This is a genomic window from Gemmatimonadota bacterium (assembly GCA_026705765.1).
GTDB lineage: Bacteria > Latescibacterota > UBA2968 > UBA2968 > UBA2968 > VXRD01.
Genome location: JAPPAB010000134.1, coordinates 1 through 57,671 on the forward strand (window position 1 = coordinate 1; position 57,671 = coordinate 57,671).

A 57,671-nucleotide genomic window follows, 5' to 3' on the forward strand; every position below is an offset into this window, starting at 1 on the left:
TCTCACCGTCAGACCATATTCTTTTTGATGTGCGGTGCGCGCAGTGAGAGTATAGTGAGCGCAAAAAAAAATGACAAGTTTTGGCGGGACACTATTTGTTTGCTATTCTCATTTTGGTAAAAAAATTCCCTGCCAACAGTCACTTTGGCAGGGAATTGCGTGATGTACTATGATGACTATTAAGCCATTATATTCACCTCCTTTCTATGTCCATCGCGGCCCAGGAATCCATATTGCCATGGAGTGCCGAACCCCCTCATTTTGGGTGGGTGCTCGGTGCCGTGACAGGGAAGAAAAAACAATAGCATCACCGGGGTTCAGCCGGACCATACCGACATTCTCCAATTCCAATCCACCATCCGCCGATGCATCCAGGGCAACAACAAGGGATATTTTTCTGTCGAATCCCGGATGCCCGAGATCGTAGTGACCACCCGCTGCGTGATCTGTGTGCCAGTCGTAATAGCCGCCCTCGTTGTACTTCGAGATCTGTACGCTCTCGATGTGCTCTGGCGCACATTTGATCCCCATAAGGTCAGATATAGACGCGCTTCGGGTGGTAATGAGATGACGAATCCAGTGGTTCTGGTATGTCTCCCCTGAGATGAACACCACATCCGAGTGCCTTATGCCGTCCGTCTTGCCTCCCAGCACCGTGGACTCCTTCCACCCCACCGTATATGCATGCGTGATTAGTTCCTGGCATTGGGTTGGAGTGAAAAATCTTCCGACCATCAAAAATGGTGGGTGTGTCTCTACCATGTCTTGTTATCTCCTCGTTTTGGTTGGCCCTGCTCTTCTGCGGACCTTGTGTTATAAGCCTTCTGATAATCTGTTTGTGCCTTGCTGACTCTGACGTCATCCATCGCCACCTGCAACTCCCTTCTGATACCCCTTCTGATACCCCTTCTGATATCCCCTGTATATGACATGAAATCGGCGCAGGGTTCGGAGCGAGAGTGATTCATCGAAAACATGCCGAAAAAACCTGCCTTCTTTTGGCTGTAACTCCCCGGTTATACCTGCCTGTGGTGAAAAATTTTGGATCATAATTTTCATTTGCGCCAATGTTGGCGGCACGACACAATCGAAATAGTTCATCGCTGGCGGTGGTATCTGCGCATTCGGCAATGAGCGGATACGGACGGCCTGCGTCTGTTCCATCAACGCGCGCACACCAGCATCATCGCCGGAGAGTCCGATAGATTGTGCTACTGAGATATGGGTTGGGGGCCTGTCGTTTGTACTTCTTCCAATCAGTCGGCCGTCGGGCAGAACGAAAGCAGAATGTGCGAACTGATCGGTCGGCCAGAGTTCGGTCAGCTGTTCAGTCAGTGAGGCGTTTATGGGCATTATTAACCTCCTGTTTTTTATGTAACGCCTTTACATATTCCTATTAGGCGCGAGGCATATCTTGCCTCGCGCCTTGATTTCTTCTCAATAGATACCTCTGTGAATACCCGTGCGACATCTGCATATTGTTATTAGCAGTTTGCGCTACCGTCGTCGTATCCATCCTGATACCCTTGATCATACTCACCTGCTCCGTCCGCGTCCTGACCGGGAGGACCTGACGGACCGGGAGGACCGGGAGGACCGGGAGGACCTGACGGACCGGGAGGTCCAGTTGGACCAGGGGAACCATCTGTGCCATCTGTACCGTCTGTACCGGGAGGTCCAGTCGGACCAGGAGGACCTGTAGGACCAGGGTAGCCATCTGTGCCATCTGTACCGTCTGTACCGGGAGGTCCAGTCGGACCAGGAGGACCTGTAGGACCGGGGGAACCATCTGAACCGGGAGGTCCAGTCGGACCAGGGGAGCCATCTGAACCGGCAGGTCCAGTCGGACCAGGGGAGCCATCTGTGCCAGCAGGACCCGTAGGACCGGGGGAACCATCTGAACCAGCAGGACCCGTAGGACCGGGGGAACCATCTGAACCAGCAGGTCCAGTCGGACCAGGGGAACCGTCCGTGCCAGCAGGTCCAGTCGGACCGGGGGAACCATCTGAACCAGCAGGACCCGTAGGACCGGGTGGACCCGGATCGCCCTCCCAACCCATTGGACCTTCAGGACCGGGTGGACCGATAGAACCTCGTGGACCAGTGTCACCTTTAGCACCTTTTGGTCCTTGTGCACCTCGGACTCCGGTGTCACCCTTATCGCCCTTTGGACCGGGTGGACCTGCCAGACCTCGGGCTCCAGTGTCACCTTTAGCACCTTTCGAACCAGGAGGACCGGGTGGACCTTCAGGACCGGGTGAACCCGGATCGCCCTCCCAACCCATTGGACCTTCAGGACCGGGTGGACCTTCAGGACCGGGTGGACCCGGATCGCCCTTATCGCCTTTTGCGCCTTGCGGACCGGGCATCCCGTCTGCGCCGGGTGCCCCATCACTGCCTGGTGTGCCTGCTTGTCCGTCTGCGCCAGGCGTCCCGTCTGCGCCTGCTGGACCCGATATCCCATCTATGCCAGCGGCTCCTGCCGGTCCCTCCGGACCTATTGGACCAGGAGAACCGGGCAGGCCAGTCGGGCCTGGGACGCCGTCTGCACCATCTAATCCGGGAGGACCGGGCATCCCGTCTGCGCCGGGTGCTCCATCACTGCCTGGTGTACCTGCTTGTCCATCTACGCCGGGCAGGCCGGTCGGACCTGGGGCGCCTGGGACGCCGTCTGAGCCATCTAATCCGGGCGGGCCTGGGGGACCTCCCGCTGGGCCTGCTGGACCGGTCGGACCTGCTGGACCGGGAGGACCGCCTGCTGGACCGGTCGGACCTGCTGGACCTCTCCGACCTCGTGGACCTGGCGAACCTGCCGCACCTCTCTGACCTCGTGGACCTGCCGGACCTGCCGCACCTCTCCGACCTCGTGAACCTGGCGAACCTGCCGGACCCGTAGGACCTGTCGGACCGGGTGGACCTGGAATGCCTGGAACTTCTGGAGTACCTGGAGTACCTGGCGTACCTGGAGCACCTGGAACACCTGGCGTACCTGGAATGCCTGGAACTTCTGGTGTGCCTGGAACTTCTGGTGTGCCTGGCGTACCTGGCGTACCTGGAGCACCTGGAGCACCTGGAGCACCTGGCGTACCTGGAGTGCCTGGAACTTCTGGAGTGCCTGGAACTTCTGGCGTACCTGGCGTACCTGGCATACCTGGAGCACCTGGAACACCTGGCGTACCTGGAGTGCCTGGAACTTCTGGAGTACCTGGTGTGTTGCTCATAATAATCTCCTTTGAACGTTTGTAGTTGGTTTTACTGCTCTTGCATCTCTATAGCCTGAATTGTGATCTCAACGAAATGACAGGGCACATCTGAACCCGCCAAAATCCGATATATCTCACCGTCAGACCATATTCTTTTTGATGTGCGGTGCGCGCAGTGAGAGTATAGAGGGCGCAAAAAAAAATGACAAGTTTTGGCGTGACACTATTTCTCCTGGCATGTCTTTATGGGGAGAGGGGGAGCACCTGCCACCTGAATATCACCTGCCGCGCCTGACGGCTGCGCAGGTTTTTGATTAAGCCGCCTTCTTTTGCCGTGTGTTCTTGGGTGTGCCGCCGTCGCCATTATCTTCGGGTGGCGGGGTCAGATCGGGCGGATCGTTCTGCACTTTTTCCAGGATCTGGTTTTGCTGTGCGCGTACGATCTCCTTATTAGCCTGCGAGGCCATCTTCGTCACCTGTGCCATCATATCCAAAATGAGCTTCACAGTCTCAGGCGCTGGTTTTTGTTTCATAACCACCTGGACTTTACATCCAGAGGTATAATCCGACGAGCGTTTGCGGTCATTATCCACACCGACATCAGCACTAAATCCCATGCCGATCTTCCCAAAAAACCCAAAAGATATAGACCCGTGTCCCTCGGCATGCGTTTTGGAGTGCAGTTGAAAGTCGTCTGACTGCTCGGCATGCACGTCGAGATTGAAATCAAGTGTGACCTCATCAGCGGCTAACATATCGTGGTCGCCAAAGAATGCAGCGGGAAGGTTCATCCCCATCTGCATCTTTTCTGACATTCCGATAAGGGTGACAAACATATCCAGGTTGACATTGCCCTGCTTCAGAAAGTCGAGCAACAGAGAGGCTGCCTGTCGTTTTCCAGCCGCGTCTGCCTGAATAGCCCCCAACATAAACCCGGCCATATGCGATGGCATAGAGTTTAGCATGTTCTGTTCGCGTGCTTCATATTGATCGTCTGCCACAATAACCTCCTATTTTTTGATTCTTTTGTTTGCCAGATCGCGGATTTTTTCTGCGGACTCTGGCGCTGTCCGCATGACGCATTCTACTTCAATATGGATTGCTGAGCGCTTCTTAAAAAGATTGCGAGACAGCGAGACACAAAGGTCTCCTTCCCCGTCTTCGTAAATGTCTGTCTCGATTGAGAATTTGGTGCGGTCTATATCGATCACATCACTGTGTTCCAGGCCAAAATCGTGAACAGAAGCATCCAGCCCACCCACCTGGAATTTTGTTTCACGCAGTTTATGAACATCACCGTCTTGTTCTGTGTGACTGTACAGATGGTCTCGGGCAAATTTGCGCGCCTCTATCGAGGCACAAGAGCATCCCTGGATCAGCCCCAAAATGAAATCAGAAAATTTCACAGCCCGACCTCGCCGGTTTCCAAAAATCCATAAACGACATATCTAATCTCCTGTGTGTTGTAGGGTTTTGGCGTAGATAAATGCGCGCTTTGCGCGATGCGTCCATCCCAATGCGTATTTTGCTTCTTTTGCAGGATTTTTCGCAATGATGTTCGCGTAGTGCGCCAGGCGCTGGAAAGTGAGACTCAGACTGAGCCCATTACCAGCTTTTTGAAGCGCCCGGACAGTATGTGCGCCCATGTAGCCGTCGATTTCATGTGGGTTTGTGAACGCGATTTGCTGAGCTGCCTTTACGCTGGTATATACGCCAGAATGAACGCCGAAGTCATAAATCAAAAATCCAATCGCCTGCGGCAAATCGTGGATGCGCATGCGTTGGTAGTAGTCCTGCATATAGATGCGATAGACCTCTCGTTTTATTGCGTCTGATGGGGATGATGACAGATCATAACCCCACAGTGGGCTATTCGGGTGCGACAATGAATCCACCCCGGCATACGACGCATCATCTCCCCGTTTCCAGCCACCTTCGAATGCAATAACCTGGTCTGTAAATGCCAAAAACTGATCCTGGTCAATCTCTTCAACGACATTGTAATCAAAAAAATAAACGTGTATCCCAAGGCTGCCGCTCACGCCCAACAGGAACCCAAAGCCCGACCTGGGCCAGTGGCGACATAAAAACATCAGTGAATGGAGCATTTACAACCCCTTTGAGATGGTTTTATAGATGAACGCGATCATATCCCGATAGCCTTCCGATTATATTTGTGTCGTGAGGGTGCGTGATGCGGGGCAAATATAGAGGGATATAGAGGAGTGAAACAAATTTGGCGTGACAGTTTTTCCCAAAAAAGAAAGAGCGCCAGGCGATGCTTAACGCTCACAAAATGTGTTTTTGTAATTTTAGGCGTGTTGCGTTATGTGGCAGATTTTGGGAAAAAAAATAAGACTGAATGCTTGTGCATCCAGTCTTATTTTTAGAGAAAATCGTTATTAGATAATGAGTATCCAGGCCTTCGGGTATGTCGCCAACGTCTCTGAAAAGCGCGAAGTTCGCGCTTATAAAAAAATTAACCGTCAGGTGAGATTCTGAAACCGGTTGCAGGACTTATTGACTTTTGAGACATTATAACTTAATCTGATACAAACGTATGTCTAATTTTTTAAAAAAATTATTGCCATTCGCTCTAACAAGTTTATATTCTTTCAGTTACCACTTCTTCTCCCACTATTAAATTACATAGAAGACATATGAAAAACACCCCCCAAAAGGAGGTTATCGCCTCCGAGCTCGACGCTGAAATATATCAACGAGAGACAGCAAATCCTCGCGATCTTCGGGTGTATCTAAAAGCCCTTCTCGCAAAAGCAGAAGAAAGCCCTCTTTCATGCCCGGATGCTTTCTATCGGCTTCGAGCAGCTCTGCGGCGAGTGCATATATTTCGGCGTTAAAATCTAAGTTCTGGTCATCTTCTGTGCCATCCGCGTCTGTGCCATCCTCTGCCGCTCTATCATCTACACCATCCAAAAGAAATGAAACCGAAACCCCAAATATTCTCGCCAATCGCACTATATTTGTGGCAGACGGTTCTGTTTCGTCTTGTTCCCATTTCGATAGCTGAATACTCAGGATACTGAGGCGGTCAGCCACATCATCCTGTGACCACCCCCTATCAATCCGCAACTGCCTGATCCTCCCGCCAAAGGTCATATCACAGATCATCACGCCACTGGACAATTCCCTGATTGAGACGCCCAGTGCTTCTGCAATGCGTTCTGCATCCAAAAAATACAACCGGCGCTCTCCCGACTCAATCAAGCTCATTTTTGTACGAGACCAGCCCAATTTCTCGGCCAACTGGTACGATTTAATGCCCCGCCGATTGCGAATCTTGCGAATATTTGACCCGTGATTTTCCATGCACCAAATAATTCACTTTTTGAAAATTATTGCCAGATTAGTCGTTTGTTTTTATTTTCATTTGGAAAATTAACAGACAAAACAACGGGTGAGGGCTAACCGTTCCCCAACGACCCCCCACCCGTCTATAACAACACACATATAGACATGTGGTGTAATATAAATATACCCAAACTCGCAAATAGTCAAATGATTTTCCATCTCCAAAAGGTACCTTAAATGCCTAAATCTCTATACCTTAATAGTTCTATCCTCAACGCCGTTGCTGTGATTCGCGCCCTCCAGCGCAACAAGCATCACCCGCTCGGTACACGCGACATCGCGCAGTGCGCTGGCATTACTCATGACCAATCCTATCGCGCACTCATCACCCTTGAATCCGCAGGCATAGTGAAGTGTGTGATCAATGGTCGCCGATGGTTACTCGCCGATGGCGTATCTATCCCCTACAGGAGGAAAAATGCAAAACGGATCGCTTGAACCTGTGAGAGATACTCAGGCGACGGAGATCGAACAGTTCGATATCACACCCTACACAGACGGGAAGCCATTTTCTCTCGAGCGGAGTACGCGCCGCATCCGGCGCCACATCGACACGATAGATGTGGCGATCTTCAAGATCGGAAAAGAACTGCTTTGGGTAAAAAAAGAACTGCCTCACGGAGCATTTATCCAATGGCTTAAAAATGAAATGAAATTCCCAAAACGACGAGCACAAGAATGCATGCAAATCGCCCGGTGGGTCATCGAATCCAAATCGCCACATGCCCTTGCGTTCCTGCGCCGGATCGCAGGCAAGTCAAAGACAAAGATGCTCATAGCTGTATCCAATACCACCGAACAGGATGTAGATGAAGCGATGGAGACCGGGCATTTTTTGGGGCGACCGATAGACGAGATAAAAGATACGCCCATAGGTAGCCTCCGGGAGAAATACCGCAAGGAACGCGCTAAAAACGAGCAACCCAAAGAGGATCTCCCCCAAAAAAAAGACAGGCAATTCAGTGCCAAAACCGCACGCGAACAAAAAGCCCCACAAGCTGTCGATCATCCCGCGCCTCTGGCGAAGATCAACCGTGTCTTTCTCCGCGCCACCGAATCACTCTCAGTTCTCACAGAGGCGGTTGGGGAGATGTATGAAAACCCGGAAAACGACGCTATCCTGGCCTCAGAGGACTGGCAGCAGCTATCGACCACTATGCGCCACACACTGAACCAGAAAATAGGGACAATCTATGGGCGTATCCAGACAGAAGAGCCATGCAACCTCACCCCACATCCCTTTGCGGACTCTGCAGGGGAGAGATTACCGCACGGGGCGGCGGCAGGGCATAATGAGAATGAAGAAAAGCCCTGCCGCCAAAAAAATGAACCAGGAAAAAACAAGGGCCACCTACTCACCACACGCGAGGCTGCCGAGCGCGCTGGAGTCAAAATACACTTGCTGTATGGGGCCGTGAAGGATGGTCGCATCGCCTACACACGAAAACCGGGGCGATACAAAGAGGAAGAGTATCGGTTTAATCCAGACGAGGTTGACCGTTTTGCCGCCACTGTCCCCGTGAAAAAAAAACCAACGACTATAAAACAGACAGAAATCGAGTCCGCTGACGGATGGGTGGTCATATATGAAAACAAAGTGGTTTTTACGGGCACATTGGGCGCATGCTTGCCAGTGCGTGCCGAGAGGGAACAAGCCGGACAGTATTGCACCATCGAAAAAAGAAAATCCTGAAGTAGAAATTAAGGAGGAAGTTATGGTTTTAGGAAGATCATTTATTGCGCGGATTACGCCAGCGGAAATCGAAAACATTTCCAAGCTCAAATCCTGGTCTGTTTCTATCCTCTCATCCAGGATCGGATGCTCCAGATCTGCAATCTATCGCGCGATCAAAGCGGGCGAATTGGCAACCACGCAAGAGTCTGGCTATTTGCGGGTATTGTCGTCGTCTCTCATTTCGCTATGGGAAAAATGCCACTTTTGAAGCACGCCCTGCGCTGAAGCGACGAGGCGTGTTTTATTTCTTCACACCCCCATCCAAATACCCCCGTGTAATATCGATAATCAACGCAATATCATACCGCGCATCCTCCACGGGTGTGCGGCACGGCTCGCCATCTTTAATACACGCGTAAAAATGCCGAAGCTCTCTCACAAACGGACTCTCCCAATCAATCTCGGGACTGCGCGTACCGTGAGACCCATTGGCGTGAATCTCCAGCACATCCAGCGTTGACAAAATCCCCCGTGCAAAACCCGTGGGATACGACAGAATAACGCGCTTATCGTCCTTGTGAACCTCGAGCGTCTCCTTAAAATGCCACAAATCGGGCAAATCGATCCACGTAGCCACACACCGCGCCCCCGATGCATATTCCAAAATCGTCGTCATCGCCCGGCCACCCTGCCACACCTCGGTACTCACCACGCGCGTCGGATTCCCCAGCATCAGACGCAAACCGTACAAATCGTGAATCATACTCCCCGACAGCGTAAAAAACGCCCGCGCAGCATCATCCGACACATCGCCCACCGCCTGCCTCAAAGCCGCCTGCCGTGCTTTGTTTCTCTCGACTGCCGCCTCGGGTGGCAAATCGTCAAAATAAGTCAACTCAAACTGCTTCAAATGCAAATTATTATTCGGATGCAAATGATTCACCTGCACAAAACGCACATCGCCCGCATCCCCCACCTCCTCCCGTGCCAACTCATACGCCGGATCATAGACCTTCATATAGCCCACCTGCCCCACTGTACCCGCCCGCTCCCTCGCGGCACATATCGCATCCACTTCCTCCAGCGAATAGCACATCGGCTTCTCAATAAACACATGCTTACCCGCCGCAAAAGCCGCCACCGCCAATTCCGTCTTCGGATCCGCATGACACAAAATCACCGCATCCACATCCCGCGCCTGTAACAACTCGTGCGGATCCGTCGTATAATTCGGCACGCCAAAAACCTCTGCCAGCCACCGCGCCAACCCCGGCGAAATATCGCACACCCACGTCACCTCATAAAGCGCGTGCAAAATCCCCAAATTCGGCATATGCTGCACCTGTGCAATCGCCCCGCAACCAACAACCCCCATCCTGATCTTTGCCATCACACCCTCCTGACCTTTATATTTTCCACCACAGCCGTAACCCCGGCAACCACACCTGTCCGAATCGTCTCCAACGCCATACTCGGCTGCGACCTGCCCAGTTCCGCAACAAGCTCTGGCGTAGGCGGCACATGAATAAAACCCGCGGGCAAATCATCCTCAGCGACCAGATGCAACACAGAATACATAATGTGATTGCACAAAAACGTACCCGCCGAATACGTCAGCCTCGCCGGCACTTTGGCATCCACCATCCGCTCAACCATAGCCCGGGTCGGCAACGTGGAAAAATAGGCATCCGGCCCCCCCTCAACAATGGGATAATCGACCCCATCTATCACCTTCAAATTAATCCCAACGCGCTCGACATGCAGCGCAGAAGCAGAACCGTGCAACCCCAAACACACCACCGCCACTGGCTCGTGTTCTACTATCAACTGGGCAACCCGATCAATATCCGCCCCGTGAACAACCGGCAACACAGCCGAAACAACCTCGCATTCACCAATCGAAGCCCCATCCAGAGACTCAGCCACAGCACCCGATGGATTGGACGACCACTCTGCCCAGGGTTCAAAACCCGTCAGTAAAATCTTCACGCGCCCTCCTCCGCTGTAACACGAGAAACCAGATGCCCACCCGCGATCTCGACACCCGCGCACTGGACAGCTTCGACGGTAACATCCCCCTTATCCCAGACAACAGTACCCGTCCCCATAGCCTCAACATGCACCTCCCCCTCGGGCACCGTAAGCGTCAGCGGTTCAGACTCCACCCCGTAAAAAGCCGCCACATAGCACTCGGTCTCCGAACATGCAAAAAGCCATGCGGGCTGACTTCCGCAGATCAGCGTAGCGTCTCCAACCGAAACCTTGCCCGCACTGCTCTGACGGGCGAGTGGCGACTCAAGCGGGGACCAGCCCAGAATACCCTCCTGCGTCCAGCGTCTCCTGAGAACCCACGCCAGCAAATCAATCTCAATACCGAGACGCTCCCCATCCCGGGTATATTCCACAGACCACGGCCGCGTCTTCCCCGCATCATAAGTCACAGGAGGCGCAGCATCATCCTTCAGAACACCACCAGCAACCGCCCGCACAAAAGACTGCACATCCGCATAATCCGAACGCTCAGCCATCTCCGCATAAAAACCGCACCGGGGCTTACCCTGAAAAAAAGAACCCGGATGCCCCTGCTCCCAGAACGTCTTGGACGGACCCAGATAATTATACAGCTCAAAAAAAAGATGTGTGCCATATTCCACCAGACGAAGAGGCGCATTCCGCCCCAAATCCGTACGCGCAAGCGGACGAATCGCGGAAAAAACCGGACCGATCGCAACACCAACCGTAGCACCATCCGGGACATCGAACGGCAAACTCTCCACCTTCTCATCATTGACCCAAATCTCATCCACCAACCCGCGATCGTGCCAGCACACAACGGCTTTGGCACTGCTCCGCGGCGCCATCGCCCCCAGATCCTTCGGCGAATAGAGCACAATCGCCCGAGAACCATCCTGGACATTGTGACACTGCCCCTCCTCAAAAAGAATCTGATCATTGGACCGCGCGGGCGTTGACCGAAAAGACCCGAGCCAGTGATCATCCAGCACATACCGGGAATAAATAACACCCGTTTGCTCCGTACCCGTCTTGTGATGCGCGACAAAAACACTCGACTGCCCCGTAATAAAGCGATTCGTCTGACTGCGAAGCTCCTGAGAAGAAACCCCCAGCGCAAACGAAGAACTGTGATACGTGGAAATCCCTACGCCATTTTCCGAATCAGCCGTCTCCGAGAGAAAAAACGTCTCCGGCCGATAATCAACCGCATCGGACAGCCAATCGGGAAGAATACCCGCCTCAATATACGCGCGAAAATCACCAATCTCCGGCGGCGACTGGCAAAAAAGCGCGTGCCGGTACGCCCGGCTAAAAGGACCTGCCCAGCGCCCCGTAGGCCGATGAATATGCAGGGCTGCGGAAAGACCAATACGCGCGCACATCGCCCTGGCGCCAATGCGCGTGGGCTTGTGCTGCACCAATTCGCCCAGCCTGTGCAAAACGCGCATCGCCACATTCGCGTAACCGGGACTATTAAACTCGTACGCACAGCCATTTCGGGTCGTAAAATCCATCCACGCCCGGAACTTCTTATACCCCCGACTCTTGAACGCCTCATCCCCAAGCAACTCCCCGCCCAAACACGTATTGGTAATATCCTTAACCACAATATTCGTATAGCGAAAATGAACATCAATCCGGCGAACCTCTTCCAGCCCCAGGCGAATACTCTGCCGGACGCGGTCTTGCAAATCCGCAGAAAGCACATCCCCATAGTTAATCATCAGTGGAATAAGCTGAAAAAGACAAAACTGGACCGCATTCAAATCTTCCACCACCTCGTCCTCGCGCTCCCAGAGAAAATTCCCCAAATGAGGATCGCCCTCACGGGTCTCCTGACACGCCAGCATCGCATCGAGAACCTTTTCAGCCAAATCGACATCCTCGCGCGCACCATTCGCCAGAAGATCATTGGCAAACTCAGCCGCCTGACGCGGCGCGTGATACGTCTTCCCCTCTTCCCAGCGAGCCAGCATAAAAGTCTCGGGATTAAAATCCTGAGGAAGTGGTAGGGGTTGAGCTTTAGACATAATGCACTCCGATATTATTGACACATGGTGGAAAGATGTGTAAAATGCGATACCAAAAGTAGCCAGAACCCGATGGACTGGCAAGACAAACTTAGCGATAGAGAAATGCTCACCCACTACTTATCTGGCATCGTGCAAAAACACACAAAAATCCTTTTATGTATCGCACTGGGAATAACACCTATTCTGACCAGTCTTGCCCATGCACAAACCGACCTGGCACGCGCAGATTTTGATGGCAATCGGCAGATTGATTTCCAGGACTTTCTCGCATTTGCCGTGGCCTTCGGAAAGACTTCATCAGAGGAAGGTTTTGATAGCAAAATGGATTTTAATGGCGACAACACCGTTAATTTCCAGGACTTTCTCGCATTTGTCGCGGCCTTCGGTCAATCTGTTGAACTGAAAGATCTGGCCGATTATCCGGTGGGGGTATCCCTCCAGACAAAGTATTTGACCGATGATGCCCGGGTGTCTATCGTCAAAAGGACGTTCAGCAGCATAACCGGCGGATGGGAAATGAAGCCGAAGCCCATATCAACGGGACCCGGCACCTATGACTGGCGCAGAGCAGACGCGCTCGTAGATTTTGCGGAAGCCAACAACATGCAGGTCCATGGGCATACGTTGCTATGGCACAATACCGTGCCTGCCTGGCTGGAAAACTTCTCGGGAGACAATGCGGCCTTTGAAGCGGCCATAAAGGAATATATCACAACAGTGGTACAGCGGTATCGCGGGCGGGTCGTCAGTTGGGACGTGGTCAACGAAGGCATTGACGGTAGAGGAAAGGTGCGCGACAACTTGTTCAGCCAGCGCATGGGGAATGACTACATCGCCCGCATGTTTCAGTATGCCCGTGAAGCAGACCCCGATGTATTGCTATTTTACAACGATTACGGCACATCGCAGCCCTGGGCCCGCGCCAAGCGCGCTGGCATGCTCAACATGCTGGATGATTTCCAGACACGCGGCATTCCCATAGACGGGGTCGGTTTGCAAATGCATATTTCCTACAACTCTCCAGACATCTCGGCAATACGAGAAACCATTGACGAGATCATACGACGGGGACTCAAACTACACATCTCCGAACTGGACATCCGCATCAATCCCGACGGTGACCTGTCCGAACCGACCCAGGCGCGGCTCGAATTGCAAAAAAAGCGCGTCATAGAAATCGTGACAGCTTTCCACCAGGTACCGGAAGCACAGCGGTTTGGCATCACGATATGGGGAATAGCGGACCCGGACACCTGGCTCATACAGGCTGGCCGAAGTCAGGGCCGTCCCGAATGGCCGCTCTTATTCGATGATCACCTCCAGCCCAAACCGGCTTACGATGGATTTGTCGAAGCACTTCAGAACAGGGGACATTAGCCATAAATATCAGAATTTCGGAAAAAAATTGGCGATTCCACATTTAATGCAACAGCCGATTTAGACAGAAATGGTTTTATCGACCTTGAAGATTTCCTTATTTTTGTTCAGGCTTATGGCAATTGACAACCCCTGAAAGTCACACTTCACAGGAGCCTCCCATGGCAACCGCCGAAACACCCATCGCGATGCATGAACCATCCCTCTACGAAACCACCAGACGGGCAGACTATCTCGACACCCTCGCCGACATCGACGACCGTCAAATCGCCCGATTCCACGAACAGGGATACCTCGCCATTCAACGGGCATTCACGCCACAACAAATCGAATCCGCGGGCCAGGCCATGTGGGACCTCATCGACGGCAAGAGCCAGGACTTCAAAGGCGTAATGGCCGAAGCCGCCAAACGCGGACACTTTTCCGAACTCACAGACGAAGCGCGCCGCGACAGCGTGCGCAAAATCTGGAAATTCGTCGATCACGACACCCGGCTCAACGACCTCGCCCACGACCCCAACATCCTCTCCGTCCTCTCCCGCATGATGGACGACACCCCCGTACTCTTTCAGGACATGGGACTGATCAAACCCCCGCACATCGGCCGCGAAAAACCCTGGCATCAGGACTGCGCGTACTTCAACTACCCCGTCGGCACCACCGTCGTCGGCGTATGGATCGCCATTGACAACGCCACAGAAGAAAACGGATGCTTGCACATCATCCCCGGCTCCCACCGCGAAGGACCCATCCCGCATTTCAGGCGGCGCGACTGGCAAATATGCGACACCGACGTCGCCGTCCCCAGAAACGTCACCGTCCCCCTCGACCCCGGCGGATGCCTCTTCTGGCACGGCATGACCCATCACGGCAGCCCAACCAACCAATCCGCTCACCGCCGCAGGGCACTTCAATACCACTACCGCCCCAAAAGCACCGAGGAAATGACCGCAAAAGAACGCCTCGCCATCTTCGGCGGCGATGAACTCGGCGTGACGTGCTGACCTACCTATCCTGCAGCTCACCCTTATCTCTCACCTGCGGTTCTCGTGGGAGCGGTACCTGCGGTTGCACAATACGGCGGCGTTGGGGTGTGAGGCGTTCCAGCAACTCTGGCGACGGCTGGTACCCGTGCCTAAAATTCCCCCACGAAGGCCCGTATCGATACACCACAACGCGCCGCGTCCCCGCATTCACCCGCTTCGCAGACCCGTGTGAAATCCCATCCACAAAAACGAGCGCATCGCCCGCCTTCATAAACACCTCAATCGCGCCCACCGTACCCTCCACAGACCTGTCCTCTCCCATCCTCTGCTTATCGTAAAACGGATGCCTGAAATTCGCCTTGTGACTCCCCGGAATCAACATCGTCCCCCCATCGCCCGGACCGATATCCGTCAGCGCCATCAGCACATTCACCTGCCCGCACATAAACCGCCCCCCGTGATATCGGAACTGATTCCTCGCAATCGGCGGAAACCCGCCCGAATGCAACCCAATCGCCTCGCCCGGCTCCCGAAAATTGGCAAAACACTCATCGATAAACATCGGACCGTGATGGTGATCAAACGACCCCTCTGCACCGATAAAAAGCTTCACATGTTCAAACCACGACGGATGATCAATCAGCTTCTCAAACGGCTCGCCCGCCTCGTAAATCTGCTGATAATTGATCCCCGACGTCACATCGCCATACGAATGTCCATTAATATACCCGTACCACTCCCCCGGCTTCAGCGCGGGAATCTCATCCAAACAACCGTTCAACACCTGAACCTCATCAGCCGTCAGCGCCCCCTCCAAATGCAAGTACCCGCGCAGGTCAAACAAATAAACATCGAGATCTGGAACCATTGTCACGCTCCTTGTCAACATAGTCTATTCATATCGCAAGTTATGATAAACTTTTGAGCTATGAAAAGCCATAGCATTTTTTACTACAATTTCTTTCACTTGCCTCATTTCCCTTCTCATTATATAATTTGGAAACACAGCGAAATGGACATTCAACCATGGAACGACAAAACCCAAAAAACATGCGTGAACGCACACCTGAAACCACACGCGGTGAAGAAATCGAGGAAGAACCGCTCATCGAGGAAGAAGAACCACAACCCCTGCTCGAAGAACGGCTCACCTTGCAAAAACCCCTCGGCATCTTATTTGACCTGGGCGACACCCTCTTGACATACCTCAAATTCGATCCAGAAGCCGGGCATGCGGCCACACTTAACATCGCCGACAACCCATTGGGTTACACAGTCGAAGACATTGACAACCACATAAAAAGACTCAACCGCGACCTCATACCCCGCAGGGAAAAAGCACAGGTAGAATTTCATCCCCACATCATCCAGCGCCACGTCTATGAAGCCCTGCACATCACCTTTGACCGCACCCCTGAAGAAGTCGAACGCGTATTCTGGCGTGCGGCAACATCGTGGCAGCCCGAACCGGGCGTAGAATACGTCCTCGAAATATTGCGAAACAAAAACATCCCCATGGGCATCGTCAGCAACGCCGCATTTTGCGGCAACACATTGATATGGGAAATCGAACAACAGGGAATCGCGGACTACTTCCGCTTCCTCATGTCCAGCGCCGACTACTGGGTACGCAAACCCCATCCCCTCCTCCTGGAAACCGCCGCCGCCAAACTCGGCTTCAAACCCGCCGACTTATGGTACGTGGGCAACTCGCCCCAATACGACATCGCAGCCGCGCACAACGCCGGCATGGGCGCCATCTGGTACAACCGGTTGGACGCCCCACTCGATGGACCCGACCCCCACGTCGAAATCAAAAGCTGGCGCGAATTTTTAGAATTAGTTGAAGGCTTTTATTTAAAAATATAAGGGAGAACTATGATGTCCGATTTTTCAATCGCAGAAGCCGTACACAACGCATTTCAAAACCACGCCATCGTCGATATACACACCCACCTCTACCCCGCCTCCATGGGCGAACTCTACCTGGCCGGACCCGACGAACTCCTCACCTATCACTACCTCAAAGCCGAATGCTCGCGCATGTTGCCCGAAGGCATCGCAGTTGACACATTCAACAACATGCCCGCCGCCGAACAGGCCGACATCATCTGGCAACAACTCTTCGTCGGCAACAGCTCCCCAATCTCTGAAGCCCAACTCGGCGTCGTCACCGTCATGAACCGCCTGGGACTGAACCCCCGCGCAAAAGACCTGTCCGAATTTCGCGCATTCCACAAATCAAAAACACCTGAAGAATACACCGACATGGTCTTTGAAAGCGCCGGTATCGCCTGCGTCTATATGACCAACGATCCCCTCGACGACACCGAAGGACCCATGTGGCAACAGGGTGTGGAAATCGACCCGCGCTTCAGGGCTGTCCTGCGCCTGGACAGCGCGCTCATGAACTGGCCCGCCCCCGCCGACAAACTCCGCGCCCTGGGATACGACGTAGAAGAAAGCCTATCCGACAAAACCTTTGCGGAACTGCGCCGCTACCTCACCGACTGGGCACAAAAAATGAACGCCCGATACATGGCCATATCGCTCCCCCCGGACTTTGCCTACCCCTCTGAAGACAGCATCTCCCAAATGATGGGCAACGTCGTATATCCCACAGCCCGGGAACTCCAGATCCCCTCGGCAATGATGATCGGCGTCACCCGGCAAGTCAACCCCATCCTCAAAGACGGCGGCGACAGCCTGGGCAAATGGGACATCGCCAACCTCGAACGCATCGCGCGCGACTGGCCCGACGTCAACTTCCTCATCACCCTCCTCTCGCGCGAAAACCAGCACGAACTCTGCGTCACGGGCCGAAAATTCCCCAACGTACACCCCTTTGGCTGCTGGTGGTTCTTGAACAACCCCAGCATCATCCGGGAAATCACAGCCGAACGCCTCGAACTCCTCGGCACCAGCTTTGTACCCCAGCACTCCGACGCCCGCATCCTGGACCAGCTCCTCTACAAATGGACCCACTCCATCGGCGTCATAGCCCCCGTCTTCATCGACAAATACGAATCGCTTCGCAACGCGGGCTGGCCCCTCACCCCGGCGGACATCCAGCGCGACATCGCCACCATGTTTGGCGGAGGCAAATTACTGGACTAAACACATGAACTGGCGTTACAACATCACAACCATCACCATCGCCCTCCTCCTTTCATCCGGAACGGGGTTGTGTGCATCGTATAAAATCTATATCTTTATGGGAGAAACCTGTCCGGTCTCGCGGCATTACACCTTAACACTCAAAGAATTGCACACAGAATACGCCTCTGAAAAACTCGAATTCATCGGCGTATTCCCCAATCGACTCTCCACCCCAGCCACAATTGCCGCGTTCAAAGAAAAATACGCCTTGCCATTCACCTGCATCGGAGACACCACCCACACCTGGGTAAACCGCCTGGGGGCAACGATCACGCCAGAAGTCGTCGTCGCCGACACATCGCACACCGCCATCTATCGGGGCCGCATTGACAACACCTTTGCGAGCCTGGGCAAAAGACGCCGCATCATCACCGCCCACGACCTCGCAGATGTACTGAATTCTCTAAAGAACGAAAAACCCCCGGCATTTCGCCAAACCCAGGCCATTGGCTGCATCATAACCTCATGGCAAAATACAAAGGAATAAAGCCATGCGCCCGATAACCCTCTCCATACTCGCGATCCTCCTCGCCGTTGCCTCGCCACACGCGAAAACCCCCACCTTTAGCGAACACGTCTCGTCCATCATATACAACAACTGCACATCGTGTCATCGCAACGGTGAAATAGGGCCTATGCCCCTCACAAATTACAGCGAAATCGCGGCATATGCAGACATGATCAAATACGTCACAGAAACCCAGTACATGCCCCCCTGGAAACCCGATTACAACTACAGCCAGCACATCGGCGCGAGAACCCTCACCAAAACGGAAATCAACACCATCTCAAACTGGGTCAACGCCGGCTTTCCCCAGGGCGACATCGCCCTTGAAGCCCCCATGCCGGAATTTCCAACAGGCTCTGTACTCGGCACCCCAGACCTCGTACTCACCATGGCAGAACCCTTCACAATCCGCGGCGACAACGAGGACCAGTACCAGGTCTTCGTCATCCCAACCCACCTCACAGAAGACCGGGAAATTGAAGCCGTTGAATTTCGCCCCGGCAACAGCAGAATCGTCCACCACGCCCTCATCGGCGCCGACATCACGGGCACTGCCCGCCAAAGAGACCTCGAAACCCCGGAAGAATACGGATACGAATCCTTTGGTGCATTCGGCGCGCCAACCGCTGTCGTCCTCCCCGGATATACACCCGGCGCAAAACCCCCGATATATCCCAAAGGCGTTGGACACATACTGCCCAAAAACTCCGACTTACTGATCCAGGTACACTACGCACCCTGGCCCCTTGCTGAATCCGATCAATCCAGCGTCAACATATTCTTCAAAAAAGAACCCATCGAACGAGAAGTCGGCTTTATCAGCTTTGCACCGCTCACCACGGACGGTAAAACACTGAGCAGAATATTCAGGGTCCTGATCGGAGAAGAACGACACGGCGGCACCCCCGTAGAAAAAATCAAAATCGACAAACTCTTTGTCATCCCGAAAGACCAGATCATAACATTTCACACAACACTCTTCATCAATCGGGACATCAGCCTCCTGTCCATCTACCCCCACATGCACTTATTGGGCAAATCCTGGGAAATCTATGCCACGGACCCACAGGGCAACCGCACCAACCTCATCCGTATTCAAGACTGGGATTTTAACTGGCAGGGCAATTACACCTTCACCCAATATCAAAAAATAGCTGCGGGATCCCAAATCCACGCCATTGCCACCTACGACAACACCACAAACAACCCACTCAACCCCAATTATCCCCCCCGCACCTTGACATGGGGCGACAAAACCACCGATGAAATGCTCCTGGCGGTCATGGAATACATACCCTACCGACCAGGCGACGAAAACATCGCCCTCACCGTTGGCAGGGGCGGCGAAATAAGCATAGACTTCAATGGCAATGGACAACGGGACTTCGCCGACTTTCTCCTATTCATCCAGAACTTTGGCCTGAACCGGGGCGACACCAGCTATCAGCGACACTTTGACCTCAACGGAGATGGACACATCAACTTCACCGACTTTATCATCTTCGCCAATCAATATGCGGAATAAAAAAAGGGCAACCACAAGGGTTGCCCCTACAACAATGGGCGAACGGTCTTTTACCCCTACACAACAACATTAATCCGCAGCCTGTTGCCCCCGCGTATTCTCCAGCCGAACCGCACCATCCTCTTCAACCATTAGAAACATCTCATCGTTTGGCGGCGCAGAACAAGGACCGTACATCACCGCACGCTCCTCCATCGACATCCCATCAACAATCTCGCCATCCCAAAAAACTTCGGGATGACAAACCGCATTCGACGGACCCTGCCGCGTAGCCGTGCGGGCAGCGTACTTAAAAAGAATAGACCGGCGGTCGTGATCATTTTGCCATGGATGCGTCCCGTGCGTTTGCGCGCCATCCATAAAAAACAGCACATCTCCGGCTCGAATCCCCGGATTGGCAACCGTCCCCATATCCTCATCGCAATTGCGAACCCCAATCGGCATCCGAAACTTCGACTTATGTGACCCGGGCACCGCAGCAAACCCCCCCTTGCCCTCTGGACAATCCGTCAAATTCCACGTCACAGTAACCCCGCCGCAATACATCTCGCCATTCTGGTGGTGATAAGCCACATACTCCCGATGCGGCTCCCCTGCGCCGTGCAAAACCAGACCCGCCGTACCCTTCACCGCATTATTAAACTGGGGACCGTGATCCAGCCTGAAACCCCTCCCACACATCACATTCAAATACTTCACAATAACCGGATGAGCCAGCAAATTGCGAACGGGATCGCAATACGGCCGGGGCAACTCCAGCAAATTCGCCCCGTGTGCCCAGCGCGAACCCGTCCCCCGCAAAAACGCAGAATCCGCTGCCCCGTGATTATCCTCACTCTGGTGAACAATACCAGTGCCAATAACATAATCCAGCACATTGTTCACCGCATCCAACGCTTCTCGTGACAGAACATCGCGCACCACCAGATGCCCCGTCACATCCCAGTAGTACCGCTCTTTGGCATTCATTATTTGCTCCTTCTCACGACACCACCCGCGTCGTCTCGCCATCGGACTCCAGCAGAGGCAACTGCCCCCCGTGGTGAACCCCGGGACCGTACAAAACAGCTTGTTGTTCAGGCGTCAACTCACTGACCCAATCCCCATAGCGATCCTCGGGCGTAAAAAACTTACCCACAGCGCGAGCCGCTGCGCGAGAAGCGTATTTGTAAAGCACAGAACGCCGCTCCCCATCGCTACACCACGGCAGCGTACCATGCGTCATCGTCTCCGCAAAAAAGAGCACATCGCCCGCCTGCATCACCGGTTGATAAACCAGCCCCATATCGTCCTCAACGGAACGCACCTCAGCGGGTGTCGGCTCAGCTGTCTTATGGCTCCCCGGCACACAGGCAAAACCGCCATCGCCCTCATTCACATCCGTCAACTGCCACGCCACAGTAATACCCCGACAGAAAATCTTCCCATTCTGCTGGTGATACCACACCGACTGGCTAAACGGTTCACCCCCACCGTGCAGTGTATGACCCTCTGCACCCTTGTGCGCGCTAATCAACAGCGGCCCGTGATCCAGACGAAAACCCTTGCCGCTAAACTCATTCAAACGACTCACCACAACCGGATGAACCAGCAACCTCCGAAACGGCTCGCGATACGGTTCGGGCCAGCCCAGCATACCCGTAAGCTCGCGTCGCCCCTCTTTACCCGTAAGCACGGACGAACCCCGCGCCAGACCGCCATCTTCAATAGACCGCGTCCTGATCTTATCCCCGTAGTGATCAATCGCATCATTACACATCTTGACCTCATCCGCAGACAGAGCACCCCGCACGACCAGATAGCCGCGCAGGTCAAAAAAGTACTTCTCCTCTTCGCTCACTGTATAAAGATTATTACCCATGGTAAAACGCTCCTATTCTTAGGCTACTCCTCTATCCGCACGACCCCATCTTCCCCGACCTCCAGAGATGGCACGCGGCCCCTGTGATTGGAATAGGGACCATACATAACCGACAACTGCTCGGGCGTCATATCCTCGACAATTTCTCGATCCCAATAAATCTCAGGCGGAGACACCGCTTGCGAAGGACCGCTCCGCGCACAGGTACGCGCTGTGTATTTGAACAAAATGGACCGCCGCGTCGAATCCAACTTCCACGGCGTTGCCCCGTGTGATTGCGCGCTATCCATAAAAAAGACAACATCGCCAGCCTCCACTACCGGCTGCTTGATCAAGCCCATATCGTCATCTCCTGTACTCACACCTTTGGGCATCGGAAACATCGACTTATGGCTCGAAGGCACACAGGCAAATCCACCCATACCCTCCTCGCAATCGTGCAACTGCCACGCCACAGTCACACCACCCACCCACGGCTTGCCATTCTGATGGTGATACGCAACATACGGCCGATGTGGCTCGCCATTTCCATGCATCGTATGGCCTGCCGTACCCTTATTACTCACAATAAACATCGGACCGTGATCCAGCCGAAATCCCGTGCCACACATCACATTGAGATACTTCACCAGCACCGGATGTGCCAGCATCTCTCGAAAAGGGTCGCAATCCGGCTCTGGAAACTCGAGAATACCGGGCAACATAGGACGCCCCGTACCGGCAAAAGCAACCGAATCTCTCGCCGTTGAACCGCCGACCTCAACCCGGTCCCAGTAGCGATCCACAATATCATTCGCCCGCACAACCTCCTCTTCTGACAACACGCCCTTCACGACGAGGTATCCCGTCAAATCCCAGAAATACCGCTCGCGCGCATCCATAAGGCATCTCCTCTTGAAACAGGTGAATATTTCTTAAGATAAATATGAATGAACCTAAAATTTTCAAAAGTCAATTTTTTTCGACAGGGTAGGGGAAGAAAAAACGAATCAACGAATCAACGAATCAACGAACCCCGCCCATCCTCCCAAAATCAGTATGTATTTCTATTCGTCCATTCGTCTATTCGTCTATTCGTCTATTCGTCCATTCGTCTATTCGTCTATTCGTCTATTCGCGCTTTTTCTTAAAACAAATCCATCTGCACAGGCGCCTCTACAACCTGTTCCGCGGGCCAGGGTGGCATCTCGCCAACATCTATATCTCCAGACAGCATCTGGTGAAAATGGCGCGCCAACTGCGGCGCGAAAAAATCATCGGGCGCGTGCATAAACACAAACGGCGTTCGCCCCTCGCGTATCCAATTGGCAACCACCGGCACCCACTCTGCCAGAAGCGGCAAATTTTTCTCAACCTCGGGATGCCCGACAAACCTCACAAAAGGAAAACGCCCCGTCGCAAGAAACCGAACGGGGACCTTTGGCTTGTTACTTGCTACCTGTGCATTATGCACCCCTCGCGTATCAAACACCACGCGATCTACCCCATGGCTCTTGAGCATCGCATTCAACTCATTTTCTGCCTCGGCAAAAAACAGATGGTGCCGAATTTCCACAGCATAAGAAAATGTATCGGGCAACGCATCCAAAAACCTGTCCAACACCGGCAAATCGCGCGGCCCATAAGAGGGCGACAACTGCAAAAATGACGGCCCCACCCGATCCTGTAACACCGTGAGAACATCTACAAACGCAGCCGTCTCCAACTCGGCATCTCGCAACCGCTTATCGTGGCTAATCGCACGCGGAAACTTGAGCGCAAACCGAAAACCCGACGGCGTATCAGCCAGCCAGCGCATCGCAGCTTTCTCCGAAGGCAAACCGTAAAAAGTGGTATTACCCTCCACGGTATTAAACACAGAGGCGTATTGTTTCAAAAAATCTTTCTGCACAACATCGGGCGCAAACAACTCGCCCACCCACTCTTTATTGCCCCAAATCGGACAGCCCAAAAAATAACGTTCAATACTCATGGTAGATCCAAATCGGATTATTGACTCTTGAATAAATAAACCGTATTTTGATTAAAATAACAGGACCCCAACAATGCTTGATCTACCTTACTCATTGATCATTGAAGCCACGGAAGAGCCGGATTTTTTTGGCTTTTACTCCCCAGAACTGGAAGGTTTTACAGGTATTGGACATTCTATTGAAGATTGCATGTTCAAAGCAAAATGGGGAATGGAAGAACATGTTGAACTCTTGAAAGAACAGGGCCTTCCAGTACCCAATAAAAATCCCAATCCGAATATCCTCATTCAAAACCAACAGGCACTTTCTACTGTATAAATCACTTCCCACCCACCCATAAACCCACAACACACGGCTGATCCTTATCCTCAAACGGATTGACCAAATCGGTATTAAACCCACCCCAGAAATCCGATTTTTCCATCTCGCCACTGCTCCGCTCACCCGTCAAAATCGCCATCCAATCCACCGCTATCGGCGTCTCCTCATCCACATCGGACAAATCAATACGCGTATCGCCCCCCTCGGGTAGATACACCAGATACGCATCTCCCGCCAGCGCCAGACAAAGACCGCGCTCCACATACTCATTATCCCCAACCATCTGATTAAATGGCAGCCCCTCCAAAAAATCCCTCAACTCTCGATACCTCATCCAGCTCTCTGGCACCGGCTCAAACTTAATCAAATCCCACGACGTATTATCGTAATAATAACACGGATATGCGCCTGCCGCATAAATCGCCCACGTCCACTTCAAAATATCATCCCACTCGGCAGTCGTACGCCCGCGATAAGTCTTGAACTGTTCCTCGGCAAGCTCATACCCATATTCCACATTCACATAAGGCGTACCCGAATTCCGCAACCTGCGAATCGCCTCTCGATTATAGCGCGCAGCATCGGACAAATGCACCTGATCCGTCACAAAATCCGACTGGCGATCCGGTTCAGACAGCGTACCCGCGTTTCGAAGTACAACATCGTGCACCGTCAGCAAATGCCCATACGCATCCGCCCCGCGAATAATATCCATGCGATCCAGAACATAATCGTGATCGCCCATCTCGCGAAACAGATTCTTGCTCTCTTTGCCCACATCCCAAATCACATTCCCAAACGCCTGGTACCGCGCAACCGCATAGCGCCAGAACCGATCATCAGCTTCTGTCTCGCGCGCCGGCCAATTCACCTGCTTATTCTGCACCTGCAGCATCAGATGAACCACAATCCCCTTCCCGTGCAAATAGCGCATCAAGCGGTCAAAATCGCGAAAAAAATCGATATTCATCCGCTCGTGATCCGGCGCATCATTCGCGCCCTCGAACAAAAACATCTCCGGTGGCCCAAAAATATACTCGGGCAACATAGGGCGCGTATCGTCATTCGGTCGCGAACCAAAACCCGTGTGCGCATACAAATTCACAACAAAACAATTGAACCCCCGACTCGCAACCAGATCGACATGACGATAACACCGCGCCGCATCAGCCTGGTGATAGCTAAACAACCAATCGCACTCAAAACCCAAATATAAAAACGGCGTACCATCAGACCAGGCAAACCGCTGCGGGTACTCCGGATCAATACCTACCAGACCATGCACATCAGCGTTCTCATTCCCCACACACTGCACATGCCACTCAGCCCCATCCAGACCCGAATGCTCAGACCGAGAACACCCCCTCCAAACACCTTCTACACCCGGACTAAAACGGACAACCCACTTATCTCCATCAAAAAAACCGGGCAAATCTTCAATCACCTCGCCCAGTTCGTGTGTAAAAGTTGCCGTCACTTCCACTGCAAACGGATTTTCATCACCCACATCCGCATACAATTCAAAATCGCACACTGCATATTGCTGCACTTCTACCATCGGACAAATCCCCTATTTATACGACTTAATCACATAATACAACAGCACACCCAGCACAATAACCACAACGCCCACCCATATCAGCGCCCAAAAATGAACATCCATCCGGTAGCCCTCCGCCTGTTATTCCCCATCCTCAATCGCCACATCCCGTACCTCATCTGTCCAATCGACCCAGATATCATCTCCCGGGGGCTCTTCCTGAAGCCGGGGCATATCGTTCAGCTTGAAATCGTACAACACCGCCTTTCGAATCTGCCGCGAATAATTGGCCGACGCCATATGCCCGATACGGTGATGCCAAAAAACAATATCACCGGGTTCGCCATGCGTCTGATATGAATTCTCGTCACAAGATTGAAACTGCTCCCTATGCTTCTCCATCCGGGGCAATGGCTCCCTGAGATAGCGCGTCTGGTAATCGAAAAAAAACGTGCGATGGCTCCTGGGCCACACCGTAAAACCGCCGCCATCTTCGGGCACATGATCGATATAGCCCACCACAGCAAAATTGAACGCATGGGCATCCACATGTAAATGACGCGGTTGGCGCGGAACATCGCCATAGGGCAACGTACAATAAATACCGCGCACACCTGTAGGCTCTGGAAAATTCCCCTTGCCCAGCATCTGCTCCGCAGCACCCCACACAACCGGATTTTTTGCCAACAACTCGATCATCCAGGGCTCTCTGCCCACCTTGCGGTATTGCCAGCGATAACCGCGCTTATAATTGCTGCTATCCATTGATTCCTCTTCCGGCTTAATGGGACCCACCCATGAATCCGGAACGTCTTTCTTCAGACTCGGCGGAGGATCGTCCCACAGGCGTTCCCGCGCACGGGCGCACAACTCCGGATCCAGAGCGCCCTTCTTCACCAGATATCCCTCGCGTTTGAAAAAACGGATCTCGTCTTCTGTAAGCACAGACATGACACTCTCCTCTTTTATGCGATTGATACTGCACTAATCCAATTATAGGCACTTACGTATCGGCAATAAAGTATAAAGTGAAGTGATGAAATAAAAAACCCGGTCTTAATAATGAGACCGGGGGGAGAAATTTCATATTTGTAGTGGCGCATTCGAGAAGCCCCTTTCTGTTCAGGGCTTTTCAGATAATGATTGAAACGGCTGTACCGACATTTGCAAGCAACACAACGACCAGCAGGCCAATAAGCCACCTGAAATTGCTGTTATTGCGAGTGTCCATGTTGGTCAACCGGGTGTCTATATTGGAAAAGCCGTTGTCAACGCGGGTTTCAAGGCCAGTCAAGCGCGTATTCATTTGTTCAGCAATTCCCTCGACGCGCGCCAGGCGGGCGTCCATTTCGGACAGTTTGTCTTGTGGTGTCGGAATCTGCATGGGTTTCTTTCTTCGTGTGTAGTTGTCTATACTCCATCTTATGGAATTATAACAGACCTTTTAGAATTAAGCAAGTCCTATTGGCGTTTTTTAGCATTGCCCTGTTATACTTCGCCTGTGTCTTTGCTCTAATTTACCTACCCCTCATCCTCCCGCTGATACGACGCCGTAATCTCGTGATCTATACCCCCGCGAATATTGAAACGGCTGATCACCTCCATCTCAACCGGATCGCACAGCGCCACCAGATCGTTCAAAATCTGATTCGTCACAGGCTCCATATAAATCCCCTGATCTCGGAACGACCAGAAATAGTGCTTCAGCGACCGCAACTCCACGCATCGCGGACCTGGAACATACCAGATCACAATCGTCGCAAAATCCGGTTGCCCCGTCTTGGGACACAGCGACGTAAACTCTGGAAACGTAAACTCAATCGTATAACGCCGCTCCGGATTCGGATTGTCAAACGCCTCTAATATCGAACTCATCCCTCATCCTCGCGCTCGTACATCACAGACACCCGTGTCTCAATCCCACCTCGCACCGTAAAATCACCCGTCACATCTAACGTCAGCGGATCGCACGCCGCTACAAAATCATCCACAATTTTATTAACCACACCCTCGTAAAACACCTTCTCATCCCGAAACGACCCCAAATACCGCTTCAGCGACATCTGCTCTACACACACCTCTCCCGGCACATAAGAAATCGAAATCGCGGCAAAAATCGGCTGCCCCGTCACCGCGTACAGCGCCGTAAACTCCGACGACTCAAAATCAATCGTATAAGTCCTCTTGCGTTCAGGATTTTTAACGCACTCTAACATAAAATCACTCAAACGGCACCAGACTCGCGCCTATCGGATCGGGACTCGTGGGCCGAATCGGCATCTCCTCATAAGAACGATAAGACACATCCAGATGCGGCGTCTCAACCCGCCTGTACCCTTCATACCGCGAATCTATCAACGCCTCCAGCGCACCGGAAATCAGCAACGTACGCTCAACCGGATACTGCGGCTTACCCGTCAAAAACATCTGCTGAATATTCAAACTCAAATAACTGAAATGCGCATGCGGATTATCCGGCAAAAAAACGCGCATATTATCCACCTCTCCCCCGCGCTGCGCCGCAAAACCCCACCCGCGCGTGTACCCATTCAACATAAACGTCGCCGCTGTCAACCCATCTGCATACTCTATCAAAAAAACAGCCGGATTCTCGCAATGCTCGCGCACATCGCCATCCTCCTTCGCCTCAATATGCGCCACCGCCGCCGCGTACAAATCGCGATCCCACGCATCCGACGCCCAGACATCATCCCCCTCCAGACACTGCACCGCCACAATCCCCGTCTCTCCACCCGCGCGGCGCTCAACCATACACTGCAGCGTCTCCAACGCGTGAAAACCATAAGAATCAAGCCCACCAAAAGCCACCGACACCGCCGTCTCAATCTCCGTATCCAACGCATACTCAAGCCACGGCTTGCGCCAGGCAAGCGGAAGAGACGACCCCGCCATAAACGGCACCTCCAGCTCCCGCGCGCGATCGCACATCCACTTTGCATCGTGCCAATTATACGAAAGATGCTTATCGCTAAACACCGGCACAGACCGCCCCGACGAAGCGAACACCCCGCAAATCTGCTCAAAAAAATACTTCCGCGGATACATGTGTTGCTCCTTCTCATTCCAGGGATAATCGCCGTGCTCGCCAATCAGCAACACCCCATCCACCGCCAGCTCATCACCGCCCAAAGTCAAAGCCTGATTAATACTCCCGTACATCGGCACACCGAATTCCTCTGCAATCGCGCACCCGATATCATCTCTGAAATGCACCTGATCCAGATACATCGACACCACATCCACCTCTGGCGGAAGCAACCCGTCATCTGTTGGAAACCCCTTCAAAAACTTCGTCACAATCACATCGGCATGTGACCGCGGAAAATACGACGTAATCACCGCTGCAATTTTCTTTCGACCAGCCATAGCTATTCCCTCCAATTGCGTGCCTCGTTTTATAATCGTTAAATTATATCACAATTCGAGAAAAACCAATATCTAAATATTCTTACATCCTCACACCCAAAATTTGGTATCTTAAAGCGTCCAAAACGCATTTTAATTTTACCAGGAGGAATCTCTTGACCGAAGTCAAAGCCACCAACATCGTCTGGCACGAAGGCCATGTCGCGCGCAAACAGCGCGAACACCTGCTCGAACAAAAAGGCGCACTCATCTGGCTCACCGGACTGCCCAGCTCGGGCAAAAGCACCATCGCATTCACCGCAGAACACGCCCTGATCGAACGCGGGCACCTGGCCTACGTACTCGACGGCGACAACATCCGCCACGGCCTGAACAAAAACCTCGGATTCTCAGCCGAAGACCGCGCTGAAAACATCCGCCGCATCGGCGAAGTCGGCAAACTCTTTGCCGACGCCGGCATCATCACCCTATCCAGCTTTGTAAGCCCCTATCGCACCGACCGCGACGGCGTGCGCGAACTCATGGAAAATCAGAACTTCATCGAAGTATTCATCAACACCCCGCTCGACGTATGCGAAGAACGCGACCCCAAGGGCCTGTACCAAAAAGCGCGCACAGGTGAAATACCCAACTTCACCGGCATCTCTGACCCCTACGAACCGCCCGAAAACCCCGAACTCGTCATACACACCACTGACAGCACCCCCCAGGAAGCCGCATTGCAAATCATCTCCCTGCTCGAAACGCGTGGAAACATCTGACAATGCCCATCATCGACCTCACCATGCCCATTGCCGACCACTTCCGCTGGCCCGTTGAGCGCAGCCTCAAAAGCAGTTTTGAAACCGGCGACATGGCGCAAGTGACCCACATGGGATGGGCCGTCCACGGATTTACACACGTCGATGCGCCGCGCCACATGTTCCCGGAAGGACCCACCACCAGCGACACCGAACTCGACCAAATAGTAGGACAAGCCGCAGTCGTCGATCTCTCGGGCATCGCGCCGGAAACGCCGATCACCGAAGCGCAAATACGCGCTGCCGGACAGCACATACAATCCGGAGACATCGTCGTCATGAAAACCCGGTGGGACGAAATAGAATCGCATCAAACCCCCGAATTCTGGACCCGCGCGCCCTACATGTCGCGCCCTGCAGCAAAGTGGCTACGCACGCAAAACATCCGCGCCATCGCATTTGACTTTCCGCAGGACTATCCCATTCGCCAATTGCTCAGTGGCGAAAGAGCACCCCTTTCCGAATTTGTAACCCACGACATCCTCCTGCGCGACGGCATCATCCTCATCGAATACATCTGCAACACGGGCATGCTAACAACAGACCGCGTATCCTTCTTCGCCCTGCCCTTAAAAATCCCCGAAGCCGACGGCGCACCGGCTCGCGTCATCGCAATACCATAACCCCCGGAAAACCACCATGATCTACCACCAGCTCTTCGCCCAAATTGACCGCACCGTACGCGTCGGCGTCATCGGCACCGGACACTACGCCACAGCCCTCGTCACACAATCGCGCGTCGTCGATCAACTCGACGTACCCGTCGTCTGCGACACAAACCCGGACGCAGCCCAAAATGCATATCACCACGCGGGCCTGGACACCGACAAAACCATCATCTGCGACACCACCCAACAGGCAGCCCAAGCCATCGAACAGGGCAAATATGTCATCCTCACCGACGCCATGCAAATGATGGACCTGCCCCTCGACGTCATCGTAGAATCCACAGGCGTCCCGAGTGCAGGCGCAAAACACGGCATAGAAGCCATCCGACACGGCAAACACGTCGCCATGGTATCCAAAGAAACCGACGTCACCGTCGGCCCCATCCTCAAACACCACGCAGACAAAGCCGGACGCGTCTATACCGCAGTTGACGGCGACCAGCACGGCCTGCTCATGGGCCTCGTGCAATGGGCGCGCAGCCTGGGCCTCGAAGTCCTCTGCGGGGGCAAATCACTGGACTCCGACCGCGTTTACGACCCGCAAACCAACGCCATCGTCTGGCCCAAAGGCAAAATCCAGATCCCCGACGAACAGATATTCTCCGCCCAAAACCCCTCGGCTCATATCGCACAACGCCGCCAGATCATGGGCGAACTCGGCGCCATCGCCGGTTACGATGTCACCGAACTCACCATCGCCGCCAATGCCACCGGCCTCATCCCCGACACAGACACCCTGCACACACCCGTAATTCGCACCGTTGAAATACCCGAAGTCCTCGCACCCCGAGAAGACGGCGGCATCTTATCCCACCGCGGCGTCATCGACTGCGTCTCCTGCCTGCGCCAAGCAAACGAACCCGGCCTCGGCGGCGGCGTCTTCATCGTCATCGCCTGTGAAAACGCCTACTCCCGCCACATCCTCACCACCAAAGGACTCATCCCCAACAAAAAAGGCACCACAGCCCTCATCTACCGACCCTATCACCTCTGCGGCGTCGAAACACCCATCACAACACTCGTCGCGGGCCTCTTAAACCTGCCCACGGGCACCACCGACTACCGCCCATCCTTCGACGTTGTAGGCCGCGCAAAAGAACCCCTCAAAGCCGGCGACCAGATCCGCAACGACCACAGCAAAAAAATCGAATACCTCATGCGCCCCGCGCTACCCGTCGCGCCCGACAACCCCCTGCCCTACCACATGGCCAACGGCAATACCCTCACCCAGGACATCCCCACTGGCGCATTCATCACCGCAAGCGCGATACAACCCAAAAACAACGACCCCCTCTGGACAATACGCAAAGAGCAGGACGCGCATTTTTTATAAAACAAATGAAAACCACTGGATCGCGGCTCAACTTCACGCCGCGATGACGGGTGTCATTACGAAGTAATCCCGTCCATCAGATAAAGAAACACAACGATAGTTGTAAAAAAAGAACCGGGTACATCTATGTGATGCACCCGGTTTCTTTCTAACATCATCCGACCTACTCACCAAATCTCATCCAGATCCAGTTCAAATCCCCGCAAAACGGGATCGCCAGAAATGCGCGAAGGCTGCTCCAATTCCTCTATGGGCAAGCCAGCGCGATACACATAAACCCGCCGTGTATATGGGTCAATCAACCACCCCAAACTAAGGCCATTATCGAGATATTCCCGCATCTTTTCCTGCAATGGGGCCAACTGATCACTTTCCGACCGCAATTCAATAACAAAATCGGGACACAATGGAACAAACTTGCGTCGGTCTTCTGAAGACAATGCCATCAGCCGCGTATATTCAATCCATGCGGCATCGGGCGACCGCACCGCCCCATTGGGCAACTGAAACCCACCTGACGAATCAAAACTCGCACCCGTACCATCCCCTTTTGCCCAAAACCGCAACTGCATAGTAATCTCTGCATTGCGCTCGCTCGTCTCACCCCCCGCTGGTGGCATAATAATCACATCTCCCTGCGCATTGCGCTCAATGCAAACATCGCGATTGAGCCGACAAAACGCATAAAAATCCTCATCACTCACCTCGATCACCGGCTGAAAATGCAAGACAGTTTCCATCTTTGCAATCTCCATTATTGATCCTTCAAAAAACCCCGCAGCACCGTATGCAAAATCCCCCCATTGCGATAATAATCGATCTCCACAGGCGTATCGATACGCACCGTCGCAGAAAACGACTTCACATTCCCATCCTCATCCGTCGCCGTCACCGTCACATCTTGCAAAGGCTGCAAATCATCGCTCAAACCCGTAATATCGTACACCTCCCGCCCCGTAAGCCCCAGCGACTCGGCATTCTCCCCATCCACAAACTCCAGCGGCAACACCCCCATACCCACCAGATTGCTGCGGTGAATGCGCTCAAAACTCTCCACAAGCACTGCGCGCACGCCCAACAGTAACGGACCCTTAGCCGCCCAATCGCGCGACGACCCCGAACCGTACTCCGCACCCGCAATCACAATCGACGGCACACCCGCATCCACATACCGCATCGCCGCATCGTAAATACTCATCTGCTCCCCCGAAGGCAGGTGCATTGTCACACCGCCCTCTGTCCCTGGCGCAAGTGAATTGCGAATGCGAATATTCGCAAACGTACCCCGCATCATCACCTCGTGATTGCCCCGCCGCGAACCATAAGAATTGAAATCCTTCGGCTCAACCCCGCGAGCAATCAAAAACTGCCCCGCCGGGCTATCCACCGCAATCGAACCCGCCGGAGAAATATGATCCGTCGTCACCGAATCGCCCAACCGCGCCAGCACCCGCGCACCTCTAATATCTGTAATCGCGTCTAACTCCGACGACAAATCCACAAAAAACGGCGGCTCCTGCACATAAGTACTCTCCGCCTGCCACCCATAGAGATCCCCCGCTTGCCCGCCAACCGCATTCCACATCTCATTGCCCTCAAACACATTGCCATAGCGCGCCTCAAACATATCCGGCTTCAGCGCCCGTGCAATCGTATCGCCAATCTCATCCTGACTGGGCCAGAGATCGCGCAAAAACACCGCATTGCCATCCCCATCCACCCCTATGGGCTCCACAGTCAAATCCAGATCCACCCGCCCCGCCAGGGCATACGCCACAACCAGCGGCGGCGACGCCAGATAATTCGCCTTCACATGCGGATGCACGCGACCTTCAAAATTGCGATTCCCACTCAACACCGACGCAGCGACCAGATCATCCTCGTGAATCGCGGCAACCACCGGATCGGGCAACGGCCCGCTATTGCCAATACACGTCGTACAGCCATACCCCACCGTATGAAAACCCAACTGCTCCAAATACGGCGTCAAACCCGCCTGATCGAGATAATCCGACACCACGCGCGAACCCGGCGCCAGACTCGTCTTCACATGCGCGTGAACCTTCAACCCCATCTCCACCGCCTTCTTCGCCAACAAACCAGCAGCCACCATCACGGAAGGATTACTCGTATTAGTACAACTCGTAATCGCCGCAATCACCACTGCCCCGTGCCCGAGCGCGCCATTCGTCCTCTTTTGCGCATCATCATCATCCAGCCCAAAACCACTATTGCCCACCGGTGCGCGCAACGCGCCCTCAAACGCATTCTTCATCTGCCCCAGCGCAATGCGGTCCTGTGGCCGTTTTGGACCCGCCAAACTCGGCTCCACCGTACTCAAATCCAATTCAAGCGAATCCGTAAACCGCGGCTCCGGCGTATCATCTGTGCGGAACAACCCCTGCTCCTTCGCGTACCGCTCAACCACATCCACCTCTGCCGCCGTGCGGCCCGTGCGCGCCAAATAACGCAGCGTCTCGTCATCCACCGGGAAAAACCCCATCGTCGCCCCGTATTCCGGCGCCATATTGGCAATCGTCGCGCGATCTGCCAGCCCAATACCCGTCAACCCCGTACCGTAAAACTCGACAAACTTATCCACCACGCCCTTCTCGCGCAACATCTGAACCACCGTCAACGTCAAATCCGTCGCCGTCGTACCCTCGGGCAACTGCCCATCCAACTTGAACCCGACAACCTCGGGCGTCAGCATATAAATCGGCTGCCCCAGCATCACCGCCTCCGCCTCAATACCCCCCACACCCCAGCCCACCACACCCAGGCCATTAATCATCGTCGTATGTGAATCTGCCCCCACCAAACTATCGGGAAAAGCCACCCCACCCCGGGCAATAACCCCCTTTGCCAGATACTCCAGATTGACCTGATGCACAATACCCGTCAACGGCGGCACCACCCTGAAACTCTCAAACGCATTTGCACCCCAGCGCAAAAACTCATACCGCTCCCGATTGCGCTCAAACTCGATCTCCGCATTTCTCCGCAACGCATCCGAATTTGCAAAACTATCCACCTGCACCGAATGATCCACAACCAGATCCACCGGAATCAACGGCTCAACCCGACTTGCATCGCCCCCCATGCGCCCCATAGCCGAACGCAACGCCGCCAGATCCACCAGCGAAGGCACACCCGTAAAATCCTGCAACACCACCCGCGCGGGCTTAAACGGTATCTCTATCGGATTGGGATTGACCGCATTCCAATTCGCCAGCGTCTCCACATCCTCCTCCCGCACCTGATACCCATCCAAATTTCGCAGCGCCGCCTCGAGCAGCACCCGCACGGAAAACGGCAAAGTCGATACCGCCCCAACCCCATCAGCTTCCAACCGATCCAGCCGAAAAATTGCGAGATCACCCGCCATAGTAGAAAGTGTATCGCGTGAATTCAAAGGATTATGCGTTTGACTCATAAACAAGTCCTTCTCTAAAAGGTTTCAAGCTACTTTCTCAGGAAAATGGTACAAAGGCACTGAATGGACAGGCGTACCAGTTGCGACCCGCTCAATCTCGCGGGCAGTCTCTTCGGTAATAATCCTGTCGCCACACACATCGCAAACCAGTGCCGGAACACCTTCGATTACGACCACCTGGCCATCGCGACGAGAACTAAACACGACGTGTTTGTTCAGGTATTGACCCTCATGACAAAGCGTACATTTATTCATTCTTCACCTCTCTCACCCCCAGGGGTGAGAATAAGGCGGTATCATCTTCAGCAATGGTCTCTTCTTCTGTCCGGGATTCGATCTGGTCAATGACCTCCTGAACACGCTTCTGATTCCAACCCTCGGGATATTTATTTTTATCCATATTTATATTTTTTTTGATTGAGAAACGGCAAAACTACAGGCTCGCAGCTCAACTTCACCTACTCCATCGCCTTGCATTAACAACGAATTTATCACCCTTACTTCAGTATATCAACATGTCCATAATTGAGCATCTTTGCATCCACCGTCAATAATCGACAGTTGTGGACTCTTGCCGTAGCAACAATAATCTGATCCGCTGGATCTCTGTGGAACCCAACGGGCAATTGAGTTGACTCAATTGCAATTTGCGGCGTCAAATTGAGAAACCGAACGCCTGGATATGAGAGTGCCTGACCCATCCACTCTTCAACTGGACAAGGCAAGACGAGCCGATTATACTCAACTAATTTAGCAACCTCCCAACACGAAATTGCACTCACCCCAAGACCTTGAGACTCATACTGTTGCAGCCACGCCACTTGCTGGCTGGTGAGATGAGCATCTCCCTGAACCCACCAAATCCAGATGTGTGTATCAAGCACAATCACTGTGATACGCTCCAATCTCCATCCGCTACGGGTTCCGTGGGATCAAGGTATTTTATTGGGGTGCCACGCAGTGGATATCGGTCTTTCTCGCTGCTATTTTCTCCCTGTTCAGACGAAAAAGAACAGGGAAAAATAAGGATTTCAACAGGCTCGCCTTCTCGAAAAGGCAAATTCTTAATCACAACTGTTCTATCCTGTCGTATAACCGTTTCAACGCGATGGGCATTCATATCTCTCACCTCCAGATTGTGATGCCTGCACTGAGCTAAAAGGGTTTGATTGTATATAACAATACAGCGAAAAATTTCAAAAGTCTAATTCTAGAAGGCGCAAGTCATGACACTTTCTTACCAAAGTTGTTAGTAAAAATCAAAAATTCGCATATCGGTTTGTCCGTAAACCAGACAACATGGCCCACGCCGAAGAAAAATACCACAACAACCCGTATTTTCAAACTCTTTTTGTACGCTTCGCACTTGATTGGATTGGGAAGAATATATATTTTCTTTCGTCGAAGTAGAACCAGAGGCATTTTTCGACGACAAAGGAGAAACGAAAATGAACAACCAATTCGAGAGAAACTTTGCTCTGGCAAAAAGGCACGAACAACAACTCATTGCCTGCCTTGAAGATTATTTTGGCACTTCGTTTTCTCCTGCGGAACTCGGTGAGGATAAATATAGAAAAATCGATTTCTTTTCTAATTGCCGCCAAAAGATCGCCGTTGGTGCTCGCGTGACCCGACATACAGCTTGGAAGTATCGCGATCAAGTTCGTATTAGCGACAATAAAAACATACACAAATCCGAACACGATGAATGGATGGTTGATGGCAAGGGGCCAGACTATTTCATCTATGGTCATATTGCCCCTGATGAAGAAGAACTCCGAATGGTTGTTCTGGTCAGTCTTAGCATGTTGCGTACCATAAAAGGAAAACGTTTAGACAATTATAACTTTTTTGTTTATCCAATCACCGATCCGGGAGTAGTACTCTGCTGTTGGTGTAGTCCCGAAGTACGCGACGATCCGATTATCAAAATATTGTCAGGCCCAAAAAAACCATTACAGCCTTTGTCTGTGCCTATAGAAGAGACAGACAAGCCAGAAGAAGCATATCCCAATATCTCACGCGAGAGACACAGGCAATTACGACGCAATCACTGGTATAGTGTCATTGCCACGGTGTTACTTATATCGGGCGTTGTTTTCGGCATTATGTCATCAGATCAAGAGCCTGATTCAAAACAGGTCGAGATGGAAGCAAAAAAGCAGACTGATTTTTCTGAACTAAATCTGATCGCGCCCGAGGATGCAATGGCTCACCTCGGTCAAATAGGAATCGTCTGTGGCGAAGTTGCAAGTTCCAGATACGCAACCTCTAGCAAGGGACGGCCCACATACTTAAACATCAGTAAATCTTATCCAAATCATATTTTTACTGCTGTAATATGGGATACGCATCGTGCCAAATTCGGCGCACTTGAACAGATATACAAAGAGAAATGGATTTGTGTGACGGGAAGAATCGCCGATTACCGAGGCGCAGCACAAATAGAAGTACAGGATAGAGAACAACTCAATGAAGTTGACGAACAGACTTTCAAATACCTCAAAAATCTTTTTTTTTTGAAATAGGCTAAGAGTAGATCACGTCCCATACGGGTCGTGTCCTAACCACCTGTGGGCGAGACATGCCTCGCCCCTACGGTTGCTTCACACTTCACGGCCCTTCTTTTTTATCTGCGTTCATCTGCGGATCACACTTTCATGACCAACCAACGCTTTGTCGCACTCATCATCCTCGACGGCTGGGGATTAAACCCACGTCGGGACCACAACGCCGTGGCCCTTGCCAGAACCCCGACAATGGACCGCATCTGGGCCAATTACGCCCACACCACCCTCGACACTTCTGGACGCGCAGTCGGCCTCCCCGACGGACTCATGGGCAACTCCGAAGTCGGCCACCTCAACCTCGGTGCGGGACGCACCGTCATGCAAGCCATGACCCAGATCGACGACCGCATACGAGACGGCAGCCTGTACCAAAACAAAGCCTTAATCGCCGCCATAGACCGCATCAAAAACCACAACCGCAACCTCCACCTCATCGGCCTCGTCTCCGACGGCGGCGTACACACCTGGCCCAGTCACTACGAGAGCCTCATCAAAATGGCAGCCGAACGCGGCCTCCCCTCAGACCGCCTCTTCATCCACGCCTTCACAGACGGACGCGACACACCACCCCAAAGCGCAATCCACCGCATGCGCGAACTACTCGCCACGTTCAAAACCCACGGCATTGGCCGCGTCGCCTCCATATCCGGACGGTATTACGCCATGGACCGCGACCACCGCTGGGAACGCACCCAAATCGCCTACGACCTCCTCACACAGGGCAAAGGCATCCCCGAAGCCGACCCCATCGCAGCCATACAAAACGCCTACAACCGCGGCGAAACCGACGAATTTATCAAACCCATTGCCATCGCCGGCAACCCCACCATAAAAGATGGGGACAGCGTCATCTTCTTCAACTTCCGCGGCGACAGACCCCGGCAACTCACCCGCGCCTTTACACTCAAAAATTTCGACGGCTTCCAACGCCACACCTGGCCCAACACCCACTTCACCACCCTCACCCGATACGAAGCCGACGTACCCGTCACCGGCATCGCCTACCCCCCCGAAACCCTCTCGCAAAACATGCCCAACATCTGTGGATCGGTCATCGCCCGGGCCAACAAACGACAACTGCGCATCGCAGAAACAGAAAAATACGCCCACGTCACCTTCTTCTTCAACGGCCAGCGGGAAACCCCCTTTGACGGCGAAGAACGCATCCTCGTACCATCGCCCAAAGACGTCCCCACCTACGACCACAAACCCGAAATGAGCGCACCTGAAATCGCAGACCGATTCACACAAGCCATCGCATCCAACCAATACGACGCCGCAATATGCAACTTTGCCAACCCCGACATGGTCGGCCACACCGGCATCCTCGACGCCGCCATACACGCCGTCACCACCGTTGACACCTGCCTGGACCGCGTCCTCAAAGCCATAGAAAACGCAAACGGCGCAGCCATCGTCACCGCCGATCATGGCAACGCCGAACAAATGATCCACTACGACACTGGCGAACCCCACACCGCACACACCACCAACCCCGTACCCTTTGTACTCGTTGACCCCACCTACACGGGAAAACTCCGCGCTGGCGGCACCTTGCGCGACGTCGCCCCCACCCTGCTCTCCCTCCTCAACCTGCCAAAACCCGGTGAAATGACTGGAAGTGATCTAAGGCAAAAGCAACCTCAGTCAGAATCAGGATGGGCAGGATGAAAGGATGAACAGGATGAAAGGCAAAGGCGAAATCAAAATCAAAGGCAGATAAAACCTTCTGGATCGCGGCTCAACTTCATAGCCTGCCCCGTAAGGCTTTTATACGGGGCCGCGATGACGAATGCTTCACTCATCATATTCTTCCCAAACCGGAATCGTCCCAGCAGTTGGGCCATCTTTCACCAGAAGCCGTTCGCCATCTGTAAAGCCCTCGGGGCGACCGACCAATTCCCCAATAAGACGGGACCGCCACATCGCGATCTCCTCCGCCCATCCGGGATCATCCGCCAGATTATTCATCTCGCACGGATCATTTTCCACATCGAAAAACAGCTCTCGCCCCTGCCCTGGCAAATACGCGAACTTCCGCTTCCCATCCGTCACATACTGCATCCCGCTATTCGACGTAGGCACACTCGCGCACTCCCCGTGCACATAATCTCGCCACCCCGCTTGTGAATCGCGAATAATCGGCAACACACTCTCCCCATCCACCGTATCCGGAATCGGAACACCCACCGCATCGAGCAACGTCGGCATAATATCCATCAACTCAACCGGACGCTCGATCACCTGCTCCTGCGGCAACCCCAAACTACCGGGAAACTTCATCAACAGCGGAACCCGCGCAGACGGCTCAAAGGGATTGCGCTTACGCAGCCACTGATGATCCCCCAGCATCTCCCCGTGATCAGACGCAAACACCACAATCGTATTGTCCGGCAACACGCGACCACTCACCAGACGCGCAATCTGGTGATCGATATGCTCGACACACCCGTAATAACCCGCGCGCGTCGCCTTCATAACCGGAGGATCCAGACACAAGCGCCAGCACTCCGGCTGCAACCCCCGCACCGGACCGTCGAAAACCCGCGCCCAATCCCCCACATAAGGCTCGGGCAAATCCATCGCCATATACTTATCAAAATAATGTGCAGGCGGCGTAACCGGCTGATGCGGATGGATAAAATTAACCGCCAAAAACCACGGCTGATCTCCCCTTTGCGAATCGATAAACTCCAGCCCCTTTTGCGTACACCAATTGGTAAAATGCAAATGCTCATCCAGATGCCACGGACGCCCTGGAAAACCATTGCTATACATCCCGTGCGCATCAGAAGCCCGGTGCCACGCCGCACCATTCTCGCGCACATACTTCTGATAATCATTATCGACCCCCGAAATCGGACTATCCGCCCATTCCGCGGAATCAAACCCCAACGCCCTCGCAGGCGGACCCCAGTGGGCCTTGCCGGACAGATGGGTGCGATACCCCGCATCGCGCAAAACCCCCGGCAACGTCGGCCAGGGCAGCGGTGCTGATGCATTTTGAAGCGCACCGTGATTGCTCGGCTTGCGCCCCGTAATCACCGTACGGCGAGCCGGCACACACACTGGACAAGCCGAATAAGCGTGGCGAAAACGCACCCCCGACGCAGCCATATAATCCAGATTGGGCGTCTGCAACACGGGATGGCCCTCAATACCCAGGCAATCGCCGCGCTGCTGATCCGTCATAATAAGTAAAATATTGGGTCTATTATCCGGCATCCTTTTTTATCCTTTCTGAAAATGATACATACAAATCGCGGCAGCGGCAGACACATTCAGAGACCCGACAGCACCGCGGGGAGGAATGCGGCATATTTCATCGCACTTATCGCGCGTCAGGCGTCGCATACCGCTCTCCTCATTCCCCAGCACCAGAAGCCAGGAACGATCTGCCGAAAACGCGCTCAAATCCTTCTCCGCATGCTCAGAAGTCCCCAAAACCCACAAACCCGCATCCTTCGCCACATCCAGAGCACGGCTCAGATTCGTCTGAACAGAAAACGGAACATACTCAACCCCGCCCGAAGCCACATCGTACACCGCGCCCGTCATCGAAGCGGAACGATCTCGACTAAGCAAAACACCGCGCACCCCAAAAAAAGCCGCAGAGCGAAAAATCGCCCCCAGATTTTGCGGATCCTGCACCGTATCCAGCGCCAAAAAAAGACCCGCAGTATCGGCAAACAACGCCGCGAGATCACAACCCGGATGTTCTTTAACCGCAGCTTCCGCATCTCCTCCACGAAACCGACCACCCCCTCCGGCAAACACGCGCACACCAATCCTCTCCGCCTGTTCCCGCACAACTCCCCACGCACCACCCGGTTTGGCGGGCAAACGAACCTCAATCACATCTTGCGGACGCTTGTCCAGAACCGCCAGAATACTGTGCGGATTTTTGAGATAAATCGGCATATTGTGTCTATTTGCTCTCAAACTTATCGACTCGCGGCACGCGCTTCTCCAACTCAACCTGTGACGTAACAGGCTTTGTTCCAGCGCCGTAAAAATAAACCAGATGCCCACCCGTATATCCCGCCGCACACACCAGACCCGCGGTAACAAGACCAAACACGAGATACACATAGCGAACAAACCCGACAAATTTCTTTTTCAAAACAAAATGCGTGCGCACCAGTGCCAGAGCAACAGCCAAAAACGCGGTGACCGTACCCAGCGTATCGTGATCCTCTAAATCTGCGGCAATACCATCGATATGTTGCGCAACCTCCGCAGCACTATCCCCTGTAAGCGCAACCGGAATCGCGGTCACAGCACCCAGCGAAAAAAGCAAAAACCCGGCTCTCAAAAAAAAATCGCGGTCATTTAATATCCCAATCGCATCGCAAACAACGCCGATGACCAGCAACACAATGGGAAAATGTGCGATAAGAGGGTGAATATCCATAATGGAAAATGAGATCGTTTTCTTTATGGGCGCAAGTCGAGTTGCAATGGCTCTGCATACCGCGGGTCTGCAACGGGCTGCCCCGGCCACGCGCCTTCCAGGAACGTAATGCTATTGTAGAAATCATCCAATGCGATAAACTTTCCGTTCTCCTCTGCCCATTCCCGCATGCGGCGGTTACAACTGTGACGCCACGACAGCACTTCTATATCCCAGCCCTTGCCATACATGCGCTCTATGTCTGCGTGAAACCCAACACCATCAACAAAGCCACTACCATCGCCGGTAAGGAGAACAGCAATGCCCGGTACACCGTTATAATCCACTGTATCGCGGAGCATAATTGTTTGCAGAACTTGATCCACGCCCTGTTCGCTGCCGTGCAATGCCCCGCGTTCCAACAACTGCACCTCAACATCCTCATTCTCGAGGCGATTCCACACCTGGCGCAACTCTGGTGGAATAGAGCCAACAGCTATCGCCCGCTCAATGGGCCGGCCTGCATGTGCCAGAGCGAGGAGATTGCGAAAATGAATACGCACGCGCGAGCGAGCCGCCTCCCCCTCGCGCTCTGCAGCGGCCTCTTGTGCGCTAATAAAAATATTGGAATTATCCACATAGATGAAAACCTTCTTCATTGATCCAATTCTCCTGTGAAACGACCCTGAACTTTCAAAATGTGAAGTTAAAAGAAAAAAAATATTTCAATCGCGCGAAAAATCCATTACAATGGGCGGATTAAAATACAAACAAACAAGCCCCACCACAAGGAAGGATTGCATGAACGACCGACCAAACATCTTATTTATGCACTCGCACAACACCGGAACCTATATTGAACCCTATGGACACGCCGTACCAACGCCGCACATGCAGCGATTGGCAGAACAAGGCGTCTTATTTCGGCGGGCGTATGCCACAGCCCCCACCTGTTCGCCCAGCAGAGCCAGCTTCTTAACCGGCATGTACCCTCATTCCTGTGGCATGACGGGCCTTGCACACCGCGGCTTTGCCATGACGAATTACGACTGGCATGCAGCCCGCATCTTCAAGACACATGGCTACTTCACCGCAACCGCTGGCGTAGAACACACCGCACCGGACCTGGACACCATTGGATACGACGAAATCCTCTCCGGACTGGACACAAATTACCCCGGCCAGCCCAAATGGATCGAACCCGCCGACGCCGTCGTAGATTTCATAAAAAACGCACCCCAACAACCCTTCTTCCTCAACCTCGGCCTAAACGAAACGCACCGACCATTTCACAGTGCCGAACCCGACAAATACCCCGCAGAACGCAAACAATACTGCATTCCCCCCCGTCCCCTGCCCGACACGCCGGAAACCCGCGCCGACACAGCCGACTACAAAGCCTCTGCGCGCATCATGGACAACCACTACGGCAACGTACTCGCAGCACTCGAAGAAACCGGCCTATCCGACAACACCCTCGTATTCTGCTTTGCCGACCACGGCTTACAATTTCCGCGCAACATGTGCAACCTGACAGACCACGGCATTGGCGTGTACCTCATCATACGCGGACCGGGTGGATTTGAAGGCGGAAAAGTCGTAAACGCGATGGTCAGCTTAATGGACCTGTTACCCACGGCATATCGCGCTGCCGGCATAGAAACACCCGACCACGTACAGGGAAAAACTCTACACCCTCTGATAAACGAGGATCATCATCGGGAAGAAATCTTTTCAGAAGTCACCTATCACGCCGCGTATGAACCTATGCGCAGCATCCGCACCGAAAGATACAAATACATTCGGCGATACGACAACCGCGACAAACTCGTATTGCCCAACGTCGATGACACACCCACAAAAGCCTTCTTACTCAATCAAAACTGGGAAAAATTGCCGCGCGATCAGGAAATGTTATACGACCTCATATTCGACCCCGATGAAACGCACAACATCATCGACCGGGAAGACCTGGCACCTGTGCGGAAGGACCTGAGCCATCGATTGGAAGCATGGATGAAAGAAACGCATGACCCCCTCTTGCCAGACGGACATGTCCCTGCACCGGGCGGGTCTAAAGTCAACAACTCCGACGGGCGCTCGCCGAACGAGACGCCGGAGGTCGTGGTGTAGGTTAGATACTTTTTTAAGGAGACACCCCATGAAAATGCAAGCATCATTACTTTGGGAGCCGGGAAGACCGCTGGAAGTGGAAGACCTGGACCTGGAAGGACCGAAAGAAGACGAAGTCATGGTACGCATGACCGCCACCGGCGTATGTCACAGTTGTTTGCACGTCGTAGATGGAAGCTGGACCGGATATCCAATGCCCATGGTATTGGGTGATGAAGGGGCTGGCATCGTCGAAGAAGTGGGACCCGGCGTACGACACGTAAAACCCGGCGACCACGTCATCCTATCCTGGGCACCGGCATGCGGTCGCTGCCACTACTGCGTAACCGGCCTATCGCACTTATGTGAGCACCAGATGCCGGACAAAGGCGTATTAATGGACGGCACATCCAGAATGAAAATAAAAGGACAAACCGCGTACCATTACGGACCCGCGTGCAGCTATGCCTCATACTCCGTCATGCCCGCCTCCTGTGCCGTCCCCATCCGGAAAGACATGCCCCTCGAAGTAGCCGCCTTAATCGGCTGTTCGGTCATGACCGGCGTAGGCTCCGTCATCAACACCGCAGCCGTAACGCCTGGAGCCAGCATGGCCGTATTCGGCACAGGAGGAATTGGCCTGAACGTCATACAGGGCGGAACCCTCGTCCAGGCACACCCCATCATAGCAGTCGATATCAACCCCGCCAAATTGGAATACGCGAAATCCTTTGGCGCGACGCACACCATAGACGCCAGCAAAGAAAATCCGGTCGAAGCCATAAAAGACCTCACCGGACGCGGGGCGGATTATTCATTTGTAGCAGTCGGCAACGCGCAAGTCATCAATCAAGCCTGGGACTGTCTCGCATCCAGGGGCCAGTGCTTGCTCATCGGCCTGCCCCCAACCGGCTCCACCGTCACATTTGACACCGGCAGCCTCCAATCCAACGAACGCATCCTGCGCGGCTGCAGGTATGGAAGCGCGAGAACCTGGGACGACTTCCCGCGCATGGTAGAACTCTACCTCGCCGGAAAACTAAAAATCGACGAACTCGTAACCCGGCGGTTCGACCTCGAAGGCGCAAACGAAGCCTTTGACGCTCTGGCCGCTGGAGAAGTCGCGCGGGGATTAATCGTCTTCTAAAAATATCAAAGACTATCTACAGGACTCGAAGCGGAAAAAATATTGATCATACCGCGTTGCGAAAGCGTGTCTGAAAGCGAAACCCGGGGAGAATCGGTCCGGCTCGTATCCATAACCGCAACTGGCGATTCGGGGGACCCTGTCGTTGTGGGATCCGGCTGCGACTGGCGGATACCCAAAACCGCAAACAGCACAATCCCCATCGCAAAAGCCATCTGATAAACGGGCCAGCGCACGGGAAACACATCCGACAGCGCACGCCATATATTGAACCCACTGCGTTCTCGCGCGGACATCTGTGCAACAACAGCATGGCGAATCGCCGGATCGGGTTCCAGCCCGCCGGACCTGGGAACCGCGAGCACCTGGCTCAACAACTCATCCACATTCTCTTTCCTTTTAAACGGAATAACCCGCCTCATATCCATCTCCTCATCCACACAGGGAATTTCGTCCCTGAAGTTTCTCTGCCAACTTCTGCGTAACATGGTGCAGTCGCGATTTAACCGTCCCCTCCGGACACCCGAGAATCTGGCTAATCTCTCGAATACTGCGACACTCCTGATGCCGCAATAAAAACGTCGTACGCTGATCCACACTGAGCTTATCCAGCTCATCCATCAGCGCACTTAGAAAAGCCCGTTCATCGCACGCCTTTTCTATCGCATAAGCGCCATCAACCCACCCACAATGCATATCGATATCGGGATCATTAACCACAACCTTCCGCACACTCTGCTTGCGATACTCATTCTTGCACATATTGTGTGCAACCGTATAAAGCCAGGACGTAAAGGCATTCCCCCGCTTAAAACGGGCGGGCTTCTCGACAATCTTCAAAAACAAATCCTGGAGAAAATCCTGCGCCTTCTCCTCGTCCCCCCCCAGCATGCGATGGAAATAGTAAAGCATTCGCTTGCTATATCGGGTATAAAGTTCGTCAAAAGCGGCCGTATCGCCCCGCTGAATGCGGGCCATGAGCTTTTCATCGGAAAGCGTGTGATATTTTCTCAGGAACATAAAAAACCAAACAGTATGTGATTTATAGCGCGTTTCTACGTATGCATACACCTGTTTTGCCAAAAGGTTCAAACTTTTTTTATTTTTTATTTATATTGAGAGGGTGTATAATTTGATTTGTACAAACCCCTCAATTAAATCGGAGACACAATGGACCGAGTAAAACGTCGCGACTTCATAAAAAAAGCCGGACTTGCCGGCGGTGCTGCATTATTGGCGGGCTGTGCATCCCCACAGGAAACCGGGGCACCCGCTGTACAAACGCGAAAAAAATACGAATGGAAAATGGTCACAACCTGGCCGCCGCACTTCCCCATCCTGGGAGAATCTGCTGAACACATCGCCAAATGGGCAGAAGAAATGTCCGAAGGCCAGCTCAAAATACAGGTCTATGGCGGCGGCGAACTCATCCCCCCCCTCGAAGGCTTTGACGCCGTCAGTGCCGGAACCGCGGAAATGTGTCACGGCGCCGCGTATTACTGGGCGGGAAAAGCGCAGGCAACCCAATTCTTTGCCTCTGTACCCTTTGGCATGAACGCCCAACAAATGAACGCCTGGATCACCAGCGGCGGCGGACTCGCCTTATGGGAAGAACTCTACGCCCCATTCAACCTCATCCCCATCCCCGCAGGCAACAGCGGCGTACAAATGGGCGGCTGGTTCAACCGCGAAATCAACGCCGTAAGCGACTTGCAGGGCCTCAAAATGCGCATCCCGGGCCTCGGCGGCAAAGTCATCTCCAAAGCCGGCGGATCCGCTATCTTATCAGCCGGAGCAGAAATCTTCACCAACCTCGAACGCGGCGTCATCGACGCAACCGAATGGATCGGACCCTATCACGACACACTCATGGGCTTTTACAAAGCCGCCAAATACTACTACTATCCCGGCTGGCACGAACCCGGCACCGTCATAGAACTCATCGTCAACAAATCCGCATATCAAACCCTGCCCAAAAACCTGCAAGACATCGTGCGAACCGCAGCAGCGCGCGCAAATGCCTGGGCACTATCGGAATTTGAGGCGAAAAACAATGTACATCTGCAAACCCTCATAAAAGACCACAACGTCATCCTGAAAAAATTCCCCGACGAAGTCCTCAACACACTTCAACAATACGCCGGAGAAGTCGTGGATGAACTCGTCGCAGCCGATGCCATGAGCAAAAAAGTATATGAATCATTTGAAGCATTTCGGAAAAAAATGAACGGCTGGGCGGCGATATCGGAGAAAATCTATTACGAGAACTTGAGTGCATGATCATCAGCCCCCCAAATATTTTGGCAAAGACGTCGCCATCTCGGGAAAAGTAATCACGAGCGTCAGCCCGATAAGCTGAATAATAATAAACGGAATAATCCCCCGATAAATATGGCCCGTGCGGACCTCGGGCGGGGCGACCCCCTTCAGATAAAAAAGCGAAAAACCAAAAGGCGGCGTCAAAAAAGAAGTCTGCAAATTCATCGCAATCAAAATACCCAACCACAGAAGATCCACACCCAACGCCACAAAAATAGGCGCAACAACCGGAACAATAATAAACGTAATCTCGATAAAATCGATAAAAAATCCCGCCACAAAAATCATAACCATCACAAGCGCGAGAAACGCCCCCGGACTCATATTTGCCGACAGAATCAAATTCGTCAAATACGCATCGCCGTGCATACCGCGAAACACCAGACCAAACGCCGTAGCCCCAACCAGAATAATAAAAACCATACACGTCAGATGCGTCGTCTCCACCATCACCGCCTTCAGCGTCCGATATGAAAACTTCTTTTGCAACACCGTCAAAAGCGTCGCGCCAAACGCACCCACTGCCGCCGCCTCGGTAGGCGAAGCAATCCCCGCAAAAATAGAACCCAGCACCGCAACAACCAGAACAGCCGGCAAAATAAACGCCTGAAAAACGCGCTTCACCATCGCCCTGCCGTGAAACTGCGCGAGTTCCTCCTCTGGCATCGCCGGAGCCCACTCGGACTTAAAAATCGCAATCAAAATCAGATAAACCGCATAAAGACCCACCAGAACAAACCCCGGCACCACCGCCCCCACAAACATATCCCCAATCGAAACATTCAGCACACTACCCAGCAGCACCAGCACAATACTCGGCGGAATAATCTGCCCCAGCGTACCCGACGCCGAAATCGTCCCCGCGGCGACCTCGGGGCGGTATCCCCGCTTCAGCATCGTCGGCAAACTCAGCAAACCCATCGTCACCACAGTCGCGCCCACAATACCCGTAGAAGCCCCAAACAGCGCCCCCACAGCAACCACAGAAATCGCCAGCCCCCCGCGCAAATGCCCAAAGAGCAACGCCATCGTCTCCAGCAAATTCTCAGCCAGCCCGGACTTCTCCAGCATCACCCCCATAAACACAAACAAAGGCACGGCAATCAGCACATAATTCGTCATCACACCCCAGATACGCAGGGGCAAAAGATTAAAAAAAGCCGGACCAAACGTCAAATAGCCCAAAATAAAAGAAACACCACCCAGCGTAAACGCAACCGGAAAGCCCACCAGCAACAGAAGAAAAAGAACCCCAAACAAAATCAGGGGCATCGCCTCGATCATCCACCCACCTCCTCATCGCGCCCCAGGACGGAAAGCAAAGACCGACACGCCAGCCCCAGACCCTGTAGCAAAAGCAGAACAAAGCCGAAAGGAATAGCCGCCTTCAGCACCCAACGCGCGGGCAACCCCCCCGGATCGGGTGACGTCTCCCCAATGTGGAACGCACTAACCACAAAATACTGTGAACTCACAATCACAATCACACAAAACGGAATCAAAAACAGAACACTACCAACCAGATTCACCCACGCCTTCTTACGAGCGGAAAACCGGCTATAGAACACATCCACCCGCACGTGTTGATCGTGCTTGAGCGAATACGCCGCGCCCAAAAGAAAAATAAGCGCGAACAAATGCCATTCCAACTCCTGAACAGCCACCAGGCTATTCTTCAGCAAATAGCGGGTAAAAACATCGTAGCACACCACCGCCACCAGCACAGCGGTAAGCCACGCAATCGCCCTACCAACGCGCTCATTTAATCCATCGACAAATCGGATATATGCTCTTAAAACCTGCAAAATGCGCTCCTGAAACTTGCGTGCCTCAAGAAATCACCCTTCCATCGCCTGCTGAATTTCATCTATAGATGGCTCATCACCAGGCTGTGTTTTTTGTAGGAAATCTCCAAATTTAGCGATCACGAGGTCAGGATTTTTTCCACTCAGACGACTCTTCATCCACTCGATAGTCTCATCCTGTTGGACAGCAGCTTGAAGCCAATAGTTTACCAAGGTGTTAAAAGACATATTTTTCTTTTTTGCCAGCCGCATCGCTTTGTCCTTTAGTTCGTCCGGCAATCGTACAGAAATCGCGCTCATGGTTTGTCTCCATCGGCTATAGATACAGGTCACAGAATTGTTGAGGAGTCAAAACTACCAGATCTGGAAATCTCAACTCACCTGTTCGAAAGTCTGTAACATTTTTTGTTATCACTAAAGCGTTGGTTGCAACAGCCGCTTCTAATACAAAATTGTCCTCTTCATCGGGCAGGTTTTGAAACTGGGAGAGCCTATACGGCGACATAGTCCAGCTACAAGTACATTTGTATCGAGAACGACCAGTGGCGGCGTTGCCAAGTTATCATCCCTTAAGCGGTAGTCTGATTGTGACGCTAATATTTTTTAATATAAATTGATAATAACAAAAAAAGCAATTTTTGCCAAAAAGCGATCCACCAAAGAATATAAATAATAATCCGCATAGTAAACGGCAAAACATGACCTTTGATATAGGATCATTTTTTGTGTAAATTCAAAATGGCATATTAAATTTACACAAAAAACGCGCCCATGAATTATCGCTCTTACCCAAAAAAGGAGTAACCGCATGCCAGAACAACCGAACATCCTGCTCTTCATCAGCGACCAGCAGCGCACGGACACCCTGCGGTGTTACGGCAACGACTGGATACAATCGCCGCATCAAGACGCATTGGCAGAGCGCAGCTTCGTCTTTGAAAACACCTACGTCACCCAACCCGTATGCACCCCCGCGCGCGGATCCCTCATGACCGGCCTGTACCCGCACAACCACGAATGCATGGTCAACCGCGACCACTTGCGCGACGAAATCCCATCCATCGCAGAAATGCTACCCGACACCTATCGGAAAGCCATGTTTGGCAAATGGCACCTCGGCGACGACTCCGTGCGACAACACGGCTTTGACGAATGGATCAGCACAGAAGACGACCACCGCAACAAATACTCCCGCCCCGGCCTGCCCTTCAGCAGCTATTACTACTGGATGAAAGAACAGGGCATAGAACCCCAAAACAACAGCGCCACCGGAGAAATCATCTACTCACCGCGCCAGCGATCCCAACTCCCCGCAGAATACCAGATGGGCACCTTCATCGCCAACCACTCCGAGCGATTCATCCGGGAAAACACACACCGCCCGTGGCTCCTCGTATTCAGCACATTTGAGCCACACCCCCCAATGACCGGACCCTACGACGGCATGTACGACCCCGATGCCCTGCCCGTTGGCCCCACCTTCATCAAAAAACCAGAAGGACACGCCCTGTTTAACCGCGCCCGCGCAGAACACTACCTCAGCAACAGGGTTGAAGGCCAGGACATGCGACAAGAACACTCCTGGCGAAAACTGCGGGCGCAATACTACGGCAACGTAAAAATCATCGACGACGCCATAGGCCGCATGGTACAGGCACTGGAAGAAACCGGACAAATGGAAAACACCATCTTTGCCGTCACCAGCGACCACGGCGAAATGGCGGGCGACCACGCCATGTTTGAAAAACGCGCATTCTACGAAGAATCTGCACGCGTCCCCATGATCTTAAGCGTCCCGTGGCTCACCCAAACGCAAAAGCGCATCGACGGCGTCTTTGGACACGCGGACCTCATCGCCACCCTGTTGGAACTCGCCAATCAGCGCCCAACCCTCCCGGGCCGCCCGTGTGCCGATGTCTTAAACGGCGGTGCCGACCTGCGCGACCACACCGCATTCATGGAATGGAACGGCATAGGCGACCGCAACCTGGGCAACCCAAAAATCAACCTCATGGCCACCTTGCCCTGGCGCTGTGCCGTAACCGGAGACCGGTGGAAACTCAACTTATGTGCTGGCGACCAGTGCGAATTATTCGACCTGAACAACGACCCCTATGAAGAAACCAACCTCTTTGACGACCCTGCGCACCGCGACCGGGCGCGAGAAATCGCGGCCCGCATTCGACTGTGGCAACACCAGACCAATGACCACGCGCCATTGCCGGCGATATAAAGGCAAAGAAGACAGCGAATAACTTGAGCTGTCTCACCGATGAACACAGATAAACACGGATGAAAGGCAAAAGCGAAAGGCAAAATCAAAACCTCTGGATCGCGGCTTACACCCTGCCGCGATGACGGGTACTTTCTACGTCTCACGTTTCACCTTTATGATTTACCTTGCAAATAAGAAAAGAATGGCTATATTGCATACATTGTGAGAATGCGGAATTGCAGGTATTAGCGGAACTTCCCCTTCCCCACCCATTCGGTCCGACTCTCTGGTCCCGTATCAGAAAGCGGTGTAGTATGTTTCACATCTCTTGAGGAACCCTGCCATGGACGACACGGCACTGTTAAAACTGCTGGCGGCTGGGATAGACGAAGACGTTGCTGCTACACAACTGAACATAACTCCCCAACAGGTAAAAGGACGAATCAGGGAATATTTGCAAGCAGGCATATTAAATTGCAACGGCGAACGCGAAACCATCAACTGGAAAGCCTTTGGCAAATGGAAAAAACTGGCGCAAACCGTTGAAACCGTGCATTAAAACCAAAACAGAATTACTCAATAAGATGGGCAGTCGCCTGTGAGCAACTGCCCGTTTTTTTTCGGAAAAAAATCGTGAGAACAGGTACAAGGTACACCGCCATTCTCTTTCTTTTGCACCTTGCAACATCTGCCTCAGCAACACAGGTACAAATGGGCGTAGATGTATTTTTGGCACACCACACCCATCTGGTAGAAAATGCACGCGTCGGCCTGATCACCAACCCCACGGGACGCACAAAAACAGGCACCACAACAATCGCCGCCCTGCAACAGCACCCGGACGTAAACCTCGTCGCCCTATTTGCACTTGAACACGGAATCACAGCAAAAGCAAAAGCCGGCGAACACGTGCGCGACACGCAAATGGATAGCCTGCCCGTATATTCCCTCTACGGAAGCGGCCGCTCCTTGAAATCCGCACTGGACAACATCGACGTCATAATCTACGACATACAGGACGTGGGCAGCAGAGCCTACACCTACATCTGGAGCCTCACCAAAATCATAAAAGCCGCGGGCGAACACAACAAACGCGTCATCGTCCTCGACCGCCCCAACCCCCTCGGCGGACTAACCGTAGATGGACCCATAAGCGAAGAAAAATGGCGATCCCTGGTCGCGGGCCTATATCCAGTACCCCGCGCGTATGGACTTACCGCAGGCGAACTCGCCCGATATCTCAACCGGGAACACCTCCTCGCCTGTTCCCTCACAGTCGTACCCCTGGAAGGCTATCAGCGCAACACGCGCTGGGCGGACATCGGACGCAACTGGATCCCGCCATCCCCCAGGATCCCATCGCCCGAATCTGCCATATGCTTTGCCGCAACCGGAACCATTGGCACATTGGGAACCCTGCACATCGGCATAGGAACCCACATGCCCTTTCAAATCGTCGGCGCGCCGTGGATCAACGCAGAAAAAACAGCCCGATACCTGAACGCCATGCAACTGCCCGGCGTAGAATTTCAACCCATAATCTTTAAACCCGACACATGGCTCTTTCGCAACAAAAAAGTACAGGCTATATTCCTGCACATAACAGACCCCGTCGCCTTTCGACCCACGCGCACAGAAGTATCCATACTCGCCCATCTCGTAGCGACATATCCCGAATTCAAAATCCCAAAAGACCGGCATGAACGCTTTGACAGTGCCATGGGAACCAGCACCGTGCGCGAAGCCCTCTTAAAAGGCGACAGTGCGCGGGAAATATGGGAGCGATGGGAATCGGCGTTGGAAAAATTCGCTACTGTGAGGGAAAAATACTTTTTGTATTAAAAAGGAGCCCCCCATGCCCGGCGTCATATTCTGGGATGTCGATACCCAATACGACTTCATCATGCCCGACGGCAAACTCTACGTCACCGCATCGGAAAAGCGCTTGCCGAACCTCAAAAAACTCACAGACTATGCCAGACAACGGGACATCCCCATCTACGGCTCGGTTGACAACCACCAGATAGACGACCCTGAAATCTCCGACAACCCGGACTTCCTGAAAACCTTTCCCCCCCACTGCATCGCCGGCACAGAAGGACAAAAAAAAGTACCTGAAACCCAACCGCAAAACCCCCTCTGGATCGACCCGGATGCCCCGGGCGACCTCATCGGTCGGGTACAAAAACACACCGGGGAAATCATCTTTCGCAAACAGCGCTTTGACGTCTTCACCAACCCCAACGTCGAACCTGTACTCAACGCCATCAAACCCGACCGCATCGTCCTCTACGGCGTAGCCCTCGACGTCTGCAACGCCTACGCCATTAACGGCTTCTTAAAACGCAACACAGCGCCCATCTATCTCGTCCTGGACGCCGCACAAGCCATCGTTCCCGAACGCGGCGACCGCCTGGTAGCCGAATGGCGACAACAGGGCGTCGAAATCGTATCCACCGATGAAATTGTCAACCCTAAAAACGTAAAAGCAACCACAGATGAACACAGATAAACACAGATGAAAAGGCAAAAACCTCTGGATCGCGGCTCAAAACCATGCCGCGATGACGGGCATGCCTCGCCCCTACAAACATCAACAATTTTTAATTCTTAATTTTTAATTTTTAATTCCCATGAACGTCTTCCTTCGCCTCGTCACCTATGTTCGCCCTTACCTGGGCCGCGTGTGCATCGGCATCGGCGCCACCCTCGTCATGATCGGCCTGGATGCCGCGCAACCCCTGCTCATGCGCGAAGTCATCGACAACATCTTGACCCCCTACTTCACAGAAGGGAATTATATTGGCGGCGACTTCTCCGACACAAAAATCGCAGCCGACTTCGACCGCCTCCAATACTACGCCCTGCTCCTCCTCGGCGTCTATATCCTCCACACCATCTTCAGCTTCATCAACCGCTACCTCCTCAACCGAACGGGTCAGGACATCCTCTTCAGCCTCCGCGTCCAGGTCTATGACCACCTCCAGCGCCTGGGACTGCGCTTTTACAACGACCGCAGCACAGGCGAACTCATGTCGCGCGTAACCGCCGACGTCGAATCCCTCCAATACACCGTCACAGACACCCTGGAACGCGTACTCGTCAATATCGCAACCATCATCATCTACGGCAGCATCCTCTTTGGCCTCAGCTTTGAACTCGCCCTCATTACCCTGTTGCCCATGCCCATATACAGCATCCTCATCATCTTCTACAACCGCACCATACGCCCCTATTACACCATGGCGCGCGAACGCATAGCCGACATCAGCGCCCTCTTGCAAGACAACCTCTCCGGCATCCGCGTCATCAAATGCTTTGCCCGCGAAGGCCACGAACTCTCTCGCTTCACCCAAAAATGCAAAGCCTTCCTCACCATCAGCATCACCATCATCAAAACCCGCGTCGCCTTCTTCCCCCTCGCCCGATTCATCATCTCCATGGGGCCCCTCCTCGTCCTCCTCTTTGGTGGGCAACAAATCATCTCGGGCACCCTCACCATCGGCACCCTCTTCGCCTTTCAAAGCTTTCTCTGGCGCTTCTACGGCCCCGTAGAAAGCCTCACCCGCATCAACGACACCATCGTGCGCGCAGCCGCCTCAGCGCGTCGCATCTTTGAAATCCTGGACACCCAGCCCGAAATAAAAGACACCCCCAACGCCCGCGCCTTTGCCCGCCTGAACGGCCGCGTTGAATTTCAAAACGTCACCTTTGCCTACGAACACGGCCCCCCCGTCCTCCAGGGCGTATCCCTCATCGCACAATCCGGCCAGCTCATCGGCCTCGTTGGACCCAGCGGCGCGGGCAAAACCACCATCATCAACCTCATCTGCCGCTTTTACGACCCCGACTCCGGCACCGTGTGCGTTGACGGACATGACCTCAAAAACATGCAACGCGCATCCCTGCGCAGCCAAATCGGCATGGTCTTACAAGAACCCTTCCTCTTCAACGGAACCATCCGCGAAAACATCGCCTACGGCAAACTCAACGCCACCGAAGCCGACATCATCAACGCCGCCATGATGGCCAACGCCCACGACTTCGTCTGCGGATTTCCGGACGCTTATGACACCCACATTGGCGAACGGGGCGTGCGCCTATCCGGCGGCGAAAAACAGCGCATCTCCATCGCCCGCGCCATCCTCAACGACCCGCGCATCCTCATCCTGGACGAAGCCACATCCTCTGTTGACACCGAAACCGAAATGCTCATCCAAAAAGCACTCGAACGCCTCATGGAAGGCCGCACCACCTTTGCGATCGCCCATCGCCTATCCACCGTGCGCCGCGCCGACTGCCTCTACGTCATCGACCGCGGCAAAATCGTCGAATCCGGCACACACACCCGGCTACTCGCCAGCGACGGCCTCTACGCCCGCCTGTGCGACATGCAATTCGCGCTGGAAGAGGCATAACATGGACCTCATGATACAACAACTCATCCCCGAAACCATTGACATACGTCAAAACGGCGACAGCCTGGTCCTCTTTGCCGACGGAGAAGAACTGTACATCGATCACATCGTGCGATGCTTCCCCTTCTCCACGCCCGACCAGTGGATCAGCCTCCGCGACCGGGACGGAACCGAACTCGGCCTCTTGCCCACACTCGACGGACTAAACACACAATCCCGGGCGCTCATTGAAGAACACCTCAAAGACCGCTACGACATCCCCAAAATTCAGACCATACGCAACATCGAAAGCAACAAAGAAGGCGGCACAACCTGGGACATCGACACCGACGCGGGACCTATGGACTTCACAATCCGCGGCGATCAGAACCTCAACCTCAACGCATTCCCCGAAATCGTATTCACCGACGCCATAACGCGCAAACGCTACAAAATCCCCGACTATACCAAACTCGACCGCGTCAGTCAAAAAATCGCCCGCGCGTACCTGCCCATGAGCTCTCGCCACTACTCCGGACGGCGAGGGGGCAGGAGCAGGCGATAAACAAAAAAAGCCGCTGGACAATATATCCAACGGCTAAAAACCTTCTGGATCGCGGCTCAACAGCATACCGCGATGACGTGCCTTTAACGTCTTGTATCTTACGTTTTATCGGTGTTTATCGGTGTTCATCTGTGGTTGCATTTCCCGCATTTCACCTACTTCCCCCTCCTCAACCCCATCATCTTCGACGCGATCTCGACCTCCTCGGCAAACGCCTCTGCCGCCTCGTCATACGTATCAAACGGATCGCGGAAACTCAAATGGTATTCATTTTCCAAATACACCGAATCCCAATCCACAATATACCGCACCCGATTTTCCGACAACGTCTTCACCATCGCCGCCCGCGCCTTTGCCCGCGTATCAGCCGGAGGCGTCCCACAAGCCTCCTCAACGCGATCATCGGTCAACACGCGCTTCATCTTCCCCTGTTGCTCCAGATCGAAATACAACCCGCGATTGGGATCGATATTGTGATACTCCAGATCCAAACTCTGCAACCACGGATCGTCCCAACTCAAATTCTCCGACTCGCGAAACGCATCCAACAACCACTTCTTTGCCACCCAATCCAGACGATCGGTCAACTGCATCGGATTGGACTCCAGATCATCCAGCGTGCGCTCCCACTCATCCAGCACCCAATCCGACTCCTCATCCAGACCTCTCAAATGGCGCTGCGACAAATCCAGATAAACGCGCTGAATATCAATCGCCGAAATAGAGCGCCCATTTTGCCGATCCAGAATCCACTTATGCGTTGGATCGCGCGAAATCTCCTTCAATGCCCACACCGGATCGCCCAGCGCCACCACATCCCCCGGGAAAATCTTCCGCTCCAGAAGATTCAGCACCATCGCAGTCGTACCGACCTTCAGTGCCGTCGCATACTCCGACATATTCGAATCGCCCACCAGAAGGTGCAAACGGCGGTACTTGCTGTGATCTGCCAGCGGTTCATCTCGCGTATTGATA

61 protein-coding genes (1 of these 61 running past the window's edge) are annotated in these 57,671 nt (G+C 53.3%); 24 read left to right on the plus strand and 37 right to left on the minus strand.

Annotated elements, in window-relative coordinates:
• Window positions 1–204: 204 nt before the first annotated feature.
• From OXH16_17655 to OXH16_17685, 7 genes are all read right to left on the minus strand, one after another.
• On the minus strand, window positions 205–762 hold the full coding sequence (locus tag OXH16_17655; GenBank protein ID MCY3683225.1) for a 2OG-Fe(II) oxygenase: 558 nt from the start codon (window positions 760–762) through the stop codon (window positions 205–207).
• A gap of 96 nt (window positions 763–858) precedes the next feature.
• A complete protein-coding gene (locus OXH16_17660; protein MCY3683226.1) occupies window positions 859–1,353 on the minus strand; it encodes a hypothetical protein in 495 nt (164 codons plus the stop codon).
• Between the two features lie 131 nt (window positions 1,354–1,484).
• On the minus strand, window positions 1,485–3,221 hold the full coding sequence (locus tag OXH16_17665) for a collagen-like protein (GenBank protein ID MCY3683227.1): 1,737 nt from the start codon (window positions 3,219–3,221) through the stop codon (window positions 1,485–1,487).
• 296 nt (window positions 3,222–3,517) lie between these two features.
• Entirely contained in the window at window positions 3,518–4,204 is a 687-nt protein-coding gene (locus tag OXH16_17670; GenBank protein ID MCY3683228.1) for a DUF2589 domain-containing protein, read from the minus strand.
• A gap of 9 nt (window positions 4,205–4,213) precedes the next feature.
• Window positions 4,214–4,609 carry a hypothetical protein gene (locus tag OXH16_17675; GenBank protein ID MCY3683229.1) on the minus strand — a complete coding sequence of 132 codons (396 nt, stop codon included), beginning with the start codon at window positions 4,607–4,609 and terminating at the stop codon, window positions 4,214–4,216.
• Window positions 4,610–4,651: 42 nt separating this feature from the next.
• On the minus strand, window positions 4,652–5,311 hold the full coding sequence (locus OXH16_17680; protein ID MCY3683230.1) for a hypothetical protein: 660 nt from the start codon (window positions 5,309–5,311) through the stop codon (window positions 4,652–4,654).
• A gap of 577 nt (window positions 5,312–5,888) precedes the next feature.
• Window positions 5,889–6,533 carry a helix-turn-helix transcriptional regulator gene (locus tag OXH16_17685; GenBank protein MCY3683231.1) on the minus strand — a complete coding sequence of 215 codons (645 nt, stop codon included), beginning with the start codon at window positions 6,531–6,533 and terminating at the stop codon, window positions 5,889–5,891.
• 219 nt (window positions 6,534–6,752) lie between these two features.
• Between OXH16_17685 and OXH16_17690 the strand changes: the two genes are divergently transcribed.
• The 3 genes from OXH16_17690 to OXH16_17700 are packed head-to-tail and all read left to right on the plus strand — an operon-like array spanning window position 6,753 to window position 8,518.
• Window positions 6,753–7,013, plus strand: a complete 261-nt coding sequence (locus OXH16_17690; GenBank protein MCY3683232.1) for a hypothetical protein — start codon at window positions 6,753–6,755, stop codon at window positions 7,011–7,013.
• The gene (locus tag OXH16_17695) at window positions 6,994–8,268 is read left to right on the plus strand and encodes a DUF3102 domain-containing protein (GenBank protein ID MCY3683233.1); all 1,275 of its coding nucleotides are present in this window, start codon (window positions 6,994–6,996) and stop codon (window positions 8,266–8,268) included. Before OXH16_17690 ends, OXH16_17695 begins: the two co-directional genes overlap by 20 nt.
• Before the next feature lie 22 nt (window positions 8,269–8,290).
• Complete coding sequence (locus tag OXH16_17700) at window positions 8,291–8,518, plus strand: hypothetical protein (GenBank protein ID MCY3683234.1); 228 nt, start codon at window positions 8,291–8,293, stop codon at window positions 8,516–8,518.
• A 33-nt stretch (window positions 8,519–8,551) separates the two neighbouring features.
• Here OXH16_17700 and OXH16_17705 read toward each other — a convergent pair whose 3' ends face one another.
• From OXH16_17705 to OXH16_17715, 3 genes are read right to left on the minus strand one after another with little or no spacing between them, the layout of a single operon-like run.
• Window positions 8,552–9,640: a Gfo/Idh/MocA family oxidoreductase gene (locus tag OXH16_17705; GenBank protein MCY3683235.1), complete on the minus strand. Its 1,089-nt coding sequence runs from the start codon at window positions 9,638–9,640 to the stop codon at window positions 8,552–8,554.
• On the minus strand, window positions 9,640–10,239 hold the full coding sequence (locus OXH16_17710; GenBank protein MCY3683236.1) for a hypothetical protein: 600 nt from the start codon (window positions 10,237–10,239) through the stop codon (window positions 9,640–9,642). Before OXH16_17710 ends, OXH16_17705 begins: the two co-directional genes overlap by 1 nt.
• Window positions 10,236–12,296, minus strand: a complete 2,061-nt coding sequence (locus OXH16_17715; protein ID MCY3683237.1) for a hypothetical protein — start codon at window positions 12,294–12,296, stop codon at window positions 10,236–10,238. The genes OXH16_17710 and OXH16_17715 overlap by 4 nt, the downstream gene beginning before the upstream one ends.
• Window positions 12,297–12,368: 72 nt before the next feature.
• Here OXH16_17715 and OXH16_17720 point away from each other — a divergent pair, with 72 nt between their 5' ends.
• Together OXH16_17720 and OXH16_17725 are read left to right on the plus strand one after the other, a co-directional pair.
• On the plus strand, window positions 12,369–13,676 hold the full coding sequence (locus OXH16_17720; protein ID MCY3683238.1) for an endo-1,4-beta-xylanase: 1,308 nt from the start codon (window positions 12,369–12,371) through the stop codon (window positions 13,674–13,676).
• 161 nt (window positions 13,677–13,837) lie between these two features.
• Entirely contained in the window at window positions 13,838–14,680 is an 843-nt protein-coding gene (locus OXH16_17725) for a phytanoyl-CoA dioxygenase family protein (protein MCY3683239.1), read from the plus strand.
• 1 nt (window position 14,681) lies between these two features.
• Here OXH16_17725 and OXH16_17730 read toward each other — a convergent pair whose 3' ends face one another.
• Complete coding sequence (locus tag OXH16_17730; protein ID MCY3683240.1) at window positions 14,682–15,530, minus strand: phytanoyl-CoA dioxygenase family protein; 849 nt, start codon at window positions 15,528–15,530, stop codon at window positions 14,682–14,684.
• Between the two features lie 158 nt (window positions 15,531–15,688).
• Here OXH16_17730 and OXH16_17735 point away from each other — a divergent pair, with 158 nt between their 5' ends.
• From OXH16_17735 to OXH16_17750, 4 genes are read left to right on the plus strand one after another with little or no spacing between them, the layout of a single operon-like run.
• Window positions 15,689–16,531 (plus strand): HAD family hydrolase, encoded by an 843-nt coding sequence (locus OXH16_17735; GenBank protein ID MCY3683241.1) that lies wholly within the window; start codon window positions 15,689–15,691, stop codon window positions 16,529–16,531.
• 12 nt (window positions 16,532–16,543) lie between these two features.
• Window positions 16,544–17,779, plus strand: a complete 1,236-nt coding sequence (locus OXH16_17740) for a glucuronate isomerase (GenBank protein ID MCY3683242.1) — start codon at window positions 16,544–16,546, stop codon at window positions 17,777–17,779.
• Between the two features lie 4 nt (window positions 17,780–17,783).
• A complete protein-coding gene (locus OXH16_17745) occupies window positions 17,784–18,308 on the plus strand; it encodes a redoxin domain-containing protein (GenBank protein MCY3683243.1) in 525 nt (174 codons plus the stop codon).
• Between the two features lie 4 nt (window positions 18,309–18,312).
• Window positions 18,313–19,854, plus strand: a complete 1,542-nt coding sequence (locus OXH16_17750; protein MCY3683244.1) for a dockerin type I domain-containing protein — start codon at window positions 18,313–18,315, stop codon at window positions 19,852–19,854.
• A 69-nt stretch (window positions 19,855–19,923) separates the two neighbouring features.
• On the opposite strand, the gene OXH16_17755 is transcribed toward OXH16_17750, so the two are convergent.
• The 4 genes from OXH16_17755 to OXH16_17770 form a co-directional block, all read right to left on the minus strand.
• The gene (locus OXH16_17755) at window positions 19,924–20,823 is read right to left on the minus strand and encodes a phytanoyl-CoA dioxygenase family protein (protein ID MCY3683245.1); all 900 of its coding nucleotides are present in this window, start codon (window positions 20,821–20,823) and stop codon (window positions 19,924–19,926) included.
• Window positions 20,824–20,836: 13 nt separating this feature from the next.
• Window positions 20,837–21,715, minus strand: coding sequence for a phytanoyl-CoA dioxygenase family protein (locus tag OXH16_17760; GenBank protein MCY3683246.1), 879 nt, complete (start codon window positions 21,713–21,715; stop codon window positions 20,837–20,839).
• A gap of 23 nt (window positions 21,716–21,738) precedes the next feature.
• Entirely contained in the window at window positions 21,739–22,596 is an 858-nt protein-coding gene (locus OXH16_17765) for a phytanoyl-CoA dioxygenase family protein (GenBank protein ID MCY3683247.1), read from the minus strand.
• 245 nt (window positions 22,597–22,841) lie between these two features.
• Window positions 22,842–23,687, minus strand: a complete 846-nt coding sequence (locus OXH16_17770; protein ID MCY3683248.1) for a DUF72 domain-containing protein — start codon at window positions 23,685–23,687, stop codon at window positions 22,842–22,844.
• A gap of 73 nt (window positions 23,688–23,760) precedes the next feature.
• On the opposite strand from OXH16_17770, the gene OXH16_17775 reads away from it, so the two are divergent.
• Window positions 23,761–24,006 carry a type II toxin-antitoxin system HicB family antitoxin gene (locus OXH16_17775; GenBank protein MCY3683249.1) on the plus strand — a complete coding sequence of 82 codons (246 nt, stop codon included), beginning with the start codon at window positions 23,761–23,763 and terminating at the stop codon, window positions 24,004–24,006.
• A gap of 1 nt (window position 24,007) precedes the next feature.
• Here the strand turns inward: OXH16_17775 and OXH16_17780 are convergent, their stop codons facing one another.
• From OXH16_17780 to OXH16_17805, 6 genes are all read right to left on the minus strand, one after another.
• Entirely contained in the window at window positions 24,008–25,567 is a 1,560-nt protein-coding gene (locus OXH16_17780) for a DUF5060 domain-containing protein (GenBank protein MCY3683250.1), read from the minus strand.
• A 123-nt stretch (window positions 25,568–25,690) separates the two neighbouring features.
• The gene (locus OXH16_17785; GenBank protein MCY3683251.1) at window positions 25,691–26,500 is read right to left on the minus strand and encodes a phytanoyl-CoA dioxygenase family protein; all 810 of its coding nucleotides are present in this window, start codon (window positions 26,498–26,500) and stop codon (window positions 25,691–25,693) included.
• A 181-nt stretch (window positions 26,501–26,681) separates the two neighbouring features.
• Entirely contained in the window at window positions 26,682–26,933 is a 252-nt protein-coding gene (locus tag OXH16_17790; GenBank protein MCY3683252.1) for a hypothetical protein, read from the minus strand.
• Between the two features lie 137 nt (window positions 26,934–27,070).
• The gene (queF, locus tag OXH16_17795) at window positions 27,071–27,424 is read right to left on the minus strand and encodes a preQ(1) synthase (protein MCY3683253.1); all 354 of its coding nucleotides are present in this window, start codon (window positions 27,422–27,424) and stop codon (window positions 27,071–27,073) included.
• Window positions 27,421–27,765 carry a preQ(1) synthase gene (queF, locus tag OXH16_17800; GenBank protein ID MCY3683254.1) on the minus strand — a complete coding sequence of 115 codons (345 nt, stop codon included), beginning with the start codon at window positions 27,763–27,765 and terminating at the stop codon, window positions 27,421–27,423. Before queF (OXH16_17800) ends, queF (OXH16_17795) begins: the two co-directional genes overlap by 4 nt.
• A gap of 4 nt (window positions 27,766–27,769) precedes the next feature.
• Window positions 27,770–28,936: a hypothetical protein gene (locus tag OXH16_17805; GenBank protein MCY3683255.1), complete on the minus strand. Its 1,167-nt coding sequence runs from the start codon at window positions 28,934–28,936 to the stop codon at window positions 27,770–27,772.
• 155 nt (window positions 28,937–29,091) lie between these two features.
• Here OXH16_17805 and cysC point away from each other — a divergent pair, with 155 nt between their 5' ends.
• From cysC to OXH16_17820, 3 genes are read left to right on the plus strand one after another with little or no spacing between them, the layout of a single operon-like run.
• Window positions 29,092–29,697, plus strand: a complete 606-nt coding sequence (gene cysC, locus OXH16_17810; GenBank protein ID MCY3683256.1) for an adenylyl-sulfate kinase — start codon at window positions 29,092–29,094, stop codon at window positions 29,695–29,697.
• Between the two features lie 2 nt (window positions 29,698–29,699).
• Window positions 29,700–30,359 carry a cyclase family protein gene (locus OXH16_17815; GenBank protein MCY3683257.1) on the plus strand — a complete coding sequence of 220 codons (660 nt, stop codon included), beginning with the start codon at window positions 29,700–29,702 and terminating at the stop codon, window positions 30,357–30,359.
• Between the two features lie 16 nt (window positions 30,360–30,375).
• Window positions 30,376–31,737: a flagellar biosynthesis protein FlgA gene (locus tag OXH16_17820; GenBank protein MCY3683258.1), complete on the plus strand. Its 1,362-nt coding sequence runs from the start codon at window positions 30,376–30,378 to the stop codon at window positions 31,735–31,737.
• A gap of 167 nt (window positions 31,738–31,904) precedes the next feature.
• Here the strand turns inward: OXH16_17820 and OXH16_17825 are convergent, their stop codons facing one another.
• The 6 genes from OXH16_17825 to OXH16_17850 all read right to left on the minus strand — a co-directional run bounded on the left by OXH16_17825 (window position 31,905) and on the right by OXH16_17850 (window position 36,293).
• Window positions 31,905–32,477: a Uma2 family endonuclease gene (locus OXH16_17825; protein ID MCY3683259.1), complete on the minus strand. Its 573-nt coding sequence runs from the start codon at window positions 32,475–32,477 to the stop codon at window positions 31,905–31,907.
• A 14-nt stretch (window positions 32,478–32,491) separates the two neighbouring features.
• Complete coding sequence (gene acnA, locus OXH16_17830) at window positions 32,492–35,173, minus strand: aconitate hydratase AcnA (GenBank protein MCY3683260.1); 2,682 nt, start codon at window positions 35,171–35,173, stop codon at window positions 32,492–32,494.
• A 24-nt stretch (window positions 35,174–35,197) separates the two neighbouring features.
• Entirely contained in the window at window positions 35,198–35,428 is a 231-nt protein-coding gene (locus OXH16_17835) for a type II toxin-antitoxin system MqsA family antitoxin (protein MCY3683261.1), read from the minus strand.
• Window positions 35,421–35,573 carry a hypothetical protein gene (locus tag OXH16_17840; GenBank protein MCY3683262.1) on the minus strand — a complete coding sequence of 51 codons (153 nt, stop codon included), beginning with the start codon at window positions 35,571–35,573 and terminating at the stop codon, window positions 35,421–35,423. The genes OXH16_17835 and OXH16_17840 overlap by 8 nt, the downstream gene beginning before the upstream one ends.
• A gap of 97 nt (window positions 35,574–35,670) precedes the next feature.
• Window positions 35,671–36,063, minus strand: a complete 393-nt coding sequence (locus OXH16_17845) for a type II toxin-antitoxin system VapC family toxin (protein MCY3683263.1) — start codon at window positions 36,061–36,063, stop codon at window positions 35,671–35,673.
• A complete protein-coding gene (locus OXH16_17850) occupies window positions 36,060–36,293 on the minus strand; it encodes a hypothetical protein (protein ID MCY3683264.1) in 234 nt (77 codons plus the stop codon). Before OXH16_17850 ends, OXH16_17845 begins: the two co-directional genes overlap by 4 nt.
• Before the next feature lie 328 nt (window positions 36,294–36,621).
• On the opposite strand from OXH16_17850, the gene OXH16_17855 reads away from it, so the two are divergent.
• Window positions 36,622–37,701, plus strand: a complete 1,080-nt coding sequence (locus OXH16_17855; GenBank protein ID MCY3683265.1) for a hypothetical protein — start codon at window positions 36,622–36,624, stop codon at window positions 37,699–37,701.
• Between the two features lie 132 nt (window positions 37,702–37,833).
• Complete coding sequence (gene gpmI, locus OXH16_17860; protein MCY3683266.1) at window positions 37,834–39,414, plus strand: 2,3-bisphosphoglycerate-independent phosphoglycerate mutase; 1,581 nt, start codon at window positions 37,834–37,836, stop codon at window positions 39,412–39,414.
• 126 nt (window positions 39,415–39,540) lie between these two features.
• Here gpmI and OXH16_17865 read toward each other — a convergent pair whose 3' ends face one another.
• Genes OXH16_17865 through OXH16_17880 form a run of 4 tightly spaced genes read right to left on the minus strand, consistent with a single transcriptional unit; the run spans window position 39,541 to window position 42,795 of the window.
• Entirely contained in the window at window positions 39,541–40,968 is a 1,428-nt protein-coding gene (locus OXH16_17865) for a sulfatase-like hydrolase/transferase (GenBank protein ID MCY3683267.1), read from the minus strand.
• Between the two features lie 6 nt (window positions 40,969–40,974).
• Window positions 40,975–41,664, minus strand: coding sequence for an RNA methyltransferase (locus OXH16_17870; GenBank protein MCY3683268.1), 690 nt, complete (start codon window positions 41,662–41,664; stop codon window positions 40,975–40,977).
• A 7-nt stretch (window positions 41,665–41,671) separates the two neighbouring features.
• Window positions 41,672–42,157 (minus strand): DUF2231 domain-containing protein, encoded by a 486-nt coding sequence (locus OXH16_17875; GenBank protein ID MCY3683269.1) that lies wholly within the window; start codon window positions 42,155–42,157, stop codon window positions 41,672–41,674.
• Between the two features lie 23 nt (window positions 42,158–42,180).
• Complete coding sequence (locus tag OXH16_17880) at window positions 42,181–42,795, minus strand: NYN domain-containing protein (GenBank protein MCY3683270.1); 615 nt, start codon at window positions 42,793–42,795, stop codon at window positions 42,181–42,183.
• 142 nt (window positions 42,796–42,937) lie between these two features.
• On the opposite strand from OXH16_17880, the gene OXH16_17885 reads away from it, so the two are divergent.
• Both OXH16_17885 and OXH16_17890 read left to right on the plus strand, forming a co-directional pair.
• The gene (locus tag OXH16_17885; GenBank protein MCY3683271.1) at window positions 42,938–44,269 is read left to right on the plus strand and encodes a sulfatase; all 1,332 of its coding nucleotides are present in this window, start codon (window positions 42,938–42,940) and stop codon (window positions 44,267–44,269) included.
• 28 nt (window positions 44,270–44,297) lie between these two features.
• A complete protein-coding gene (locus tag OXH16_17890) occupies window positions 44,298–45,395 on the plus strand; it encodes a Zn-dependent alcohol dehydrogenase (GenBank protein ID MCY3683272.1) in 1,098 nt (365 codons plus the stop codon).
• A gap of 5 nt (window positions 45,396–45,400) precedes the next feature.
• Here OXH16_17890 and OXH16_17895 read toward each other — a convergent pair whose 3' ends face one another.
• Window positions 45,401–45,817, minus strand: coding sequence for a hypothetical protein (locus tag OXH16_17895; protein MCY3683273.1), 417 nt, complete (start codon window positions 45,815–45,817; stop codon window positions 45,401–45,403).
• Window positions 45,818–45,827: 10 nt separating this feature from the next.
• Window positions 45,828–46,373 (minus strand): sigma-70 family RNA polymerase sigma factor, encoded by a 546-nt coding sequence (locus tag OXH16_17900; protein ID MCY3683274.1) that lies wholly within the window; start codon window positions 46,371–46,373, stop codon window positions 45,828–45,830.
• Window positions 46,374–46,565: 192 nt separating this feature from the next.
• Here OXH16_17900 and OXH16_17905 point away from each other — a divergent pair, with 192 nt between their 5' ends.
• A complete protein-coding gene (locus tag OXH16_17905) occupies window positions 46,566–47,675 on the plus strand; it encodes a TRAP transporter substrate-binding protein (protein ID MCY3683275.1) in 1,110 nt (369 codons plus the stop codon).
• A gap of 3 nt (window positions 47,676–47,678) precedes the next feature.
• On the opposite strand, the gene OXH16_17910 is transcribed toward OXH16_17905, so the two are convergent.
• The 3 genes from OXH16_17910 to OXH16_17920 are packed head-to-tail and all read right to left on the minus strand — an operon-like array spanning window position 47,679 to window position 49,819.
• On the minus strand, window positions 47,679–48,998 hold the full coding sequence (locus tag OXH16_17910) for a TRAP transporter large permease subunit (GenBank protein ID MCY3683276.1): 1,320 nt from the start codon (window positions 48,996–48,998) through the stop codon (window positions 47,679–47,681).
• Window positions 48,995–49,519, minus strand: coding sequence for a TRAP transporter small permease subunit (locus tag OXH16_17915; GenBank protein MCY3683277.1), 525 nt, complete (start codon window positions 49,517–49,519; stop codon window positions 48,995–48,997). The genes OXH16_17910 and OXH16_17915 overlap by 4 nt, the downstream gene beginning before the upstream one ends.
• A gap of 33 nt (window positions 49,520–49,552) precedes the next feature.
• Complete coding sequence (locus OXH16_17920; GenBank protein MCY3683278.1) at window positions 49,553–49,819, minus strand: hypothetical protein; 267 nt, start codon at window positions 49,817–49,819, stop codon at window positions 49,553–49,555.
• Window positions 49,820–50,327: 508 nt separating this feature from the next.
• Here OXH16_17920 and OXH16_17925 point away from each other — a divergent pair.
• The 6 genes from OXH16_17925 to OXH16_17950 all read left to right on the plus strand — a co-directional run bounded on the left by OXH16_17925 (window position 50,328) and on the right by OXH16_17950 (window position 56,696).
• Window positions 50,328–51,752: a sulfatase-like hydrolase/transferase gene (locus tag OXH16_17925; GenBank protein MCY3683279.1), complete on the plus strand. Its 1,425-nt coding sequence runs from the start codon at window positions 50,328–50,330 to the stop codon at window positions 51,750–51,752.
• 325 nt (window positions 51,753–52,077) lie between these two features.
• Entirely contained in the window at window positions 52,078–52,293 is a 216-nt protein-coding gene (locus OXH16_17930; GenBank protein ID MCY3683280.1) for a hypothetical protein, read from the plus strand.
• A 74-nt stretch (window positions 52,294–52,367) separates the two neighbouring features.
• Window positions 52,368–53,576, plus strand: coding sequence for a DUF1343 domain-containing protein (locus OXH16_17935; protein ID MCY3683281.1), 1,209 nt, complete (start codon window positions 52,368–52,370; stop codon window positions 53,574–53,576).
• A gap of 13 nt (window positions 53,577–53,589) precedes the next feature.
• On the plus strand, window positions 53,590–54,246 hold the full coding sequence (locus OXH16_17940) for an isochorismatase family protein (GenBank protein MCY3683282.1): 657 nt from the start codon (window positions 53,590–53,592) through the stop codon (window positions 54,244–54,246).
• Window positions 54,247–54,367: 121 nt separating this feature from the next.
• On the plus strand, window positions 54,368–56,152 hold the full coding sequence (locus OXH16_17945) for an ABC transporter ATP-binding protein (GenBank protein ID MCY3683283.1): 1,785 nt from the start codon (window positions 54,368–54,370) through the stop codon (window positions 56,150–56,152).
• 1 nt (window position 56,153) lies between these two features.
• Window positions 56,154–56,696 (plus strand): DUF1854 domain-containing protein, encoded by a 543-nt coding sequence (locus tag OXH16_17950; GenBank protein ID MCY3683284.1) that lies wholly within the window; start codon window positions 56,154–56,156, stop codon window positions 56,694–56,696.
• Window positions 56,697–56,851: 155 nt separating this feature from the next.
• Here OXH16_17950 and OXH16_17955 read toward each other — a convergent pair whose 3' ends face one another.
• Window positions 56,852–57,671, minus strand: partial view of a proteasome accessory factor PafA2 family protein gene (locus tag OXH16_17955; GenBank protein MCY3683285.1) — the 3' portion only. The gene runs 641 nt beyond the window's last position; 820 of the gene's 1,461 nt are visible here — the last part of the coding sequence; its start codon lies off the right edge, out of view; its stop codon occupies window positions 56,852–56,854.

Bases quoted from the DNA above. Each gene is read 5' to 3' on its own strand.
- OXH16_17655 (MCY3683225.1), bottom strand. From the start codon at position 762: ATGGTAGAGACACACCCACCATTTTTGATGGTCGGAAGATTTTTCACT.
- OXH16_17660 (MCY3683226.1), bottom strand. From the start codon at position 1,353: ATGCCCATAAACGCCTCACTGACTGAACAGCTGACCGAACTCTGGCCG.
- OXH16_17665 (MCY3683227.1), bottom strand. From the start codon at position 3,221: ATGAGCAACACACCAGGTACTCCAGAAGTTCCAGGCACTCCAGGTACG.
- OXH16_17680 (MCY3683230.1), bottom strand. From the start codon at position 5,311: ATGCTCCATTCACTGATGTTTTTATGTCGCCACTGGCCCAGGTCGGGC.
- OXH16_17685 (MCY3683231.1), bottom strand. From the start codon at position 6,533: ATGGAAAATCACGGGTCAAATATTCGCAAGATTCGCAATCGGCGGGGC.
- OXH16_17690 (MCY3683232.1), top strand. From the start codon at position 6,753: ATGCCTAAATCTCTATACCTTAATAGTTCTATCCTCAACGCCGTTGCT.
- OXH16_17695 (MCY3683233.1), top strand. From the start codon at position 6,994: ATGCAAAACGGATCGCTTGAACCTGTGAGAGATACTCAGGCGACGGAG.
- OXH16_17700 (MCY3683234.1), top strand. From the start codon at position 8,291: ATGGTTTTAGGAAGATCATTTATTGCGCGGATTACGCCAGCGGAAATC.
- OXH16_17705 (MCY3683235.1), bottom strand. From the start codon at position 9,640: ATGGCAAAGATCAGGATGGGGGTTGTTGGTTGCGGGGCGATTGCACAG.
- OXH16_17715 (MCY3683237.1), bottom strand. From the start codon at position 12,296: ATGTCTAAAGCTCAACCCCTACCACTTCCTCAGGATTTTAATCCCGAG.
- OXH16_17720 (MCY3683238.1), top strand. From the start codon at position 12,369: ATGGACTGGCAAGACAAACTTAGCGATAGAGAAATGCTCACCCACTAC.
- OXH16_17725 (MCY3683239.1), top strand. From the start codon at position 13,838: ATGGCAACCGCCGAAACACCCATCGCGATGCATGAACCATCCCTCTAC.
- OXH16_17730 (MCY3683240.1), bottom strand. From the start codon at position 15,530: ATGGTTCCAGATCTCGATGTTTATTTGTTTGACCTGCGCGGGTACTTG.
- OXH16_17735 (MCY3683241.1), top strand. From the start codon at position 15,689: ATGGAACGACAAAACCCAAAAAACATGCGTGAACGCACACCTGAAACC.
- OXH16_17740 (MCY3683242.1), top strand. From the start codon at position 16,544: ATGTCCGATTTTTCAATCGCAGAAGCCGTACACAACGCATTTCAAAAC.
- OXH16_17745 (MCY3683243.1), top strand. From the start codon at position 17,784: ATGAACTGGCGTTACAACATCACAACCATCACCATCGCCCTCCTCCTT.
- OXH16_17750 (MCY3683244.1), top strand. From the start codon at position 18,313: ATGCGCCCGATAACCCTCTCCATACTCGCGATCCTCCTCGCCGTTGCC.
- OXH16_17755 (MCY3683245.1), bottom strand. From the start codon at position 20,823: ATGAATGCCAAAGAGCGGTACTACTGGGATGTGACGGGGCATCTGGTG.
- OXH16_17760 (MCY3683246.1), bottom strand. From the start codon at position 21,715: ATGGGTAATAATCTTTATACAGTGAGCGAAGAGGAGAAGTACTTTTTT.
- OXH16_17765 (MCY3683247.1), bottom strand. From the start codon at position 22,596: ATGGATGCGCGCGAGCGGTATTTCTGGGATTTGACGGGATACCTCGTC.
- OXH16_17770 (MCY3683248.1), bottom strand. From the start codon at position 23,687: ATGAGTATTGAACGTTATTTTTTGGGCTGTCCGATTTGGGGCAATAAA.
- OXH16_17775 (MCY3683249.1), top strand. From the start codon at position 23,761: ATGCTTGATCTACCTTACTCATTGATCATTGAAGCCACGGAAGAGCCG.
- OXH16_17780 (MCY3683250.1), bottom strand. From the start codon at position 25,567: ATGGTAGAAGTGCAGCAATATGCAGTGTGCGATTTTGAATTGTATGCG.
- OXH16_17785 (MCY3683251.1), bottom strand. From the start codon at position 26,500: ATGTCTGTGCTTACAGAAGACGAGATCCGTTTTTTCAAACGCGAGGGA.
- OXH16_17790 (MCY3683252.1), bottom strand. From the start codon at position 26,933: ATGCAGATTCCGACACCACAAGACAAACTGTCCGAAATGGACGCCCGC.
- queF (MCY3683253.1), bottom strand. From the start codon at position 27,424: ATGAGTTCGATATTAGAGGCGTTTGACAATCCGAATCCGGAGCGGCGT.
- queF (MCY3683254.1), bottom strand. From the start codon at position 27,765: ATGTTAGAGTGCGTTAAAAATCCTGAACGCAAGAGGACTTATACGATT.
- OXH16_17805 (MCY3683255.1), bottom strand. From the start codon at position 28,936: ATGGCTGGTCGAAAGAAAATTGCAGCGGTGATTACGTCGTATTTTCCG.
- OXH16_17815 (MCY3683257.1), top strand. From the start codon at position 29,700: ATGCCCATCATCGACCTCACCATGCCCATTGCCGACCACTTCCGCTGG.
- OXH16_17820 (MCY3683258.1), top strand. From the start codon at position 30,376: ATGATCTACCACCAGCTCTTCGCCCAAATTGACCGCACCGTACGCGTC.
- OXH16_17825 (MCY3683259.1), bottom strand. From the start codon at position 32,477: ATGGAAACTGTCTTGCATTTTCAGCCGGTGATCGAGGTGAGTGATGAG.
- acnA (MCY3683260.1), bottom strand. From the start codon at position 35,173: ATGAGTCAAACGCATAATCCTTTGAATTCACGCGATACACTTTCTACT.
- OXH16_17835 (MCY3683261.1), bottom strand. From the start codon at position 35,428: ATGAATAAATGTACGCTTTGTCATGAGGGTCAATACCTGAACAAACAC.
- OXH16_17840 (MCY3683262.1), bottom strand. From the start codon at position 35,573: ATGGATAAAAATAAATATCCCGAGGGTTGGAATCAGAAGCGTGTTCAG.
- OXH16_17850 (MCY3683264.1), bottom strand. From the start codon at position 36,293: ATGAATGCCCATCGCGTTGAAACGGTTATACGACAGGATAGAACAGTT.
- OXH16_17855 (MCY3683265.1), top strand. From the start codon at position 36,622: ATGAACAACCAATTCGAGAGAAACTTTGCTCTGGCAAAAAGGCACGAA.
- gpmI (MCY3683266.1), top strand. From the start codon at position 37,834: ATGACCAACCAACGCTTTGTCGCACTCATCATCCTCGACGGCTGGGGA.
- OXH16_17865 (MCY3683267.1), bottom strand. From the start codon at position 40,968: ATGCCGGATAATAGACCCAATATTTTACTTATTATGACGGATCAGCAG.
- OXH16_17870 (MCY3683268.1), bottom strand. From the start codon at position 41,664: ATGCCGATTTATCTCAAAAATCCGCACAGTATTCTGGCGGTTCTGGAC.
- OXH16_17875 (MCY3683269.1), bottom strand. From the start codon at position 42,157: ATGGATATTCACCCTCTTATCGCACATTTTCCCATTGTGTTGCTGGTC.
- OXH16_17880 (MCY3683270.1), bottom strand. From the start codon at position 42,795: ATGAAGAAGGTTTTCATCTATGTGGATAATTCCAATATTTTTATTAGC.
- OXH16_17885 (MCY3683271.1), top strand. From the start codon at position 42,938: ATGAACGACCGACCAAACATCTTATTTATGCACTCGCACAACACCGGA.
- OXH16_17890 (MCY3683272.1), top strand. From the start codon at position 44,298: ATGAAAATGCAAGCATCATTACTTTGGGAGCCGGGAAGACCGCTGGAA.
- OXH16_17895 (MCY3683273.1), bottom strand. From the start codon at position 45,817: ATGAGGCGGGTTATTCCGTTTAAAAGGAAAGAGAATGTGGATGAGTTG.
- OXH16_17900 (MCY3683274.1), bottom strand. From the start codon at position 46,373: ATGGCCCGCATTCAGCGGGGCGATACGGCCGCTTTTGACGAACTTTAT.
- OXH16_17905 (MCY3683275.1), top strand. From the start codon at position 46,566: ATGGACCGAGTAAAACGTCGCGACTTCATAAAAAAAGCCGGACTTGCC.
- OXH16_17910 (MCY3683276.1), bottom strand. From the start codon at position 48,998: ATGATCGAGGCGATGCCCCTGATTTTGTTTGGGGTTCTTTTTCTTCTG.
- OXH16_17920 (MCY3683278.1), bottom strand. From the start codon at position 49,819: ATGAGCGCGATTTCTGTACGATTGCCGGACGAACTAAAGGACAAAGCG.
- OXH16_17925 (MCY3683279.1), top strand. From the start codon at position 50,328: ATGCCAGAACAACCGAACATCCTGCTCTTCATCAGCGACCAGCAGCGC.
- OXH16_17930 (MCY3683280.1), top strand. From the start codon at position 52,078: ATGGACGACACGGCACTGTTAAAACTGCTGGCGGCTGGGATAGACGAA.
- OXH16_17940 (MCY3683282.1), top strand. From the start codon at position 53,590: ATGCCCGGCGTCATATTCTGGGATGTCGATACCCAATACGACTTCATC.
- OXH16_17945 (MCY3683283.1), top strand. From the start codon at position 54,368: ATGAACGTCTTCCTTCGCCTCGTCACCTATGTTCGCCCTTACCTGGGC.
- OXH16_17950 (MCY3683284.1), top strand. From the start codon at position 56,154: ATGGACCTCATGATACAACAACTCATCCCCGAAACCATTGACATACGT.